Origin of the sequence: Alteromonas nitratireducens (assembly GCF_040812025.1) — a bacterium.
In the GTDB taxonomy this organism is placed as follows: domain Bacteria; phylum Pseudomonadota; class Gammaproteobacteria; order Enterobacterales; family Alteromonadaceae; genus Alteromonas; species Alteromonas nitratireducens.
The window spans coordinates 1-57,671 of the sequence record NZ_JBFNPK010000016.1; the positions used below are offsets into that span (position 1 = coordinate 1).

The following is a 57,671-nucleotide window of genomic DNA, read 5'->3' on the forward strand; positions in this document are numbered from 1 at the left end:
AATAATATGCCCTGACTCGATAAATCAAAGTGCGCACTGGTATAGTTTAAAGACCAGCCATTCTCCGTCATCGTTGCCAGTACATGGGATTTAAATGTAAGTGAATACGGTTGATGTGGATGCCTAAAACTCTCAGCACCATTGATGCTGTATACCTGCGACCAGTATCGAATAAGGTTGGATGCAACCCCATAACGTCTGCCCACTTCTCTGGAAGGAAGAGTTTGAGAGAGTTTGGCGAGCTTTAACTTAAACGCTCTATTGTATTTGGACATAAAAAGACCCCCAGTAATTGGAATGTCCAACTATTGGGGGTCACTTCAAGATGCGGCTCTTTTTTTTAGTCGTTGGAGGAATCCATGTTATGCAGGTCAAGGTTACTGAGTTCTGCCTGCAAAACGGGGGCTCTGCGTGACTTCTCGCCGCGCGCCATATCAACCCGCTCCAGGTAAGCCTGGTCTATATCGCCGGTAATGTAGTTACCGTCAAAGACAGAGGTTTCAAAGCGCTGGATAGCCGGATTCTCTTCTTTAACGGCATCAACAAGATCATTGATGTCCTGGAAGATCAGCCCGTCAGCCTGAATCAAATCCGCGATCTGGTCGATTTCACGACCATAGGCAATCAGCTCATTGGCTGACGGCATATCGATACCGTATACGTTCGGGAAACGAATCTCAGGTGCGGCTGAGGCAAAATAGACTTTCTTCGCCCCGCTCTCTCTGGCCATTTCAATGATTTGACCGGACGTGGTACCGCGCACAATAGAATCATCCACCAGCAGGACATTTTTTCCCTTAAACTCAGAAGAAATGGCGTTCAGTTTCTTGCGCACCGACTTTTTCCGCATCGTCTGGCCAGGCATGATGAAAGTACGGCCAATATAGCGGTTTTTCACAAAGCCTTGTCGATACGGTAGCTGCAGTGTATTGGCTATCTGTAGGGCCACATCCATCGACGTTTCCGGAATGGGGATCACCACATCGATGTCGAGATCGCCCCACTCACGAGCAATTTTTTCGCCCAGTTTGCGTCCCATATTAACCCGTGATGCATATACTGAAATACCATCGATAAAGCTGTCCGGACGGGCAAAGTAAACAAACTCAAAGATACACGGTGAAGTTACCGGATTTTCTGCGCACTGTTTGGTATGCAGCTCACCATTTTCGGTTATGAATATGGCCTCTCCCGGCGCAACATCACGAATGAAGGTGAAACCTACCGCATCGAGCGCCACGCTCTCTGACGCCACCATGTATTCTTCACCCATTTCAGTGATGCGCTTACCGAGGGCCAGCGGGCGGATACCATGCGGGTCGCGAAATGCCACCACACCCTGTCCGATAATTGCTGCTACCACGGCATAGGCACCGCGGATCTTCTTGTGGACCCGGGTTACCACCTCAAAAATATCGTCTGCTGTCACACTGAAGCCAGCCGTTTGCTGAAGTTCATGTGCCAGAATATTCAGTAACAGTTCCGAATCGGACGTGGTATTGATATGACGTCGTGCGATACGGAATACCTCTTCCTGAAGCTCGTGCGCATTGGTCAGGTTTCCGTTGTGCGCAAAGGCAATACCAAACGGCGAGTTCACGTAGAACGGTTGTGCTTCGGCAGAGCTTGACGTACCGGCAGTAGGATAACGCACGTGACCGATGCCCATGTTGCCGGTCAGGCGCTTCATGTGGCGGGTGTGGAACACGTCGCGCACCAGACCATTCGCTTTTCTCAGATTAAACTGGTTCTGATCAATGGTCATGATCCCTGCGGCATCCTGGCCCCGGTGCTGTAAGACAATCAGACCATCGTACAACGATTGTGCAACCGGCGTTTTACCAACTATTCCGACAATACCACACATGTGCGTTACCTATTTCAAGTGGATTTCAAAAAACTCGAGCTGTCTTTTACGTAGGTAAAAAACCACTCAATAATCACAGCAAATTCCGGGATGAGCGCTGACTGCTGCCACCAGGCAGCACCCGCCGACGGGGTAAAGGTATCCATAAAGAATAACAGTGCGCTAACGATTAACACCCCGCGAAGCGCGCCAAAAACAAGACCTAACGCGCGATCAGTGCCTGACAGTCCGGTCGCTTTGACCAGTTGTCCTAAGGAGTAATTGAGCATGCCACCTAAAATCAGTGTGGCAATAAATAACGCTGCAATGGCAGCGCCATTCCGAATATAGTCGTCTTCGATGCGGGTGAAGTAGACGGCGAGATCAGCGAAGAACTGACTGGCAATAAACAGCGCGCCAAACCATACCACCAGCGAGATCGCTTCTTTGACAAAGCCGCGAACAAGGCTGATTAAGGTAGATACCGCGATGATACCCAATATGGAAAAGTCTACCCAATTCATGGTCTCACACTCTGTTTTCTGACAGGCGGACGCACAGACGTCAGCTGCCGTGGACACCCCTGGTAAGATGGCGCGCATTCTAACAGAAGCCTGCTGGATTACCAATGGCAAAAAACACGCCGAGGGGCGCACCTAAGACCAGCCGGGTGTCAACCCGGCTTTCCGGCTTGGCGCGCTATTGTACTTTGAATTCAGTGATGCGGCCTTTAAGCCCGGTTACCGTTTTAAGGTGTGGCAGTGCGGCTTCCAGATTGGCGCGATCAAGGTCGGGACCGACAAATACTTTGGTCAGTGGCCCTGAGCTGGTCTGAATAGGACGGCTGAATGCGCGGTAACCGGCATTCTCTAGCTTGGTTAGCAGCTGGCGTACATTTTTTTCGTGACGGAAGCTGCCGAGCTGCACAACCCAGCCCGCATCATCAGCGCTCCCAGCCGGCGTATCAACAACCGTCTGTTCAGCCAGCGAATCGGCAACGGGTTCATCAGGGGTGACCTCAGTGTCATCAGCTAGCCCTTGCGCGGCCACTGGTTCATCATCCAGTGCCACCTCGTTAACTATTTCAACCGGACGCTGCGCTGCGCTGGCAACCCGTTCAGCCGGGAACGGTTCTGGATTTACAATGGGTTTCTTGGCAGGACTGGCAGGCACACTGACGAACGCCTGCCGTCGGCTTTCTTTTTTGCCATCAAGAAAGTCTGGCAAGAAAATGACAGCTAAGGCAACTACGATAATCGTCCCTACCAGTCGGTTCTGGAATCCCGACGCCACAATGTGCTCCTGTTTACTGCAGTTTGTTCTCAGAGTGCAAAGCTAATACATCTGCCACAGTAAGGAAAGAGCCAAACACCAAAATCATGCCGTCATCGGGACATTGCGCGCGGGCACACTGATATGCTTCAGTGATAGTGTCAAACACCTGCACCTTCGAAACACCTACCGCACGTAATGCTGACGCCAGGGCTGCACCAGACAAACCACGTGGCCCCGCGGTGGTGCCTGCATACCAGTTTGCCGGCACATCACGAAGCACGGCAAGGCTGTCTTCAATGGCTTTATCGCTTAGCATGCCAACCACAATATGACAGTGGCGGTAAGCCTGGCTGTCCAGCCAGGTTTTCAGCGTACCAACGGACTGAGGGTTGTGCGCCACATCAACCACTACAGCAGGCTGATTGTCTATTTGCTGACAACGTCCCGGCAGGCTGGTTGTTGCCAGTGTCTGGCGAAACGCCGGGTTGTCTTCCAGCCAGTTTAGTTTTTTCAGTACGGTCAGCGCCGTTGCCGCATTTTGCAGCGGGATATTCGGACGAGGAAGGTCGTTCAGCGTCTCGCTCTGACAGGTAAATGACCACGTATCTCCATGAGTCTCAAGGTCGAAATCGTCTCCTGCCCACCAGCAGTCAGTGTTAAGCCGGCTGACGGCGTCTTTCAGCGTTTCTGGTGGATCAGTCTCACCAACCACCACCTTACCCATCGGACGCATGATCCCGGCCTTCTCAGTGGCAATTGCCTCACGGGTATCACCCAGCCATGCCTGATGGTCCAGTCCGATGGTGGTAATCACGGCGAGATCAGGGTCAATAATGTTCGTAGCATCTAGGCGTCCACCCAGGCCAACTTCAAGCAGCACCACATCCGGCCGGGCCTGCATCAGCATATAAATTGCCGCCAGGGTACCAAACTCAAAATAGGTCAGCGAAATATCGCCGCGGGCCTGCTCTACGGCTGAGAACGCATCACAAAAAACCTGTTCGTCAGGCAACGCATCATTGAGTCTTACCCGTTCCCGGTAATCCAGGAGGTGTGGCGAACTGTAAACGCCGACCGATTTCCCCTGCGACAACAAGATACGCTCCAGCAGTCGGCAGGTTGTTCCCTTCCCGTTGGTACCTGCCACGGTGATTACCGTGGACTGCAATGATAACCCCATGATGTCCGCAACACGGGCAACCCGTTCAAGGCCCATGTCGATAGCCGTGGGGTGAATCGATTCGAGGTAGGTCAGCCAGTCGGCCAGCGAGCGGCCAGGGGCGCTATGCCCCTTATTGCCGTAACTCACGCGCTTTTAGCGTTAGCGTGATGCATTTTTGCCAGCAGGCCGTGCAGGCGGTCGCGCATTTCGCGGCGATCAACAATCATATCGATTGCGCCTTTATCAAGCAGAAACTCACTGCGCTGGAATCCTTCAGGCAAGGTTTCACGAACGGTTTGTTCAATAACGCGCGGACCTGCAAAACCAATCAGTGCCTTTGGCTCTGCCACATTCACATCGCCCAGCATCGCCAGACTCGCAGACACACCGCCCATGGTGGGGTCGGTCAGCACAGAAATATACGGCAGGCCTTTTTTGCTCATTTTTGCCAGTGCAGCAGAGGTTTTCGCCATCTGCATCAATGACAACAGCGCTTCCTGCATTCGCGCACCACCACTGGCAGAAAAGCAAATCAGCGGCATGTTGTGTTCAAGACAGGCATTAACTGCCTCAACGAAACGCGCGCCGACAACGGACGCCATCGAGCCGCCCATAAAGGAGAACTCAAAACAGGCAACCACTACCGGCATGCCTTTCAGTTTACCCTGCATCACCACCAGCGCATCTTTTTCATTGGTGGCTTTCTGTGCGGCAACAATACGGTCTTTATAACGCTTTGAGTCTTTGAACTTCAATACGTCCTGGGGTTCAAGGTGACTACCCAGCTCTTTTCGCTCACCTTCATCCAGAAACGCGTCGATACGCTTGCGGGCGGTAATGCGCATGTGATGATCACACTTTGGACACACCTCAAGCTGCTTTTCCAGGTCGCTTTTATACAGTACGGCCTGACAGGAACCACATTTAGTCCAGATACCTTCAGGTACATTACCCTTTGTTGACGTTTGTGTACGCGGAAGAATCTTTTGAATCCAGCTCATGGAAATCGAATCCTTTTTTTGTCACTGACCGCAGAAAAGCCCGACACAGACGGGCACGATAGCAGCGGTTTTATGAATGCATCTAGTAATATAGCGCCGTATTAGACCACATTACAGGAAAATGCAAAAAACAAAACTGGTCTAAGAAGTTAGACGTAGGGATAGCATCAGAGTAAAAACAAGGGCCCGGGCGGGTGCTCTGGCAGCCCGAAGGTGTCCGGATACGTCACATCGACCAGATACAGGCCATTTGGTTTCGCCGTCGCCGCGGCTTGGGACCGGTCTTTGAGCGCCAACAGGTCCGCCACCCAGTTAACCGGTTGTTCACCGGCGCCAATTTCGATAAGCGTACCGGCGATATTGCGCACCATATGATGTAAAAACGCGTTTGCCTGAATTTCCAGGATCACATATCGCCCCTGACGACGTACGCTGACGTCAGTGACATTCCGAAATGGCGTATGGGACTGACACAGCGCGGCCCTGAAAGACGTAAAGTCCTGTTCACCGAGCAGCGCCTGGGCCGCCTCGTGCATACGCGACGCATCCAGTTCACGATGAACATGCGTTACCCCGTGATGAAGAATCGCCGGACGCATTTTGGCGTTGTAAATGATGTAGCGATAACGCCGGTGAGTGGCGGAAAAGCGCGCATGAAAGTCGTCGCTGACCGCTTTGCACCAGGTGACTGCGATGCTGTCAGGCAGGTTGGCATTGACACCCAGCGTCCAGGCCCGTTCAGGCCGGGGGTTATCACAGTCAAAATGAACGACCTGCCCGGTTGCATGTACACCTGCATCGGTCCGGCCTGCGCACTGCACCTCGATGGGCATGTTTGCGACGGTCGATAACGCCGTTTCCAGGTATTCCTGTACGCTCGGCACCTCTCGCTGTCGCTGCCAGCCATAATGCGCTGCACCATCATACTCAATGCCAAGAGCAATACGTGCCATACCTGAAAAATCCTCGCTACTGCCAGATGAAAACCGGCTAAGTGTAAAGGCTCACGGGAAAAGTGTGAAGCCGAAAAGCCTGCCAACGCGCTGACAGCAACAAAAAAAGCCCGCACAGCGCGGGCTTAATCATAATCAGGCCTTGATTCAGGCGAGACATCATTGCTCTACTTACGCCATTGACTCAAGGATACTTTTTGCCTCGGCTTTTTGATCCTCATCGCCCTGCTCAAGCACCTCTTCGAGCAGTTCACGGGCGCTGTCGTAATCGTCCATTTCAATATACGCCCTGGCCAAATCCAGGTTAGCGTTCTGAACCGCGTCTTTATCAATGTCAATCACATCATCATCGTCGTCGACACCGGTAAACTCTGACAGACTGACATCCAGATCAAGCGGTGTGTCGTCAGGGTCGTGCTCCGTCTCTTCCATACTGTCGTCAAGCAATGACTCAACATCCAGAAACTCACTGTCAGGCAATTTGTGATCCGCAGTCCCGCTGTCTGCGTCGTTCAACAGCGCATCCAAATCAAGGTCCGGGTTATCCAGCACAGGCTTGGTGACATCTTCGTCCCGCTCAGACTCTATTGCGCTGAGAAGATCATCAAACTCCGCATTTTCGAGTTCATCAAAAATTGCATCGTCACTGCTATCCGTGTCATTGTCCGTCAGCCAGTCATCAAGCCCGGGCACATCCTCGAGCTCGTTGAACTCTTCCGGCGAACGCGACGCGGGCTCGATTCCGTCCTGTTCCTGCTCAAGTTCAAATGACTCTACATCACCGAACGCGTCGTCCAGTATGCTGTCGTCAACATCTGAGTTGTCTTCTTCGTCACGTTGCGGCGCGGGCCCCTCATAGCTCTCATCAGACATTGAGGGCAGATCATCAATCATTTGCCGATCAAATTCTGCCAGCGCATCATCCAGTGCATCCTCACTAGCGGCGCTCTCGTCAGTCTGCTCACCGTCTGACAACGACTCCTCATCGCCGGGCATCGGCGTATCAGCAAGCTCATCAATCCCATCGAGGACATCGGGTTCGCCGTCTGTCAGCACATCGATGTCATCTTCAGTGTCTTGTAGTTCAGCGGCATCCTGAGTCTCTTTGTTGAGATCCTCATCTGTATCTTCCGTCTCTTCGCCGGCAGCATCTGACAAACTTTCCGCTTCAGGTTCAGCAAGCAGTTCGTCCGCCACTGCGTCGCTAATCTCGTCAGTTTCATCGCTGTCACCGATGTCGTCAGCCGACTCATTGACCTCTTCATCCTGATTTTCGGCTTCAAGCTCAGCAAGCAGTTCATCTGTCAGCGCGTCACTGATGTCGTCTGCCTCTTCATTATCATCAGCCGCCTCAGTAACCTCTTCATCCTGATTTTCGGCTTCAAGCTCGGCAAGCAGTTCATCTGTCAGCGGGTCACTGACGTCGTCTGCTTCTTCAGTCTCATCAGCCGCCTCACTAACCTCTTCATCCTGATTTTCGGCTTCGAGCTCGGCAAGCAGTTCATCTGTCAGCGGGTCACTGACGTCGTCTGCTTCTTCAGTCTCATCAGCCGCCTCACTGACCTCTTCATCCTGATTTTCGGCTTCAAGTTCAGCAAGCAGTTCATCTGTCAGTGGGTCATCAGGTGCTTCTTCGGCATGCTCTTCCTCGTCATCAACGCCAAGTTCTGCTAACAATTCGTCAGCCAGAGCATCCGCGTCAGAGGGTGCGTCAGTTGAACTTTCCTCTTCATCCTCTGCTTCGGCCTGTAATTCAGCAATCAGGTCATCCGAGAGTGGATCGGTGAATTCTTCTGCGTTCTCAATGTCGTCCACATCCAGATCATCAACCAGAGAATCGAGGTCCTGAATTGCCTGGGGCGACGGCGTGTCACTGGTCGCTGCTGTTTCGTCTTCCTCGTCGTCCTCATCGGGCAAATCAAGCCCGCCCATCATTTCGAGCTGTTCGATTTCGCTGATGAGGTTGTCCGTCATGCGGTCGAGTTCCTGGTTTTTCTGGTGTATTTCCTCATCCAGTTTTTCCAGGGTTTCTTCATTGATTTCGGTATCATCGCTGACGACTGATGAGGCAGACGGTGCAGACTCCTCTTCGAGCAGGTCGTCAATGCTAATCTCGGGCTTCTCTTCCTCTTCGACAGCAGCAGGCGCTGGAGCTTCCTCGCTCTGTGTCATCGCCAGGCTGTCTTCTTCCGGCACAGAGTCCTCGGTCAGCGCAGCATCAAACTCGTCTTCTTCCTGAAGCGGTTCCTCTGCATCTTCGGTCTGTTCATCGACCTCGGCATCAATGTTATCTGCTTCCTGATCAAACTCGCTCAGTACATCATCGTCCTCGGCGGACAGGTCAATGCCTTCCAGATCGTCTTCATCGAAGTCTGCGACCTGACTTTCTGATAAGTCTTCCTCGTCAAACAGGCTATCGAGCTCATCCTGATCAAGCTCACCAGCGCCTTCCTCGAAACCTTCGTCATCCGGTACCAGCATGTCATCATCAAGTTCAGCGAAGTTTTCGAGTTCGTCGTCAAGGGCTTCTTCCAACTCTGACGACAACACATCATCAAGCAAATCGTCGTCGTTAAACAGATCGTCGTCATTCAGTTCAGCTTTATCGTCGAGCTCGGCGGACAAATCCGTTGTCAGATCATCAATATCGCTGTCATCCGGCGCTGGTGCCGATGCCACCGGCTGGGCGACGGATTCCGGTGCAGGCTGAGTTTTCCGTCCGAGCAGCCAGGCTGCAAGCCCGCCAATCAACGCCAGTGTCAGCACAGCGGAACCGACAATAAGGGCCATCGGGCTGGTCAGTGTTGCTAACAGGCTGCTTTTTTCTTTTTGCGCGGCTTTTTCCTGCTGCGCTTTGATCATGTCCAGCAATTCTTGCTGAAGGGCAAGCTGTGAGTCTATTTGTGACTTCACATCCCCTTCAACCTGCCCTTTCAGGTTTTGCAGTTGCTCATTAACCTGTTCTACCCGTTCATACAGTTTGCGATTTTCGTCGAGAATAACCTGAACGTTATCGAGTGACACAGCAAACTGGCGACGCAGTTCATCGAACTGACGCGCCTGTTCGGCATCCAGTCGGACAATCTTTTGTTCAATGTCATTTTTCGTTTTTGAGAGGTCATCCTGATTGACCAGCGGCACCGGAGGTTTCAGATTTTTGAGGCTGCTTCCCGGCGCGGGCTCACGCGCCGCCCAGGCTTTTTCATCCTGTTCTGCACGCTGGCGGGCTTTGTCTTTGTCGATACGGGAAATATAGCGTTCGGACGGAAGCTTAAGTACCGCACCGTTGACCATCAGATTGAGGTTGTTGTTTTCAAAGGCGGTGGGGTTGAGCTCATAAATGGCCACCATCACCTGATAGATGGTCAGATTTTTATTCTGACGGTAGCGCTCCGCAATGCGCCACAGCGTATCCTGAGAGTCGATTGGGCCGTATTCCATGCCGGAATACTGAGACGTTGCATTTTTTGGTCCTTTTAACTGGACATTCTGCTCCTGGCTCTGAGCTAGTGTCGACGCGGTCGTCAGAGAGAGAACCAGCAGCAATGTGCCCAACAAATGCAATTTCATAGCGTTTCTTATGCCCTCAAGCGAATCCACTCACGCGCTTTGGTGAGTGGCGTACCGGCAGTTTACCTATTGACACATGTTTAGCGGTACTGCCTTGTCATTTTTAATGTGCAAGAATGGTATCTGTTGGTGGTTTTACCATTCATCCCAATGCATACATGGTGTCAAAAACTCAACACCGTCAGACTGTTATGCAAAGTTTACTCCAGTTTTGGCACAGCGCATCTGTTCCTGACAAAACTATAAACCACTTACCCCGGCCTTTCTAGCAACGGGGCAAAATTGTGGGTTACAGCGCTGCCCGGGCAAGCCCCCAAAACACCGTATCAGTTCACGTTTTACTGAGTTATCAACATCATATCGGCAGCCTGTCCGTTTAGTTTAGGACGGCTGCCGGAAGGTTCCGTCAGAGGTAATCGCGGATCAGCGCTTCAGCAATTTGCACACTGTTAGTCGCCGCACCTTTACGGATGTTGTCTGATACTACCCACATATTCAGGCCATTAGGGTGTGTGATGTCGTTACGAATACGTCCGACGTGCACCAGATCATTGCCACTGGCACTGGATACCTGCGTTGGGAAGGCCTCGCGGGCTTCATAGAGCTTGACGCCAGGTGCATCCGCAAGCAGCTGTTTCACTGCCTCGGCATCGATTGGCTGATGGGTTTCGATATGTACCGCTTCCCCGTGGCCGTAAAATACCGGCACGCGCACTGCAGTTGCATTCACCCTGATGCTGTCATCACCCATGATCTTCTGAGTTTCCCACGCCATTTTCATTTCTTCCTTGGTGTAGTCATTGTCCAGGAAGACATCAATTTGCGGGATCACATTAAAAGCGATCTGACGGCTGAACGCTTCGGGCGTAATTTCGCGGGCATTCAGCAGGTCCGCAGTCTGCTTGGCCAGTTCTTCCATGGCACTTTTACCCGCCCCCGACACTGACTGGTAGGTGGCAACATTAATTCGGTCGATGCCAACGGCATCATGGATTGGCTTAAGCGCAACCAGCATCTGAATTGTCGAGCAATTCGGGTTGGCAATAATATTGCGGTTTCTGAAATCTGCCAGCGCATGGCTGTTTACTTCAGGCACAACCAGCGGGATATCCGGTTCGTAGCGGAACTGAGAGGTGTTATCAATGACGATACAGCCTGCGTCAGCGGCCTTTGGCGCATACTCGGCTGACACACTGCCGCCTGCCGAGAAGAACCCAAACTGCACCAGGCTCCAGTCAAACGACTCTGCATCCAGTACTTCTATATCTTCGCCCTTGAATGTTACCGTGCCACCTGCTGAGCGTTTACTGGCCAGAGGGTACAACGTATTTACCGGAAACCCTCTGGCTTCCAGAATCTCGATCATCGTCTGGCCTACCAGACCTGTTGCGCCGAGTACTGCAACATCAAAAGACTGTGACATAGTCGGTGAATCTCCTTATGGCGGGCGCTTCGTTCTGACGAAAAAAGCGCTAATAATGAAAATAAATTAGTCAGCCAGCGTAAAACCTAATCCGTACAGCTGCGTACGGATCCCCTCCGACACTGGATGCGCTACCTGAAGGGTATATGCCGAGCATTCGCGCCTTACGCGGTACTGTTTTCGCAACCTGGCAAACTGGTTTGATTCTGCCATGGCTTGGCGAAAATGCCTATCATCAAATCGTATATCATAGGCAATATCCACGACCCTTTTCAGATCGCGTGCTGACAGTTTGTCAGCCATGGGGTCATCCAGCGACACCGTCACCGGCGAAACGGCATCCAGCATCGCGTTCAGGCTGATGACCGGGGCTACCTGCATAGCCTGGCAGACCTGCTCGTACACCATCTGCGTTCCGCGCACTTTACCCTCAACAGAATGACCGGCAATGTGCGGTGTACACATCCAGGCAGCCTCCATCATGCGGGTATCGATGTCTGGTTCATTGCAAAACACGTCAAGAATAACCGTGGGGGCATCAGGCTGTGCCATTCGGGTTAACAACGCCGGCTCGTCGATAACTTCACCGCGACAGGCATTTATCAGAAGCTGATATCCTTTGAGGGTCGACAGGGCGGCCTCACCGATCATGCTGGCAGTGCTGTCCGGCCCGCTTACTGTAAAAGGCACATGCAACGTAATGACATCGCAGTTCAGGATCTCGTCCAGCGGGACAAACGCGCGCGGATCACCCTGACGTTCCCTGGGTGGGTCGCAGAGTTTGTAGCTCATCCCCAGGCAATCCAGCAGCCGGACAACGTTCGTACCGACATGACCGGCCCCGACGATGCCGACCGTCGCCTTATTCAGCTCCAGCTTGCCGGCGTTATGTGCACACAGCAGCGCACTCAGCACATATTCAGCAACGGCCACCGCATTGCAGCCTGCCGCGCTGTTCCATGAGATACCGGCGTCATCAATCCATTGCGTGTCCAGATGATTGGTCCCCGCGGTTGCCGTGGTCACCAGTTTCAGCCTGGTCGCTTCTGACAGTAACGCGCCATCCACCTTCGTAGTGGAACGCACAACCAGGTAGTCGGCGTCGCGCAACATTTGCGGTGTAATGGTTTGCCAGGAGTAGGTATCCACCTCGCCGAGCGAGGAAAAATACTCCCGGCCAAACGGAATGGTATCTTCAACAACTATTTTCATTGGCCTGTTTTGCCTTTTATCATTTCAGGTAAGTCGGACGTAGCGATGGCTGTTGTGATCCCTCGTCATAGTCTGACATGTATTGGCTAATGTAATACACTAACCAGTATATGGTTGTATCAGGCAGTGTAGCGAGAAAATGAACCGATGATTGAAAGCGACAAATTTGCTCATGGTTACTACCGTATCCAGCGGAAAAATACCATTTTAGTGGCAGAGGTGAAAGGCGGCTGGAATACCGATACAGCCGAGGCGTTTTGTCGCGACTTCAAACTGGAAGCTGCACCGCTTACGCGCCGTAACTGGAGTCATCTGGTCTACCTCGCCGAATGGGAAATGGGCGTTCCCGGCGTTGACAGTATCATCAGTGACCTGGTGATCTGGTGTATCGATAACGGACTGACACATGCCGCCCACATCAACAATGAAAAAGCCATCAACCAGTATTATGTCAATCGCATTGTCAGCGCTGACGGCACTGTGTTTGAAAAGAAAATTTTTCCGAATGATGAGGAAGGACTCGCCTGGCTCAACAGCAAAGGCTACAGCACCTCACTGACCGAAGGCGCACACCGGGCTAACGGGACGCCTCCAGCTCCTCATAAACCGACACGATAGCCTGGGTCAGCTTGTGGGTGGGTGCCAGATGAATCAGGGGTTTCTGCTCCTGATGAGACTCCCGCATTTTCACTGACTGCGAGATATACTGCGGGATAACCGGGTACTCACTGGCAATCAGCTCATCTACAATCTTATTCGGCAGTCTGGCATTCGCCATGTACTGATTCGCAATGATGCCCTCAATTTTCAACCCGTCATTATGGTCTTCGCGAATTTCTGCAATCTGGCGATGAAGACTCATCAGCCCCTGAATGGCAAAGTCATCGCAGTCCACCGGGATCAGTACCGCATCCGCTGCAATCAGCGCCGATAAGCTGTAAAAATTGAGTGCCGGCGGCGTATCAATATAAATCCTGTCGAACTCGCGCGCTAAGTCTGCCAGTGCTTCACGCAGCTTGTAGATTTTATGGCGACTGTCCAGCTCGCTCTGAATATCATCAAGATACGGTGAGCCCGGAATAATCCAGAGATTCTCAAAGCGGGTTTGCTGGCAGTATTCCATCGGGGTTTTGCGGCGCAGATGAAACGTAATGGTCTGCTCGAATAATTCGAAAATGCTGTTTTCTTTTGCGTCAGTGGGGACCGACAGATAACGGCTGGCATTACACTGGGTATCGAGATCAAGGAGTAAGGTTTTCAGCCCGTGATGTGCGGACACAGCAGCCAGGTTCACCGCCAGGCTTGACTTCCCCACCCCGCCTTTCTTATTAAACAGTACCCTTATCATTGCGTTTCCCGTTTCTGTCTGCCTGCACCGCGATAAGCCATTACCTTAAAAACAGGAATTAGAAAGTGCAATCAAAACTGAACGAAAAAGCGCCGCCGGATTCACCGCTACTGTTCATAACCCGGTAACAGCCGGTCAAGACGGCGCTTAAGACCGGGCCAGGCAAGGCTACCCCCGGCCTGACGGGTCACCTGATCGGCCTGACTGCGGATCCCGGCCAGAATACGCTCATTGATTTCAATCAGCGGCCCGTTACTGGCCTGGGCTTTAAGCTGGATCTCGCATGCCCGCTGTAAAATGAACATAAACAGGAACGCGTCCGGAATATTATCAGCACATGTCAGCAGGCCGTGATTACGCAGGATCATAAACTGGGTATCACCGAGATCGGCCACCAGGCGTTGTTTCTCATCAGGATTCAGGGCAACGCCTTCATAGGCGTGATAGGACAGCGACGCCAGCGGGAACAGCGACTGCTGAGAATACGGTTTAAGCCCTTCTTCCTGCACCGAGACGGCAACGCCATCCACAGTATGCAGGTGCATCACACAGCGCGCATCCTCACGCGCTTCGTGCACTGCACTGTGAATAGTAAAGCCGGCGGGGTTGATATCATAGGGGCCATCCATCACCTTGTTTCCGTGCAAATCCACTTTGACCAGGCTGGATGCGGTGACTTCATCAAACATCATACCGTACGGATTAATCAGAAAATGATGGTCAGGCCCGGGCACGCGTGCAGAGATATGGGTAAAAATTAAATCATCCCAGCCATACATTGCCACTGCCCGATAGCAGGCAGCCAGGTCGACGCGCGTTTGCCATTCTTCTGCAGATACCTGGTTTTTTACTGATGCCGTCATTTTGACTCTCCTCACATTGGTATTTGCTAAAGCATAGGCAGTTCCACTATTCTAGACTGTCGGATATACGACAATGCTGTAAAAATGTTAACATCTCAGCAACGCCACATTCTCAGCCAGCAGGCCTGGTTTTCTGCCATGCCCCTGCCGCTGCAGGATGTGCTTTTATCTGCCGCAACCCTGCGGCTCTATCAGCAGGGTCAGGCGGTGCATCTGAAAGATGACAGCGCCTCCGGGTTTTACGGGATTTGCCGGGGCCGGTTACGGGTAGCGCATCACAGTCCGGATGGCAGAGAAATGTTGCTGGCCCTGCTTGATCCTGGCAACTGGTTTGGCGAGGTGGCGATGTTCGATGATAAAGCCAGGACCCACACAGTCTATTGTGAAACCAAAGCGGAACTGGCGGTGATATCACGCACCCGTTTTCAGCACCTGCTTAACACGCACCCGGATTTTTATCCCTATTTCATGCGCTTGCTCTGCACACGTGTGAGAAGTGCGTTTCAGTTTATTGATGCATCCGCCAGCATGAGCCTGCGCGAGCAGTTACTGCGCCGTCTGCAGATGCTGATGACCAGTTACGGCCAGCATTTCGCGGGCGCATCTCCCGTCACGCTGACGGTCTCTCAGGAAGCGCTTGCACAGATGATCAACAGTTCCAGACAGACCGTGAACCAGATCTTGCGCACATTACAGGAAGAAGGAAAACTGACACTGGGCTACCGGCGGATAACGGTACACAACCCGGGAGATTTACTGGATGGAATAAATGGCGGCCCCGGGGCCGCCACCACAGGTTACTGATAACGCCTGAAAACGAGCGTCGCGTTGGTGCCACCAAAGCCAAAACTATTGGACATGATGGTATTCAGCGTTGCCTCGCGGGCTGTAGTAACAATATCCAGGCCGACGGCCTGTTCATCGAGTTCACTGATGTTAATTGATGGTGCGATAAAGTTATGCCGCATCATCAGCAGGCTGTAAATGGCTTCGTTGACACCCGCCGCGCCCAGCGCGTGCCCGGTCAGCGATTTAGTTGCACTGATCGGTACGCCTTTGTCACCAAAGACTTCGCGGATCGCGCCAAGCTCTTTGACGTCGCCAACCGGTGTTGATGTTCCGTGGGTGTTCAGGTAGTCAATGGGGGCATCGATACCCTGCATTGCCATTTTCATGCAGCGCACCGCACCTTCACCTGACGGCGCCACCATGTCATAGCCATCCGACGTCGCGCCGTAGCCGACAACTTCACCGTAAATCGTGGCACCACGCGCAAGCGCATGCTCAAGTTCTTCGACCACGACCATGCCGCCGCCACCGGAACTGACAAAACCATCACGCTCTTTATCGTAGGTACGCGATGCCAGCTCTGGGGTGGCATTATATTTTGACGATAACGCCCCCATCGCATCGAACTGACTGGACAGAGACCAGTGCAGCTCCTCACCGCCGCCGGCAAACACAACATCCTGCTTACCTAACTGGATAAGCTCAAGCGCATTACCGATACAGTGCGCGCTGGTTGCACAGGCTGATGCAATAGAATAGTTCACCCCTTTAATCTTAAATGGGGTGGCAAGACACGCTGATACCGTCGATGCCATGCAGCGTGGCACCATGTAAGGCCCAACACGCTTTACCCCTTTTTCACGCAGGATATCCGCAGACAGCACCTGGTTTTCACTCGATGCGCCACCAGAGCCGGCAATAATGCCTGTGCGTTCATTCGAAATGTCACTGTCTTCGAGACCTGCATCGGCAATCGCCTGCTGCATCGCGATATAGGCATAAGCCGCTGCGTCACCCATAAAGCGCAGTGCTTTACGGTCAATGTGCTCGCTGACATCGATATCGATGTTTCCCCAGACCTGGCTGCGCAGGCCCATCTCAGCAAACTGCTCAGAAAATGTAATGCCGGACTTACCGGCTTTCAGTGATGCGACAACGTCGTCTTTGTTTACGCCGATGCTGGACACAATACCCAACCCGGTGATGACTGCTCTTCTCATAATTATCCCTTTGCGTTGATGCGGCCTATGGTAACGATTTTCATCGTGAAAGTGGTCTGCTCTTTTCGCGGCAACGGCAGTGATATCCGCTTTCCAGTCTAGGCAATGTTTACCATGAACGGTATGATCATCAATTGCAATAAAGCATAGGTGTGATCCGTGCAGGTTCACAAAAATTTAATCGCCCGATGCCGGTATCGGACAGTAAAAAGTGGTCAGAAGTGAAATCCCAGACAGCCAGTGTACATTTTAATGAAACCGGAACGCCGGTTGCAGACGCGTTTGATGATGTGTACTACTCAAACGACAGCGGCATCGAAGAAAGCCGTTATGTCTTTATGACCGCAAACGGACTGCCCGGGCGCTGGCTGGAGCATACGCGGCGCGAGTTTGTGATAGCCGAAACCGGCTTCGGTACCGGCCTGAATTTTCTGGTCGCCACACAGGCCTTTGAACAGTTCCGAAAACAACACCCGTCGCACCCGCTCAGGCAATTGTATTTTCTGTCTACTGAGAAATTTCCGTTGCCCGCCGCGGCAATGAAAAAGGCATTGGCCACCTTTCCTGAGCTCAGCGAGCAGGCATCCGCCCTTACAGAGCAGTATCCGATGGCGATGGCGGGCTGTCACCGACGCCATTTTGCCCATGGTGCGGTCATTCTGGATTTATGGATTGGTGATATTCATGACAGTCTGCCGCAATGGGCATGTCCCGCGTCAGGCCTGGTGGATGCGTGGTTTCTTGATGGCTTTGCACCAAGTAAAAACCCGGAAATGTGGACTACGCCGCTGTTTGAGCAGTTGCAGCGTCTGAGCAGGCCTCAGGCCAGTGTGGCCACGTTCACCTCGGCTGGCGTGGTAAAACGCGGTCTTCAGTCTGCGGGATTTACAGTACAAAAAATTAAAGGCTTCGGACGCAAACGTGAAATGCTGACCGGCGTCATGACATCGGCACCTGACCACAGTGCGCCCGCAGGTCCCTGGGCACGTTACCGCACGCCTCCGGTATCCGGTGAGGTACTGATCATTGGTGCCGGTCTGGCAGGCAGTGCCTGTGCACTGGCGTTGTGTCAGCGCGGGATCCCCGTCACCTTGTGTTATGACGACGCAAACGTAGCGTCCGGCGCATCCGGCAATCCGCAGGGTGGCTTCTATCCACAGTTACATGCCGAGGCCAGTCTGGCCAGTCAGATCCAGGCTCACTGTTTTTTGTATGCCAGCGAGCAGTATCGGGCTGTAACGGCGACACAGCCGCTGGCCCACGAGTTTTGTGGGGTACTACAGCTTGGCTTTAACCCCGCCAGTCAGACCAGACACAATAAGCTTGCCACCAGCGGCTTGTGGCCTGAAGAGCTGGTTCACCTGATTGAGGCTGATGCTGCCTCTGCGCTGGCCGGACTGACATTACCCTGCCCGGCACTGTCGATTCCGCTGGGCGGCTGGCTGTCGCCGCCGGAACTGGTTAAGGCGCTGCTGGCACTGGCTAAGGATACCGGCCTGCTGACCCTGCGTGCCAGCACCCGGGTTTGCGATGTTGAAGAACAGCCCGACCACGTCACCGTGCGCACCGATAAAGGCGACACACTGACGGCGTCTCACTGCATTTTCGCGTGTGGGCATCAGTCACAATCATCACGTTACTTTGCACCGCTGCCACTCAGACCGGTGCGGGGCCAGGTTGAAGCGGTACCCACCACTTCTGAACTTAAGCCGCTGCGTCAGGTTCTGTGCCATAAAGGGTATCTGACTCCACAGCACGGGGGGCGACACGCGCTGGGCTCTACCTATGTGAAACAGGATACGGCAACCGACATTCGCGCGGCGGAAAGCGCCATGAACCTGGCGACACATCAGCAGGCGCTGGCTGACTGTGACTGGATCCAAACCCTGCGGCATGACGGTGAAGCCCGCGCTGCCGTGCGGCTTGGCGTACCCGATCATCAGCCATTGTGCGGGGTGGCAGGACGACTGAGTGCGCTGTGGCAACAATGTGCCCGGCTTGGTGATGGCAAACCGCTTGAGAGTCTGCCATTGCCGCCGCAAAGCCGAATTGTCACACTCACAGCGCTGGGGTCGCGCGGACTGACTACCGCGCCACTGCTTGCCGAGACCCTGGCCTGTGAGCTGTTGCATGCGCCACTGCCGTTACCTCAGACGCTGCTCAACGCCACCAGTCCGAGCCGGTTTATTATCAGGGATGCATTGCGCGGGAAACTTACTCCGCTGCCACCCGCTCAGGAATAAGGCTTTTAACGATGAAAGCCGGAATGTAGACAGTGGCACTGGAAACCAGTTGTTGATTGGCCACCGACACGATACGGGCATTAACACGAATGCCACGCTCATCTTCAACCATGGTACCGGTCACGATATGGTCCATATTCAGCTTTGATGCAAGCCTGCTGGCTTCCCGGCTCAGCGCCAGGTCACCGTACGAGGTAACCGTAATATTTTGCGCCAGCTTAAAGTCCACCACCCCGAGGCCGAACGTTTGCAGTTCACCCATCAGATATTCCGCCAACTGATTCCCCAGTATGGTCGGTTCACGCAAAGAACGGTTAAGCCTGACAAAACTGGTCACACCTACCAGCTCGTCTGCCGACAACTGGCGGGTGTTACTCATTAGTCCCATTGCCAGTTGTTCAGCATAATCCACCAGCGTTTTGTGGGTGACCGTCGGTGAAAATCCGGTGTTCAGTGCATTCGGCTGGCTGGCCTGGCGCTGTGCCTGCATCTCGTACTCACGGTCCCGCGAGTCGGGCTGATAACCCAATCCAGAACCTGATGGTACCACTGGCTCATCTGCCATGGCATGCACGTTACCGTCTTCCGCCAGCCAGTAGCGTGGCGCCTCGGATTGTGTCATTACACAACCAGACATCGCGAAAACAACAGGAAGCATCAAGCTCTTAACAAAACCCTGCATTGTTTTACCCTTTGCTCAGTTTAACACCATCACGCATGCCACTGCGCTGACCGCCATCACTCGGTATCAGCGCCTCAACCACGTAAAATGGAACCAGCATTTGGGCACTGGCGACCACGGCACGGGAAGACATCCCCAGGATCCGGGCATTAACGAGCACGCCGCCCTGATGTTTGGTCATCGTGCCGGTGAGCACATACTCGATAGGCAGACTTGCGTTAAGTTCCAGGTAATCCCGCGACAGGACAAAATCGCCCTCTTCGGTAATGCGAATGTAATCAGTGGCTTTGAAATCCACCACCGGCACCCGGAATTTGTGCAGTTCATGCATAAATGACTCGGCCATCTGGCGACCGAGCAGGTTGGTTTCTTTAAGATCGGAATCCAGCAGCGCGAAATGGGTAACCCCTACCGGCGTTTTGTCACTCACATACTCCATGTTGGCAATCAGATCCTGAGTCATGTTCTTGACGTAATCGCCGACGTGCTTGGTCAAAGGACGCCCTTTGTACGCGCCCTGAACGCTGGAGTAAAGCTGCGGCTGACCGAGTGCACCGAAGTTGTCGACGTCATTCTGCGCCGCTGCGGGTGCTGACGACTGAGGCTCATCCACCGCCATAATATCGACCACATTCATGGATGACTGCGGCGCTTCGCGCGTTACCTGCTCATCTTGCATCATTGCGCAGCCAGAGGCCGTTGTGGCCAACACACTGGCAAGCAGGCAGCGGTACAACTGACGCGTTTTCATGTGAATTACCTCTTTTCTTCTGTTCTGTAAATACGGCCCTGCCGGGTAGTTACCTGCTCAGACTCCCAGAATAACTCTGCCGGGAAAAAACGGGTCGCCGCGGCAACTACTTCCTTGCTGCGCGCGTTGATGACACGGGCATTCACCATCGCACCAGCCTGCTGGTAGACGAGCGTACCGGTAATAAAGAAATCCACCCGTTCTACACCGGCAAGCTGCTCAAGGTCGCGTGAGAGGACGCGATCGCTGTCTTCTCCCATTATTATATCGTTCGTAACCTTAAACTCTTGAGTGACAAACCCGCGTTTTGTCGCTTCCGTCATTATCCCCTGCTCAAGCTGATGACCTAACAGCATTAGGGGTTGCTGATGACTGTTGTCATATTTCATAGTGTCAACCGGCACGAAGCCGGCGACGGCGTAGCGTGCCTGTCGGCCGGGACGCAGCGAGAAAAACAGTTCGTTAGCTAACCGGTGGGTGTGGTATTCCACATTCCCCAATGCCGGTACCGGCAAACCGTCCGACGGCACAGAGTTTGACGCGGACGGGGATGTCTGACACCCCGCAGTGAAGAAGCCTGCGAGCAAAACGCCACACGCTGCAATGCGACGCGCACTGCCCTGACGAAAAGATAATCTAAACTTAACCATTGTAAACTCATCTACTGATTGCCGGCATGCCAGACTCAGCAAGTTCTGTACCAGACAGAACTTACCCGTTCGGTGCCTTACACGTCTGTTGTTTCGTTATGACAGGCGGCAAGTTTTTGCCGTTTTTCTATTAGATGTGGCGGATATTAGTCAAATGGCTAATTGGTAAACCGGCATCGCTGTTCTACGATTAACGAGCGGAACTTTAATCGTTGCTGCCTGTGCGGTGAGCACTGGCACCTGAACCGGTAAGAGAATATAACTGTGCAACATGCGATAACGACAGCCGATGACCTGGCGCTGAATGTTGATGCCATGGAAAACCTGGATGACCTGGTCAATGCGCTGGCCAGTCTGTTTGATGTCAGTATGGCATCCGTCAGTATCACCGGTGGCGGTCAACAAATCCTTATTGCCTCCTGCGGACTTGATTACACCTTTATTGACGAAGAGGACAGCTTTTGCCATCGCACTGTCAGTCAGGCGGAACCGCTCATTGTTGCCAATGCCATCGAAAACACGACGTTCTCTAGGCTGCCTATGGTTAGAGAAGAGCCGCATATCCGTTTCTATGCCGGCTTCCCGCTATTTGTTGACGGTATGCTGGTGGGCGCGCTGTGGCTGGCTGATCCGAAGCCCAGAACATTGTCAGAAACGCATAAAGCCGCGCTGATTCGCATCAGTCAGATTGTCAGTAACCAACTAAGCCTGGGGAAAGAGCTGGAGCAACTGTTTCAGGAACGGGGGCTGATCGAGGCCTCACCGATAGTGCAGCTCACCTGGCGTTTCAGTAAAGGCCTGAAACTGACGCAGGTGTCACAAAACTGCGAACGTATTCTGGGCATCAGTCATGAACAGCTGATGCGAGGCGACGTCACACTGCAGGACCTGATGACCCGGGACAGCGAAGAGCAATTCACCGAAGCGATTAATTATCATCAGGAAGGGGTTCCCACGCATTCCTGCCGGTTGTGTATGACAACCGCGTCACGTCACATCTGGCTGAGTATGCTGTCTACTGCAACATTTAATGCTAACGGTGACCTGCGCACCATACAGGCCTTTTTATTCGACACCAGTGATCAGAAATACATTGAGGATCGCCTTAACGAAACCAACCAGCGGATGCGATTACTGCTGGAAGCCTCCGAACTTGGCACCTGGGACTGGAATATGCTTGCTGATGTCAACCAGGTCAACAGTCGCTGGGGTGAAATGTTAGGGCTGAGTATTGAGGACTATGATCCCAGCGTACGCTATTTCCGGCAGCTCATTCATCCTGCAGATGTACAGCAGGTCGAGCGCGCGCTTAATGAACACATTGAGGGTAAGCGCGATGTATACAGTGCACAGTTTCGTATGCGCCATGCCAAAGGACACTGGGTCTGGGTGGAAACCTATGGCAAAGTTGTGGAGCGTGATGAACACAACAAGCCGGTCAGGCTGGCCGGGATCCATCGTGATATTACCCAACGGATGGAACAGGAACTCACTGAGAAGAAAAAAACACAGCTGCTCAAATTTATCAACAAAGCCAGAGCACACTATCTGACGCATAATGATTTGACCGGCGCCTGCCAGGCTATTCTTCCAGAACTGATTGACATCTCAGACAGTCAGTTCGCGTTTATCGGCGAAATCATCGAAGAAAACGGCACTACCCGGCTTTTTATTCACGCCACTTCAGAAATTTCATGGGATGCTAGCAGCTCGCAGCTTGTCCAGCGCTACCGCGATCGTGATTTATATTTCGAGAGTTTTGATAATTTATTTGGTCGCGTCATCACGACCGGCGATATGGTGCTGAGTAATACGCCTGCCTCTCATCCGTCATCGCGAGGCACCCCGAAAGGCCACCCGCGCATTACCCGTTTCCTCGGGCTGCCCATCAAGCTAAAAGACAACACCGTGGGCATGATTGGCCTGGCCAACAAAACCACAGGCTATACAGAAGACGATGCACGCTTTATGCAGCCACTGCTCGATGCGCTTTCCGGGTTGTTTTATGCGGTCGGCCTGGAAGCCGCCAGAGCAAAAGCTGAGGAACGATTGCGCGAACTGGCTATGACCGATGCGTTATCCGGGCTGCCTAACCGCCGCGCCTTCATGGAAAAGAGCCGGTTGGTTGAAGAAAGCAGCACCCGCTGCTGCATTGCGATCATTGATATCGATTTCTTTAAAAAGGTCAACGATACCTTCGGACACGATGCTGGTGACGAGGTTATCCGGCGTGTCGCACAAACCCTCAGAGCTACCTGTCGTTCAGATGACTATCTTGCCCGGCTCGGCGGCGAAGAGTTTGCTGTCATCCTGGATAACACCAGTAAATCCGACGCAATGAAGGTACTGGAGAAAATGCGCAAATCGGTGCATAGCATGACGGTAAAGTATGGAGAACATGCACTGAATGTGACCATCAGTCTGGGCGCAACGCTGGTGACCGACTGCGAGCCGGATGCCGTATCACAGCACCTGAACCTGGCCGATAGTGCGCTGTATGAGGCCAAAGCCGGAGGACGAAACCAGCTCTGCTGGTACAATTCTGAGGCACAGCCAAAACGGGCCTGAAGCAAAGGCCCGTTCATCGTTTTCTTAGTCAGAACGTAACCGCTGCCACAACAGCAGTACCTGCTCCTGGTCCGCCTCTTCCAGCTCTTTATTTCTGAAAGCCGTCACCAGACTTTTACGCATTTGATCGTCAAGCGCATCGAGCGTGGCGTGCTCATCCATCTCCAGCGCCCGGGCGATCACCGCGAAATGCCCCTGCAGATAGCTGGCGACAAACAGTTCATCATCACTGCCGGTATTGACCACATCATCCAGCGCATGTTCTATAACATTAATTTGTCGAACCACATCGTGTGGTGCCTGTGGTGGTGCCTGCACACAACCTCCTTACTGATTTATGTTAAGGCGCACGTCAGCGGGCCGGATAAAGCACCTTATCCCGATACCCGGTAACAATCTGTATGGTACCCGCCAGCTGTGCATCGAGCGCATCGTCTCCCGAATCAAACAACAGCGGCCGGCCATTCAGTGCATTAAGTTTTTGTTTGGTAGCGACCAGGATCAGATTTTCCTTGCCGACCTGACGAATAAACGCCGGACTTAGCTGCTGATTGCCGCGGCCTAAGATATGCCCCTGTCCGCCGATGGCGGTAAGGATCACCTTCACGGGTTTGTCCCCTGTTAGTTCGAGCAGGCTGGCGGCAGTAACATCGGCGGCAATAACCTCACCGTTTTCAACAACATCGACACCCAGGAGGGTATTCGGCAGCCCCTGGTGCGCCATGATTGCATTTACGGTCGACCCCGACCCCATCACAAACAGCGTGTCAGGCTCGTCTTCCATCATCTCACTGATAAAGGCAGCAATATCATCCTGCACCAGCTGATCGTCTTCGCGGCCCCCCATTTTCACGGCCTGAATATACTGCAGCGCCTCTGGTACCCGCATTTCGCCGTAGGGTCTGGCAATCACTTTACCCGCGCGAAACGCGACTTCATCAATGTCTCTCACTTCGCCATCGGTTTCACTTACCAGTTCACCGTTAATCAGCTGTTTGAGGACCTCTCCTGCCGCCGGGGGCGAGATGGCATAGACACCGGAGTGAATTTTACACCCGGCTGGCACCCCAAGCACCGGCACTCGCTCACCGACGCTTCTGTAGATATTGCGTGCCGTGCCATCGCCACCGGCAAACAGCAGTACATCGATATTCTCTTCGAGCAATGCGGCGGCGGCCGCCATCGTATCTTCACCTTCAGTCTGTCCGGTGGCTGAAAACACCACCGTATGGGGTAACCCCAGCGCCTGACAGACGCTTTCCCCCATTTCACCGGCTGCCGTAAATATATGAAAAGGGGCGGAGATATCCTGAACAACACTCAGCGCACGCGCCATTTTGGCATTCGCCTGTTTTTCCGCGCCCATCGACAGCGCTTTTTCTCGGACTTCTTTACCGTCACTGCCTTTTAACGCCAGTGCACCACCAATCCCCGCATACGGGTTCACGATAAGGCCAAGCCGGAATGCGCGCTCATGCATAGTGCTGCTCCATAGTGACAGTGTCATGGTGAGGGGACTGGCCGAACGTGTCAGTCAGCAGTGCCAGTACTTCCTGCGCCCGGGGCGGAAACCCGTTTTCACAATACCAGCGATATTGCTCGTCTACCGCGCGGCTGAAACTTTCTCTGTCTGGCTCTGCGCCATTCAGATTGTCGGTACTGACACGAAACGTACGCTGACATGCCAGCGTAAAGGCCTTTTCGATTGCCTGCGGCTTTACCTCGACCTGTTCGAACGCCCGCTGCTGACTTTCATCCCGCCCGTCCGGACAATACCAGTAGCCATAATCTTCAAGCAGACGACGTTCTCGCCCTGCAATACACCAGTGGGCAATTTCATGCAGCGCGCTGGAAAAAAAGCCATGAGCAAACACAATCTGGTGATAGGGGCAGTCGGCATTTGCCGGCAGATAAACCGGTTCATCACTACCTCTGACCAGTCGGGTGTTGTAGGCAGGCGCAAATTTCTGGTTAAATGCGGCTATTAATGTTGAGGTATCTGCAAACTCCTGCGCATCAGGCGCAGTGCCATTTACTACTGCATTCATCGTTGTGTCAGCGGGTTGGTTCATGGCGCGAGAGTGTAACAAAAAGCAGTTTACAGCGCTATTTAGCCCGCTTTACTAAGGAGAAAAATGTGTCCTCAGCAATCATTGGACATCTGCATCAGGTTAACGCCTATCGCGATCTTGCTGAAAAAATGGGACTGACCCAGGCGATTGCACAGCTTCAGGAATGGCAATGTCAGCGGCTGCTGGCGACCCATGATGATCTGGCCAGGCAACCAAAATACCAGTTGGCGATGGGCTTTTTTGTCGACGAACTGTACGGGCCGAAAGACTTCAGCCAGCGCGATGCTGACCTTGCACGGGTAATTCCTAAGCTGGCCCGCGTGTTGCCCGACAAAGCGATGAACGCCCTGGATGATGCTCTGTCACTGAACGCCCTGTCCTATGATTTGGACATGAAAATGAGCCAGCGCCTGCGGGAACTGTGTCGCGAAGACACCGTCATCATAAACCGGACGAATTATGCCCAGGCATACCGCGATGTCGGCGAGCCTGACAAACGTGCCAGACAAATCGAGATCATTACCCATTTGGGTGACCAGCTGGCAGAGGTCATCAACATTCGTGGTATCGGCATGCTGATAAAGCTGGCCCGTAAACCGGCACAACTGGCCGGCCTGCTGACGCTTCACGAGTTTCTGGAGCGCGGTTTTAACGCCTTTAAAGCCATTGGCGATGTACACAGTTTTATTGACCCGGTACTGACACGCGAGCGCGACATTATGCAGATGCTGTTCAGTGAATCGTTTGATCCGGAAACAGGAAACCCACTACCCGATGTATGAGTCATTACCCTGGCGTTACAACGCGCCGTTTATTCAGCCGTGGAAAATAGAGGAAAGTCATATTGACCACTATCAGCACGTCAACAATGTGGCGTACCTGTCACAGGTTGAAAAGCTGGCGTGGGCCCATTCCAATTCACTCGGACTCAGTTTTTCTGATTACCAGGCGCATGACAGAGCGATGGTGATAAGACGGCATGAGCTCGACTATCTCCAGCCCGCCCACCTCGGCGATACGCTGGCAACCGCAACCTGGATTGTGGCCTGTGACGGAAAACTGTCACTGACCAGGCAGTTCGAGTTTATCTGTCCCCGGCGGGAAAAGGTGGTATTTGCCGCACAAACCCAGTTTATCTGTGCCAGTCTGAGTACCGGCGCGCCCAAGCGCATGCCCAGGCCATTTGTGGAAATATATGGTGGAGCCTGTCTCGACCTGACATGATGGCTGGCGCAACGCGCCGGCCATTACATGGTACAGGGAGATCATCAGAGCGCCGCAACCACCCGGGTACCCTGGTCGATCGCCCGCTTAGCGTCCAGTTCCAGCGCTTCATCGGCACCGCCAATTAACTGGTACGGTACGGTCAGCCCCACAGTCAGTTCACGCAGCGGCTCCTGGCCGGCACAAATAATCACATTATCCACCGGCAAACACTGAGACTGACCGTCAACGGTGATGTGTAATCCCTCATCGTCAATGCGATCATAGGTCACACCCGGAATCATCTTTACCCCTTTCATCAGCAGGCCGGCACGATGCGACCAGCCTGTGGTCTTACCCAGTCCGGCGCCGACTTTACTTGATTTACGCTGCAACAGATAAATCTGACGGGCTGCAGGCTCCGGCTGCGGTGACATACCCTCAACCCCGGCGCGTGCATTCAGCGTCATATCAATGCCCCACTCTTTCATGAATGCACTGATATCCTGACTCGGTGTGGCTTTGCCGTGCGCCAGGAATTCGGCCGTATCAAACCCGATGCCGCCAGCGCCGATGATGGCAACGGACTGCCCGACCGGCTTTTTATCCCGAAGCACATCCAGATATGACATTACTTTTGGATGGTTAATACCGTCGATATCCGGTGTACGAGGCTTGATACCGGTTGCCAGCAGCACCTCGTCAAACCCGCCGCTGTTAAGCATATCAACATCAACGCGTGTGCCCAGTTTCAGTGTTATGGTGTCATGCAGCTCAATCTGACGCTTAAAATAACGCAGGGTTTCATAGAACTCTTCTTTACCCGGAATTTGCTTGGCAATATTAAACTGGCCGCCAATTTCCTCTGCGGCATCAAACAGCGTCACGCGATGACCGCGCTGCGCCGCCGTAACCGCTGCCGCCAGTCCGGCGGGACCGGCACCCACAATCGCAATGTGCTTTTTGCTGCTGGCCGGAGTGATTACCAGTTCGGTTTCATGACAGGCGCGAGGATTAACCAGACAACTGGTCAGTTTGCCGTTAAACACGTGATCAAGACAGGCCTGGTTACAGCCGATACAGGTGTTAATCTCATCCGCCCGGTTTTGCTCGGCTTTAATCACAAAATCAGCATCTGCCAGGAACGGACGCGCCATCGATACCAAGTCGGCATCACCGCGTGCAAGTACCGTTTCGGCAACGTCGGGCATATTGATGCGGTTTGACGTGACAACCGGAATCGACAGAGCATCGCGAAACTTCGCGGTCACCCAGGTAAAGGCGGCGCGGGGCACTTTGGTGTTGATGGTAGGAATGCGCGCCTCATGCCAGCCAATACCGGTATTGATAATGGTCGCGCCCGCTTTCTCAATTTCCTTACCAAGGGTAACCACTTCGTCGTAGCTTGAGCCGCCCTCAACCAAATCCAGCATCGACAGGCGATAAATGATGATAAAGTGCTCACCCACCGCTTCACGTACACGGCGCACGACCTCAATCGGTAAACGGATGCGGTTTTCATACTCACCACCCCACTCATCGTCACGATGGTTGGTCCGTCTGGCAATAAACTGGTTCAGGAAATAACCCTCAGACCCCATAATTTCGACACCGTCATATCCGGCCTTTTGCGCCTGCGTGGCAGTAAAAACGAAGTCCTCAATCTGCTTTTCAATCTCGTCAGGAGTCAGCTCACGTGGCTTGAACTTATTAATTGGGGCCTGAATGGCGGACGGCGCTACCAGTTTTTCACTATACGCATAGCGACCGGTATGCAAAATCTGCATACAGATTTTACCGTCGGCCGCGTGCACGGCATCGGTGACGATCTTATGGTTTGCCACCGCCTTGTCTGTATCAAGACGACGGGTCATAGGATGCGTTGAGCCTTCTTCGTTAGGACCAATACCGCCCGTTACAATCAGGCCTACGCCGCCGCGAGCGCGGTCGGCATAAAATGCTGCCATACGATGATGGCCATCAGGCAGTTCCTCAAGGCCCGTATGCATAGAGCCCATGATGACGCGGTTTTTTAGCGTCGTGAAGCCTAAGTCCAGTGGCTGAAACAAATGAGGGTAAACAGGGTGAGCGGATGTTGTCATAAAAGAGTTCCTGTTATGTTATTTACTGTTCTTTGCAATATCTGTCGAACCGTCAAAAAGCGGCTCGAAGTCGGCAGGCTGACGGGTTTTCTGCGCCACCATGGCTTTTTGTACATCTTCCATCTGGAACATGCCGCTTTGCCATGTCGCCATATACTCCAGGCTGTCAGCAACACTATGATCCACTGCGTAATTAATCATGCGCTTGGTACCGGCCACCGCCATTGGCGAATTCGCTGCAATCTGCTGCGCTATCGCCGTGACGCCTCGCAGGAGAGCGTCGTGATCATCGAACGTCTGGTTGATAAAACCACAGGCCAGCGCCTCATCGGCCCCAAAATTTCTGCCGGTATACGCCAGTTCCTTAGCCAGCCCCACCGGTATCAGCTTAGGCAGACGCTGCAGCGTGCCCAGGTCAGCGGTCATTCCAATCTGTGTTTCCTTAACGGTAAAAAATGCGTCGCGGGTGGCATAGCGCATGTCACAGGCACACAGTAAATCAATGGCACCGCCTATCGCGCCGCCGTGAACGGCGCCAATCACAGGAATACGTGCATTTTCAATAACATTAAAGCAGTGCTGCAGCGCTAACACCTGACGACGCATTTTCTCAGCACGGCGGGCAGGATCTGCATGAAAACTTTCTGCCATGCCGGTAAACACGGACAGTTCCATGCCGGCAGAAAAGTGTTTGCCGGTAGAAGAAATGATCAGCACCCTGGCCTCTCCGGTGTCATCAATCGCCTGTACGGCTTCAGGGAATTCAGCCCAGAACGCAGGAGACATGCTGTTCAGGGCATCGGGCCGGTTAAGTTGTAAATAAGCGACAGGCCCCTCGAAACGTACGCTGAGCGTTTCGAATGTTTTTTCACTGAGTTGCTGTGCGGTAAGCATGCCGCCTCCATTAACATTTTTGCAAACTAGACAGTGTCAAGATAAAAGGGTATGTTGACACTGTCAAGATAAGAGTGAAAAAAGCAGGTCATCACTATGTCAGCATCCTCGCAGCGCTATCATCATGGCGATTTGCGCACCACACTGCTCGATACCGCCCGCCGCCGTATTGCCGAAGACGGAATTGAAAGTCTGTCTCTGCGTAAACTGGCAGAAGAGGCCGGCGTGTCCCGCACTGCCCCCTATCACCACTTCAGGGATAAACAGGCACTGCTTAGTGCGATTGCTGCCGAGGGGTTTCAGCAGTGGCATGCTGTGGCCAAAGACATTTTTGATGATGACAGCATGTCGGCGCGTGACCGGTTTCGTGTGTTTATTCATCGGTACATCGGATTTGCCTCATCAAACCCCGAAATGTATGACCTGATGTTTGGACGCGCGCTGTGGAAAACCGGTCGTGCAACCGAGGATTTGAAGCAGGTTGCCTACCCCTGCTTTCAGTTTCAGGTTGAAATGACACGCTTCTGGCAGGCAAGAGGATTGTTACCCCAGCAACAGGAACCGCTGCGACTGGCACAGGTCACCTGGGGAACGTTACATGGCATTGCCCGGCTTCTCATCGACGGTATCTACGCCGATGAAAGCCATATAGATGAAATGTGTGACTGCGCTGCCGACTTGTTTATGTCGTCGGCGCCAGCGCATCCTCACGGATAAAGTCGACCGCACGCTCGGCAATCATTACCGTTGGCGCATTGGTATTACCGCCCACCAGCGACGGCATCACCGACGCATCGACCACCCTCAGCCCGTCAATACCACGGACCTTGAGGCGGGCATCAACCACGGCCATAGGGTCGTCGTCGCGTCCCATTTTACAGGTACCTATCGGGTGATAGATGGTTTCAGCGCGTTCGCGTAAAAACTCAATGATGTCCTCATCACTTTGCGCCTCGTCGCCCGGATAGATTTCGTGCGCACGGTATTCGTCGAAGTGGTTAGCGGCAAGAATTTTTCGTGCCACTTTCACGCCTTCAACCATCACTGCAATATCGTCCTCATGAGACAAATAGTTAGGGTCAATTAATGGATGGTCTTCGGTATGATTACTCTGCAGCGTGATACGCCCCCGGCTTTTCGGATAGAGGCAGCACACATGTACCCCATAGCCGTATCCAAACGCCATCTGCCTGCCGTGATCTTCTAAAATTGCCGGTAAGAAATGTAACTGCATATCCGGCATGCCCTCTTCGGCTAGTGAAGAACGCAGGAACCCACCCGCCTCGGCAATGTTTGATGAAAAAGGACCACGACGTTTAAACAGGTAGGTAAATGCTGCTCCGATATAGCCAGGCAGCGCACCCAGCGCAACCGCATAGCCTTTGTGCGCCTTACAACGCATCTGAACAATGGCATCGAGGTGATCCTGCAGGTTCTCGCCTACGCCAGGCAGATCCTGTTGAACATGAATTCCCAGTTCCTGCAGATGAGACTTTGGTCCGATCCCAGACAGCATAAGCAGTTGCGGTGAGTTAATGGCGCCGCCACTGAGGATAACTTCCTGCGTTGCATGCAGGCGTCTTACCTTACCTTTCTCGCGAACCTGAACCCCGATTGCCCGCTTGTCTTTCAGCAAAATACGTTCGGCTACCACGCCGGTCAGCACCGTCAGGTTTGTGCGGTAGCGCGCCTCAGACAAATAGCCTTTCGCTGTTGAGCAACGCTGACCACCACGCTGGGTGACATGATAAAAACCCAGCCCTTCCCGGTCGTCTCGGTTAAAGTCGTCAAGCACCTGCGCGTCAATCGCGTCAGCCGCATTAACAAAGGCATGAGACAATTCATTTTTATGTCTCAGGTTCTCCACACTTAACGGTCCGCCTGTGCCATGAAAGTCATCAGCGCCATTTTCGAAGTTCTCTGCCTTTTTAAAATACGGCAGTACCTCGTTAAAGCTCCAGCCCTCAGCGCCTTCCTCAACCCAGCGGTCATAATCTTCCCGGGCGCCCCGGATGTAACACATGGCATTGACCGAACTGCTGCCACCGAGCGTTTTACCCCGGGGCCAGAACAGTTCACGTTCATAGAGGTGTTTTTGTGGTGCAGTATGATAGCCCCAGCCGATACCATCAAAGCGGCTAAGCAAAGAAATGCCAAACGGAATATGAATCAGTGGGTTAGTGTCTTTACTACCCGCTTCCAGCAAGCAAACCCGCAGCGCCGGATTCTCGCTCAGTCGTGACGCCACGACGGCACCTGCTGAGCCGCCGCCCACTACGATGTAATCATAGGATACTACTGGTTCCTGCACGCTACCTTCCTCAATGTTCATTTAAACCGGGATGTCTCATTACATGACATCGTCCCCAGTCTGCAGTAATCCCGGACATGAGTGCCGCGATGGCATTCCCGTTTAATGGTATGACCAGATTAGCAAATCTTGGTCACATGCGGGTAGTAATATGTTAAAGTTTTTGCAGATTTGATTAACACGTAGCATGCATGCAGCACCTGAAATGGCGTGATAAATGGCAGTTCGCACTGGCCTGGACACTGGTAAAACTGGGGCGGCTTACTCATGATGATTTTACTGAGGATGAACTGAACGCACTTATCGCACCACACTTCCCGCAACGCTTCCCGTTAAACATACCGGTCGGAAATGGCACCGTGGAGGTAATGCGTGGCAGCGTTAAATGCCATGAAGCCAGCAACAGACTGTGTTTACAGGCTCTGGCAAGTCTGAATGTACAGGCGTTAGGGGCACAAATTTACCGTGCTCACCTGATGATCGCTGTCAGCTGCCAGCCACGTTATCAAAGAGACACAGCACAACTGCATCTGGAAAACATGACCATCGACTCGTTGCGGTTGATAAACGACGACTACGGACTGATAAAAGACACCACGTTTCTGATAAAGAAGTTTGTACCGGGCTTCAGTCTCGGCAGCATGGTCGGCCAGTCGCTGCTCGGCGCCTTGTCGATGATGTCAGGCGGGATCAGTCAGCAAACGCTGGATTATCTGTTGCTTTACATGGATGGCAGTATGCAGCGCGTACTCGATTATCACCGGCCACAGATAGAACGTGCACTGCTTGATACCCTTAACGAATTCGACCTGCATCATCAAATGCGCGAGGAACACTGGCGGGAATATCTGTTTTCCCTGCTCGGGCAACGCGTTGGTATAGAAGACAGCCGGCTCAGATTTTACTTCTGAGCCAGACGTCACCGCAGGCAAGGCTGCGGTATAACAGATTCACTAGCCAGCCAGATCAGACACAATCGATACCGGTACCCGCTCAATGTGTTCACCAATATCGTCAATGTTGAGTGACGGGTCGTCGACACTGGCTTCCAGCATGTCAAAAGCTTCCTGAAAATACTCAACCAGCGGCTGCAGTGACTTAATGTTCTTATTGCAGCAGACCATGCCAATATTTGCTTTCCCGGCATAGGTCATAAGGGTGATATTGACGCCACCACCAGGTGTCATGGTCGACACCGGATAGTTGCCAAGCAGTTCGCTGTCTTTCAGGTAGCGCACATCATTGGGGCCCGGTACATTACTGACCAGAATATTCGCGATGGGTTTTACCAGGCTGGATATGTGCAGCCATTCAAACACCAGGGCAAAAGACTGAATGATAATGGTATAGGCACTGAACGCCGCAGGACTCGCATGTTGCGCGGCATGCTTAACAATGCGGTGGTTGATAATGATCTGCCTGAGTCGCAGGTAAGGATCTGTTTCTCCGTGCGCCAGCTTTACCGGCACAATGGCAATTTTGTTTCCCGTGGTCTTCTCTCCGGGTTTACGCAAATTGATAGGCATGTTGGTGTACAGCCCTTTCTTGAAGACGTGACCATGGTCCTGTAGCAGCCGGTGTACCCCAATATCAAAGGCGCACAGGAGAATTTCATTGGCAGTCGCGCGCGTTCGCTTAGCCAGCGCCTTGACCCGGGTAAAGTCCAGATCAGTCGTGGCAACAGCCCTACCCGCCCTGACCTGTCCGGTGAGTACGGTTTTGGTGCCGCTGAAAGGAATTGGCATGTAGTGGGGATTGATCCTGATCAGCTTAAGGAACAAGCGGGAAAATATCACCACCAGGTCCAGCACCGTACGCACAAAGCCAGTGATACCCTGCCACATGCGGGTAATTCTGCCTGGCCGGTCTTTTTTATGACGTAATCGTTTAAGCGCCCAGAGTGGGTGAGAAATTTCATCCGTTGGCGTATTCAGGTATCCCGCCTGAAACCAGCGCACCAGCGTTGCGCCATCGCCATACAAATGGTGAACCCGGGCATATATGGCGTAGTCCCGGTGTTTACCATCCCAGATAAAATGGTATTGCCAGAGTGGTTTGTCAGGATCGAGTCGGGTTTCGTGTAAACGGGCGATAAAATCATCAAGTGCGACTTTATCGGTCACATCGTCAATCCGGTGGAGTTGCAGATGGTAGTCCATCTGCATGCTTCTGACTGGCTGCAGACCCATAGGATAGCCGAACAGGGCTTTCACTTTGCAGTTAAACGGTGGCGTGGCCCGCGAGAAACTGATCATTTCGTCAAACAGGGCCGGAACATAACTGTCGGTATCTGCCCCCTCAGGCATTCTGAGACGCTGCAGACACGCCACGTGCTTGGGGTTGTCAGACGACTCTGTTAACCAGAAAGACTTGTCCAGAAAGGTTAATGTTTTCGCCATTGTCTATTCTCCCAAAACCAGCGACTCTGGTGTCTTCCGTGTCTGAACATTTGCCAGCGTATGACTATGTATGGCCGCCTGAATAGCATGAATATGTGCTTCCGGCAGTTTTAAGCGTGGCAGCAACGTGACCATGAGCAGTGACAGCGCATGGTAACGCTGTGCTTCTTCATCCATGGTTTGCGACTGGACATCGTGCTGGCACGCCTGCAGCATGATCAGTTGCATCAGCTCAGTCAGCAGGCGGATATCGGCCTGCGATGCAATTAACTCTTTTCGGCTTACCAGCGACTCCAGCAACTGCTGAAGCCGTCCGGACAGCGCTTTCATGAGCCGGTTACGGGTGCGTTGCGTGTCCGGATACTTCTCATTCAAATCGGCCGGACTTCGATAAAAAAACCGAAACAGGTGCAGTTGATCAATCAACAGGTAGAAGTAGTAGAACACATCCTCTGCGGTCAGCGCTTCTTCGGACTTCGCCACCAGCAGCGTCAGCATTTGTTTCTGGTGCAGCTGCAGCAAGGCCGACACCATGACTTCTTTCCCTTTGTAATGATAGTAGAGATTGCCAGGACTGATATCCAGCTCCAGCGCAATATCCACACTGGTTACCGCGTTTTCCCCGTGTTCATTGAACAGGGTGAGTGCGGTCAGCAATATCCGTTGTGCTGTTTTCATTTTCGTTTTCATGGTTAACCAAATACCAGATAAAGCTGCATGAAACCGGCAATCATCCCAAGAATTGCTCCGGTCACAATCAGCTTCCATTCATCCTGCTGATAGGCCGGACGCAGTACGCCCTCAAATTCCGTTGGTGTCAGTTGCTGCATGCGTTCGCACAAATCCTCACCAACGCGCATCGCCTCATTGGCATAATCATAGGCATAGAGCAGGTATTTGTCCGAGTTTTCAAAAATCTGTTCAACAGCCAGACGTTTCATGCGGTGGTAGTTTTCTGACCCCACTCCCAGCGCAAAATAAGGCTGGGCAATGGCCACATATCGCTCAATGGCGTCGTTAACATGCAGTTCTATCAGTTCCAGCAGCTGCGCTGAACCGGAACCATGCAGAATGATATGCGTGATGTTTTGCGGGGTGATGAGTTTGCGCTCAATGATGTCGGCGTAGGTTTCTGACACTTCTTTCTGGCGTTTGAGAAACATACCCTGCAATGTGAAGGGCCCGATTCTGACCGGATTTTTGGGTTCAAAAATAATTGCCAGCGCAATCCAGTTAGTGGCGTAGCCCACCAGCAGGCCACCAAGGGGCAGGATCCACCAGGCCTGATAGAAATACCACAGCGCCATGGTTGGCAAACCAAACAGAAAGCCGAAGTAAAAGCCGGAACGAATGATGAACGGGAATTCTTTACTGCCGGCGGTCAGGAAAATTTCGTTGATGAGCTCCGGTGAATTTACCAGTTGCTCAACCACCAGCTCTTTAATATCGAGGATTTCGTTCACATTATGCTGAAAATCATCCACCATTTTGTGAACCACACGGGGAATGTCGTTTTCTATGCGCTGGTAAACCAGGTTTTTCCCCTGCACCGGCAACGCCGCCCAAAGTGCCGGAGCTGACTCACTCATTACGTCATTCACGACCTTGCGCAGCACTTGTTTGAGGCGCCGCTCGATGGCCTGACTCAGCGCCTGAGGATCGAGGCGCCCGGCCAGTTCTTCCACGCTCAACAGCTTGCCTAACACCAGCTCAACTTCAATTTCGGCCATTTCCCGGCGCTTTGCAGGTATAAGTCCCTGCCACCCGAAAATAGGCCGGATGCCAACGAATTCGATGGGGTAAAACATCATTTTTACCGCAAGGTAGTTAGTCGCCCACCCGACAATGGCACTGATGACCGGGATGGACAACAAACTCAGCATCTGAAAATTCCACTCCATGAGCTGTGTGATGAGTCCTGCTCTTATTGTTATGACATCAGGCTACTGACTGCACAGGCTTTGGTCAATGATTTATCTGCGCTACAGCATAATTGAGACGATATCTGCCTAAACTGTAAATTTTGGGTAGTGCTTTCTAATTTCCTTTTCTACACTGATGGTCGCCGAGGCTTTACCCGGCACATTTTGACTGCAGTTGGAGACCCGGTTATGGCGTTATTTTCCCCTAAACTGACCGCCCTTGAGCGTGATATTAAACACGCAACCTCGTACGAAGCGTACCGCGAAGCGTGTCTGGAGCACGACCGGCAATCCGGTGCAGAAGAATGGAAGAACAAAGAAGCCTGTCGCGATTACGATTACAGGCTGATCCGTAAACGGGTTCAGCGGCTGCGGCTTGCACGAGGTCAGGATGACGTACAGTCGCTTACCTCGATTATCCATGAAGGACTGCATGGCAACCTCGGCAATATCGCCAATCCGCAGCTCAGACAGAACTGTAAAATTGGCACCAAGTCGCTGATTGAAGACTTTATCAATGAAAACGTGCTGGCACTGGAAGCCATTTATCACGCCGATGAAGATATCATCGACTTCTACGAAAAATTGTCGTTTTTCGAAGAGACAGCCCATGCGTTCGGACGCAGCTGCCTGATGCTCTCAGGCGGCGCGGGACTAGGCGTTTTCCACTGCGGCGTCGTGAAGTCGCTGAATGAGAAAAACCTGCTGCCAACGGTCATATCCGGCGCCAGTGCAGGCTCAATTATTGCGGCGATGCTGGGCACCCGTACACACGACGAATTGCTGGATGCACTCAGCCCCGAGTACATTTTTGAACGTTTCCGTGACTGGCGCGCGTTTGCGGGTTTTGGCAAGAAAAGCCTGTTCGACAGCCGGGCGCTGGAGAATGCCCTTATCACACTGTTCGACCTGACTACCTTCGAAGAGGCCTTTAAGAAAACCGGGCGTCACGTGACGGTGACTGTGTCACCGGCCGATCTCCACCAGCACTCGCGATTACTGAACGCCAAAACATCACCGAACGCGATCATCGCGCAAGCGGTTCGGGCATCCTGTGCGGTACCGATCATATTCAGCCCGGTGCAGCTGCGTTCAAAAACGCCACGTGGTGACATTGTACCGTATATTCCGAACCGTCGTTTTGCCGACGGCTCACTGATGGCTGACCTGCCGTTTGAGCGACTCTCACGGCTGTACGGGGTGAACCACAGTATTGTCAGTCAGACAAACCCGCTGGCAGTCCCCTTCCTGTCGACTTTCAAGAGTCGCGGCTCATCCATGACCGACATTACCCTGCGCCATCTGGGCCAGCTGGCAAAATCGAACAGCATCTTTGCCATTGACCTGATCGAACGGATGATTGACCACAAGGGTGCCAAACTGGCTATTCATAAAGCCCGCTCTATTATCGATCAGCAATATGTGGGTGATATCAACATACTGCCGGAAAACCAGCTCAAGAGCCTGTCACAGGTGCTGGCAAACCCGACGCTCGAGAGTGTCACCGCACTCATCGAGAGCGGTGAGCGTGCTACCTGGCCTCACATTGATGTTATTGAAAGAAATACCAAAATCAGTGAGACTTTGCGCTATTATCTGGTACAGCTAAAACGTCGCGAGGCGGTCGAACTGGGTCATGTTGCGCAGAAAAAAACATCCAAAGCGCCCCCGGTGTCCGTAACAAGCAGCGACACCAAGTCGGCATAACAACGAGTGGGCAGTGAGTAAGAAGATAGAAAACCCTGACAGCATCTACACACAACAGGTCAAGCAGTTGCTTGACCTGGTTTATCCTCAGGATCCCGGACTGGGTTCGGTTTATGAAGATGCGCAGCATTTTTTCTCGCTCACAGGTTCGCTTGAATCACGTATCATTGATTTAAAAAAGAAGCTTAAATCGCTCGATCCGGACGATAAAAAGTCTGCTGCAGAATTCGACGCGCTGAAAAAACAGCTCAAGCTGGCCAAACAACGGCGCGAAGATGAACGCCTCGCGCGGCTCGATCGACTGGATACCATCGCCAACAAACTACTCAGCCTTTGTGAGGGTGAAACCTGGCAGGAAACCCAACATCTTAGCGCAAAATTTCTCGGCACAATTATGCTGCTGACCCGGGGACCGCAGGGCAAATTTGCTCGCCACCACCAGCGTCTTAAACCCCTTTATAAAGCTGTACTCACGCTGCGTCTCACAGACAAGACCCTGGAACATAACAAACTGTCACACGGTTATTTGTCACAGTACGCTGAGGCACTGTCCCGCTTTAAGGGTAACCGGCAGTGGCAGGAAAAGTGGCGGGATGAACTTGCCATTCCACTTATCAAAGCCGCGTTGCTTCAGGATATTGGCCTGCAAAGCCCACCTGCTCTGGATATTCTGTTTGGTCCGGAACGCGATCAGGATGAATTTCGGCTGCTCGATAACGAGGCCCGAAAGCAACTGCTTAAGATAAATTATCAGTACACGCTGAAATACCTGAAAGACGGGTTAGGCATTCCGGGCTATGTGGGCAATGACCGCGCTGAACGCGATCAGTTTATTGCCCGCCATACCGCAGCCAGTGAATTTGCAACCGAAGTCGTCCGGGAAGCGTTTGTTGGCAAAACCAGCCTCGGTGAGCTGATTAAAATACCGCAAATCTATGTGTCGATTGTGCTGTCAACCAAGCCGGACTATTCTCGCAAAGAACTTCCGAAAGGCTATTTGCTTATTGAACAGCTGGCCAAGAAAGGCTCGCTTAATCAGCAACTGGCAGAAGACTTTATTAAAATTGTAGGCTACTTCCCTCAGGGCTTCGGGGTGACATTTATCCCGGTTAACGAGCGCGGCGAGGAAAAAGACCAATACGAATGCGCCATTGTAACGGCCCTAAACCCTGAACATCCGGCCGAACCGGTGTGCCGCGTTGTCACCCGAAACCTGACATACATCAGCGCCGGACAGGATGAGGTAATTAAACGGAATCGTAATTTATATTTTCCGGCCAACAGAAAAAAGCTGATGCGTATAGGCCGCGAGCGTCTGGCAGAAATCATGGAAAAGCTGTCGTCCAGCTTTACGCCGGATTCATTGGATGACCTGGTTCCGAGCTTCTGGGAGCCGTATGATTTCTTCCTGTTTAAAAAGCATCAGAACTTATGGAATCGCTATTAGAAATACAAAAAAAGGGCCGGTGATACCGGCCTTTTTTACGTGTATTGACTGCTTATTCGCTTTTCGTCGATGTCGAAGAGCGGCGGGTTGTTTTACGCACAGTAGTTTTTCCGCCTGACGCTGTTCCTGACGACGCCGCAGTCTTGCTGGTCTTCGTCGCCGCAGAGGTACGTCGCCGTGTCGTAGCCGGTTTCTTCGCCGCAGTCGTTTTCGCTGCGTCTTTATCTTCTGTTGCCGCTTTTTTTGTTGCTGCCACTTTTGATGTCGAACGCGATGCCGGCTTCGATGCCGCTTTCGTTGCCTGCTTCTCAGCAGCACGTTTTGCTGCCAGCAGCGCTACCTGTTCAACCAATAAATCCACTTTAGCGGTCAGCACTTCAAGCTGTTGCTCCCGAACAGCCGCTTTTTTGGCGCCTGGCAGCAATGAAATCAGGGGTTTCGCCATCATCATATTTTGTAAGGAAGAAAATACTGTTGACGGATTCAGCGTCTGGCGCAGCTGGCTGTCAACGGCCTCTCCGCGCTGCTGTAAATCTTCAAAAAGTGCATGGGTTGCATCGATCTGCTTACTTACTACACCTGTCACCTGCTCAACCTGGGCAGATAACAAATCAGCACCCGCGGCTACCCAACCAAATAAGGGGGATGTAGGTTTTTGACTTGCCGTCATACAGCACTCCTTTTTTTAGAGGGAGAAACGCAATGCGGGGCTACTTTGTGCCCCGCATTCATTACAATTACTTGCCGCTGTTGGCCGCAAGTTTTGCTACAGCTTCAGTCAACGCGTCAATTTTCGCAGACAGCTCTTCGATACGCTGATCGGCTGGCTCGCTGTCCAGACCCAGTTTCTTACGTACTTCCGCTACGCGGTTTTCAACGTCACTGGTAGTAGACTTGAACTTAGTGCGGGCATCACCTTCCAGGGTTTCACCTTTTGACACCAGCTCTTCGAACATTTTGCTGGCTTCAGCACTCAGTTTTTCATAACGACCTTGTGCTTCTTCAACACTCTTGCCGTAAGCACCCAGGCCAGCCAGCCAGATCTTGCGAGCAAAATCTTCTGCTTCGTTAATCTTACCTTTGATTGTTTCAGTAGTAGTCATCGCTTTTTCCTCATTAAGGCTCTCTCTGATGGTGAAAGAATATCGCCGTCAATTAGAAACCGCATACTAATTAACCAGTTTTTTTTATTTTTTTGAGTGCAGGCCAAACATATTGCCTTCAGAGTCTTTCGCCAGCACGATGAAACCGTATTCGCCAATCGCCATTTTTTGCCGCACCAGCTCGCCTCCGGCCTGCGTGACGCGCGCTCCCTCAACCGCACAATCATCACAGGAAAAATATACCATCACGCTATTGTGTCCGGGTTCCACACCCGGCGCCCGGACCAGTGCGCCACTGCAACCTGTTGCGTTGTCATCAGAGGGAAACAACATCATCGACAGATCAGCCTGATCACTGTTTATATCGCCAGAATCAAGCGGCGCCAGTGTCACGTCCAGTACGGTTTCATAAAACCGTCTGGCGCGCGCCATCGTGTTAACGTAAATCTCGAACCAGCCGACTGGATTTTTCATGACGCTCCCTTTTTCATTCAGACTACTGGGTATAGCACAGCATCTTCAGAAGATCAGGCATAAAAAAATCGCCCCGGAGCGCGCTGCTTCGGGGCGATTCATTAATCAATGAAAAAGCGGCAATCAGTCGACCAGATCTTTCGGCATGTCTTCCCTTACCTGCTGCCAGACTTTGCCACTTTCTATACCGTAGTTACGTACGATATTCGGCACTGCGTCGTGGTCGCCTTTTTCTGCCGTCTCAAGAAGCTGCTGGTAATAATCCTTCGCAACTTTGCGCGCAGACTCGTGGGAAAAGAAGTACCCACCGATGCGGGAATACAGGCCCCGGAAGCCGTTCATCATCAACACGAAGACATTGTTGTTTGATGCCAGTGCCAGGTCATGGTTCATCTGATAATCAAACTGCGCGAACGCCATGCCCTCTTCTTCAACGTCACGATAGCGAGCAATAATTTCTGCAGATGCCTGTGGGTTATTACGAATAGCACCACGAATAAATACCGCACTCAGGTTAGTTCGCGCTGCCAGCAGGTTGTCCACCAGTTCTGGAATGCCTTCCTGATCAAGGCGGGCCAGCGTCTCCAGAATGTTCAGACCGCAGGTTTCCCAAAAGTTGTTCACTTTCGTTGGCTTACCATGCTGAATCGTCAGCCAGCCGTCACGGGCAAGCCGCTGTAACACTTCGCGAAGCGTAGTTCGGGTCACTCCAATAAGCTCAGAAAGTTCACGTTCTGCCGGTAAAATAGTGCCCGGAGGGAAACGTCCGCTCCAGATGGATTCAACAATGTATTCTTCAGCAAAACCTGCCGGGCTCTGAGCCTTATAAATCATAGTTTACTGCCTGCGTGTTCTTGTTATTAGCAACTGATTGTACCAGATGACATTTCATTAACACAATCTATTATAACTGCGCCGGGGATGCTACCAAAACACGCCAAAACAACCAAATATCGTGCAGTTCACCAGCATATCGATAGCGCACCCGCCCCCCGCCGCAAACACCAACATGTAGTTCACCCCACTGCATATTCCTTTCTCACGCCGTGAATTTCATGTAGTCTTTAGCGTAAACCATAACAGGCAGGTAAAACTGCCCATAAATCGATAACTTGGCTATAGTTGATGCATATCATCGTGCCTCAGCCTGAGGCCAGGTAAATTCGACGACTTGTTGTAGAAGGAACATCAGGACATGCAAACCTCTTTGACCTCGGCTATCTACAAGAATTTTCTCGGGCACGCCCCCGACTGGTACAAAAAAACCATCATTGCTTTTCTCATTATTAACCCGGTGCTGTTTATGCTTGACCCGTATATTGCGGGCTGGACACTGGTTATCGAGTTCATCTTTACCCTGGCGATGGCGCTGAAATGCTATCCCCTTCAGCCGGGTGGCCTGCTGCTTATTGAAGCGATGTTTATTGGCATGACAACGCCCGGGCACATGATGCATGAGATAGAAGTCAACCTGGAAGTACTGTTACTGCTGGTGTTCATGGTTGCCGGTATCTATTTCATGAAAGACCTGCTGATGTTCCTGTTCACGAAACTGGTCATCTCGGTACGCAACAAACTGGTGCTGTCGCTCTCCTTTATTGCCGCATCTGCGTTTTTGTCTGCGTTCCTCGATGCGCTGACCGTGGTCGCGGTCATTATCAGCGTGGGCCTGGGATTTTATTCCATCTATCACAAAGTGGCGTCGGGCAAAGAGTTTCATTCCGACCATGATCACACCCAGGACGAACAGGTAGAAGACTTAGGTCGTGATGACCTCGAGAACTTCCGGGCCTTTCTGCGTAATCTGATGATGCATTCGGCGGTTGGTACCGCGCTTGGTGGCGTGATGACAATGGTAGGCGAGCCGCAAAACCTGATTATCGCGGATAAAGCCGGCTGGAACTTCGTCGAATTTTTCATGCGAATGGCACCGGTCACGATACCCGTTTTTGTATGTGGCCTGGTGACCACCATCATTCTGGAAAAAATGCACTGGTTTGGTTATGGCGCACAGTTACCTGAGTCTGTCCGGCATATTCTGGTGGACTATAACAAACACATGGACCAGGCACGTGGACGCCGGGATACCGCAAAACTGATGGTGCAGGCTCTGATTGGCATCTGGCTGATTGTTGGTCTGGCAACACACATGGCCTCGGTCGGCCTGATTGGTCTGTCAGTCATTGTACTTGCCACCTCAATGAGTGGCGTGATTGAAGAACATGCGCTTGGCAAGGCCTTTGAAGAGGCCCTGCCTTTTACAGCCCTGCTTTGCGTGTTCTTCGGCGTCGTTGCTGTCATTATTGACCAGGGACTGTTCCAGCCGGTGATCCACTGGGTACTCTCATTTGAAGGCGAAACCCAGATGGTCATGTTCTACCTGGCCAATGGTGTATTGTCGATGGTCAGTGACAACGTTTTCGTCGGCTCTGTGTACATCACCGAGGTTACCGCTGCGCTGAATGCTGGCGATATTACCCGCGACCAGTACGACATGCTGGCTGTCGCGATCAACACCGGAACTAACCTGCCGAGTGTCGCAACACCAAACGGTCAGGCGGCGTTCTTGTTCCTGTTAACCTCAGCCATTGCACCGCTATTACGGTTATCGTACGGACGTATGGTGGTGATGGCACTGCCCTACACGCTGATCCTTACGCTGGTTGGTCTTGCCGCCACCTACTTCGGCCTGGCCGACATGACTGACATGTTGTATGACATGCATTTGATTGAGCACCATACTGCCGGCGAAGCACCGGCGGTTACGCCAAGTCACTAGGACAGAAAGAATGATGAATGTAGTGCATGCCCTGAGTCAGTGGGCAGAAAAGAAGTCATCGTGGCTGGTATTATTTATATCTGCCTTCGGGCTGCTGTGTGCCGCCCTGTATTTTCAGTATGTACTCGGCCATAAGCCCTGCATTATGTGTATCTATCAACGCACAGCGGTGGTTGGTATCATGCTGTCGGCACTGCTTGTACTTATACACAATCATCCTGTCTTCCGGCTGGCAGGCTTTGCCGGCTGGTCGGTGTCGGCTATCTGGGGATGGATCATAGCCAATGAGCATGTCGAGATCCTGAATGCGGCAAACCCCTTTTTCGCGACGTGTGAATTTGTGCCAAACTTCCCTTCCTGGTTACAGCTGCACGAGTGGATCCCAGCCGTTTTTGCCGCCGAAGGTGACTGCCTGGAAAACAGCTGGCAGTTTATGTCAATGGGCATGGCTGAGTGGATGCAAATTATCTTTGCCGCCTACTCCGTCACTTTTGTCGTGATTTTTGCCTGTCGTCTTATTGATAAGAAACCCTTTTGATTGATCTGTCGGTTCTGCCATCGCGCCTGCCGCCCGTACTTCACAATGGGCAGCAGGTCGCTATTCAACGTCTGGCGCCTAAACACACTGACCTGTTATGCGAAGCAGGTCAACGCGCAGCCCCTTACGTCAAACCCTGGATGGGTGCCGAGCTTTGCCCGGTGACCCCCGCTGCAGCCAAACAGTCTATCGCTACCAGCGAGGCCAGCCGACAAGCAGGCTTTGGTATTACCTACGTGTTAATTGATGAAAACCGCTGCCTGGGAATGGGGCTGATCAACTACATTCACCCTACCCATCTGACAGCCAACCTTGGTTTTTGGATCCGTCCTGAAGCCTGTGGTCAGGGGCTGGCAGTAAAACTGGCCCGTTCGCTGATGAAACTCGGGTTCGCACAAATGGGGCTGCATCGTCTGGAATGCCTGATAGAACCGGCCAACAAAGCCAGTTTGCGGGTCATCCAGCGCATAGGAGGGCAGCAAGAGGGCTTATGCAGGAAGCGACTGTTCGGTAAAGATGCCCTGCTTTACAGCCTCACCGCTGACTGACACACATGTTGTTTCAGTCCACATCTTCCAGTGGCCACAGGGCAATATAATCTTCGAAGTGATCCAGGTCGACATGCGTTTCCGGCAAGGTTTTCCCTCTCACTGACATCCCTTTTTGATGCATAGCGTGCTTTTTCCCGCCGTTGAGTAACGGATGCCATGACGGCAACCCTCTGCCCTCATGAAGTCGTCGGTATGCACAACTCGGCGGCATAAAGAAAATATCCTTAAGATTGTCTTTCGTCAGTTTGACACAATCCGGCACCAGCGTCGTTCGCTCTTCATAACGACTACACTGACAGCTTTTCGTATTAAGCAGTGAGCAAACAATACTGGTGTAATGCACCTGCTCTCCGTCGTGCAGCACGTCGGTAGGTGACGCTTCGTCGCTGTTTTCATCATCGATGAACTTATGCAGACAGCATTTGGCACAGCCATCACACAACGCTTCCCACTCAGCATCGTTCATTTCATCCAGTGATTTGGTTTCCCAGAATCTGTCTGTCATTTTACTGTACTACCGTTGTCTGTACGTCGAACTGGCCGGTCAGGCTTGCAGTAATACGATCACCTGCATGCAGCGGCCCGACGCCTTTAGGCGTGCCGGTCATAATAACGTCTCCGGGAGCCAGGGAGAATACCGTCGACATTTCCTGAATAAGAGGAACGATGGCATGCAGCATCAGCGCGGTATGTCCCCGCTGACGGATCTCGTCGTTAATGGAAAGCGTGAAGTGCAGATCCTGCCAGTCACCAAATAAACTGACCGGCACAAAACCGGAGACCGGGCAGCTTCTGTCGAACGCTTTGGCCCGCTCCCAGGGCTGTCCATCTGCCTTGAGCGCCTTCTGAACGTCTCGTAAGGTCAGATCAAGACCAAGTCCGATTCCCCATACCGCGGCCCGGACCTCGTCTTCGCTGGCATGACTCAGGGGCGAGGAGAGCAACACCGCGACTTCCAGTTCATTATGGCATTCACCGCGTCCGTGAGGGATGACCAGCGGTTCATTCAGCGCGCAAAGTGCAGCCGCAGGTTTCATAAACAGCAAGGGCGCCGCAGGGACGGTGGATGCCATTTCTTCGATGTGATCAAGGTAATTACGCCCGACACACACCACTTTACCAACTGGCAAATCGACGGGCTGACCCAGGTTATCCAGGTGCTGATACATGTTAGTACCCTCGTTTAATTCTGTCTGACAGGTAACCTACCGCAACGCCAAAATACGTCGAACGGTTCCACTTCATCAACGTATGAAAATTAGGATAGACCAGATAAATTCTGCCGTTAGTACCGTCAGGCATAATAAGCGAGGCATCGAGTTTATTCGCAGGCAGTGTACTGCCATCATAGCGCCTGACCCCGGCATCCTGCCACGCGCTGAGCAACTGACGGTGCTGCAGACCGGAAGGCAGCGAGTCTGCCGGTTGGGTCAGCGTTACCTGACGTCCCCAGGTAATGTCATCGCTCCACCCTTCTTTTGACAGAAAGTGCGCGATAGACGCGAAGACATCCGCTTCAGAACCCCAGATGTCTTTTTTGCCATCACCGTCATAGTCAACCGCATAAGTCAGAAACGAGGTGGGCATAAACTGGCTTTGCCCCATCGCACCGGCCCATGAGCCGACAAAATCAGCTTTGCTGATATGGCCTTGCTGCAATATCGTCAGGGCGGCGAAAAACTGCCTCTTAAACAGCGCCTCACGGCGGCCTTCGTAGGCCAGCGATGCCAGTGCCCCGAGTACGTCATGGTTACCCTGAATACGGCCAAAATTCGACTCATTTCCCCACAGCGCAACGATAAAGCGTGGTTGTACGCCATATTTCCTGCCAATTTCATCGAGCAGCTCCCGGTGAGCCTGGTACTTTTCAACCGCCTGGGTCACTTTCCAGTCTGGCACACGGCTGGCAAGATAATCATCAAGGGTAATTTTCTTTTCAGGCTGATTCTTATCCGCTTTAATCACGGTGGGACGAAACACAACATCCTGCAGGACGGTGTTGGTCCATTCCGGGTCAAACCCTTGCTCTATCGCTTCTGACCGTAAGGTGGTCAGGTAATTGCGAAAACCATCCTCGCTTTTTTCCTGCGCAACACTGCTGTGCGTTATTGCCATCAGCATTAATGAAGCTAACACACCCCGCATCAGCGCTTCTCCGGTTGTGGGGAGAGTCCGAGCTGCTCACGGTGAGTTGCGAGCAGATCTTCTTCCTTGGGCGGCATTTGCAGATAAAAGCCCTTCTCATTTAACGACGCGACCAGCTTGTCCTTGTCGACGCCCGCAAGTTTTTCCCGTTTGTTCAGTGCCAGCAACATAACCAGCTCCGGGGTACCGAAACTTGCCATCAGAGCGTCAGGTACGTCATCAAATTTGTCTTTTTCCTTGATGTAGAGGTACATCCCCTGTTTTTTTCGTGTTTTATAAACCGCAATAATCATTTTACTTACATCACATATATGTCTGAGTTTTTACTCGTCGGGCTGGCCAAGTATGGCCACCACACCGGGTTCAAACAATGCACGCCGCCAGCCGCTCAGTACATCCGGTCTGAGTCCAATGGCGCGCGTTTCATCCTGTTTAAACCAGTACCATTTGAGTAGCTGATTTAACTGCTTCTTAGACGCCATCATCTCAATCGCGACATTATGCTGGTCTGCCAGTTCCGATGCCAGCGCCTTCAGTGCTGCCAGCGTTTTCTTATATTCAGGCACATCTATCAGCCGCAATACGCGTGGCAGTCTCTCTGCTTCTGACTGTGCATCGAAGGCCTCCAACGCCTCTGCAACCAGATCAAGCAACGTTTCTCCGTACCGCCGCAATGCGTGGGGGTTCACGCCATGCAAACCTGCAAGCGCCATTTTGCTGGCGGGCAGCTGCTGCGCGATATCAAACAGGTGCCCTTCTTTAAACACAAAGTTTAATGCCAGATCCTTTTGCTGGGCGACTTTCAGACGCCAGCCTGCCAGCGCCTGTAGTACGGTGAGCTGACGGGGCGACAAACGCCAGTTGTTTTTGATTTGCAGGTAGGCTTTATCGTAGGGGATAACCGCCTGTTTTTTTTCTGCAAGAAAAGCCACTTCCTGATAGACCCAATCCCGTTTGCCCACGTCATCAATATCACGAGCGAGTTTCTCGTATGCGGGCAACAGGTATAGCACATCATTCGCTGCATAATTGAGCTGCTGCTCCGACAGCGGCCTCGCCAGCCAGTCTGTTCTTGATTCGCCTTTATCCAGCACCGTATCGCATAACAGCTCAACCAGCCGCGCATAGCCAAGGCTTGGCCCCAGATCCAGCAGACCCGCTGCAAACTGGGTGTCAAATACAGGGGACGGAATAGTGCCAAGCCCACTACGAAAGGCTTCAAGATCCTCTGAGCAGGCATGCAGCACTTTAATGACCGACGGATTTTCCAGTAACGCCTGTAACGGCGTTAAATCGGTGACAGCGCGAGGGTCAATCAGTGCCAGTTGGTTTCCGTCGTATAACTGCACCAGGCCGAGATGGGGGGTGAGTGTTTTGGTCCGGACAAACTCGGTATCCAGTGCCACAGCCGCCTTAGTGGATGCGCTTTCGCACACGCTTCTGAGCGCGTCATTGGTTGTAATATATTGATAATGCATTATAAAAAAAACAACCGGCATACCTTGTGGTGATGCCGGTTGTCAGTCATTCCCTAGTCTGATTGCAGGTTAGTCGCGCAACTCTCGACGCAGAATTTTACCTACATTGGTTTTAGGCAAATCGTCTTTAAAGACAACCTTTTTAGGCACTTTATAACCGGTAAGGTGTTTCCGGCAATGCGCTATAACGTCTTCTTCGGTCAGGTTATCGTCTTTGCGTACCACAAACAACTTAACCACTTCACCGCTGACTTCATGTGGCACACCAACCGCTGCGGCCTCAATGACCTGTTCATGCATTGCGGCCACTTCTTCAATTTCGTTAGGAAACACGTTGAAGCCTGAGACCAGGATCATATCCTTTTTACGGTCAACAATGTAGAAGTATCCGTCATCATCGACTTTTGCAATATCACCGGTCGCCAGCCAGCCGTCTTTCAGAATTTCATCGGTCGCATCCGGACGGTTCAGGTAACCTTTCATGACCTGCGGACCTTTAACCCACATTTCGCCCGGCTCACCGTTTGGCACTTCATTACCATCTTCATCCAGCAGACGAATGTCGGTTGATGGTACCGGCATACCAATAGAGCCTTTATACGACTCCAGTTGAGGCGGATTGACCGTTACCACGGGCGAACACTCTGTCAGCCCGTAGCCTTCAAGCAAAACGGTGCCTGTCACTTTTTGCCATTTCTCTGCCACCGGGCGCTGAACAGCCATGCCTCCGCCGAGACCAAACTTGAACTTACTGAAATCCAGCTCACTGAATCCCGGCGTATTGAGCAGCCCGTTAAACAAGGTATTAACGCCTGGCAGAATAGTAAACGGATACTTGCTGAGCTCCTTGACGAAACCAGGCATGTCGCGAGGATTCGTAATCAGCAGATTGGTACACCCGTATTTTACAAACATCAGGCAGTTAGCGAGCAGCGCGAAGATGTGATACAGCGGCAGTGCTGTGACCACCAGGTCCTCATCGCTGTCAATGACCGTTTCAAGAATTTGCGACACCTGTTCCAGGTTGGCGACCATATTGCGATGCGTCAGCATAGCGCCTTTCGAGACACCGGTTGTGCCGCCGGTATACTGCAGAAAAGCCAGCTCATCATTGCTGATTTCCGGACGCTCATAGGAGTAAGCTGCACCTTTTTTAATCGCATCAATAAAGGAGGTGGTTTTACTTAATGAATACGCCGGTACCATTTTTTTGATGTATTTGACTGCGGCATTAACAATCCAGCGTTTCGGCACAGGCAGCATATCGCCCAGTGATGTCAGATAAATATCCTGAACATTGGTGTCGGCAACCACTTCCTGCAGAGTACAGGCAAAGTTTTCAACGATGACAATGGCTTTCGCATTGGCATCATTCAACTGGTGTTTGAGCTCTCTGGCGGTATACAGCGGATTGACGTTGACCACGACCATACCCGCCCGGAGGATACCAAACATAGCAACAGGGTACTGCAGAAGGTTCGGCATCATGATTGCGACAGCGTCACCGCGTTTCAGGCCACTTTGTTGCAAATACGCCGCAAACTGCGCTGACTGCTTGTCCAGCTCATTGAATGACATCGTTTGGCCCATGTTTATATAGGCCGTTTTGTCACCAAATTTCTTAACCGACTGCTCAAAAATATCAACAACAGAAGAATATCGGTCCGGATCAATCTCTGCAGATACGCGTGGGTCGTAGTGTTCAAGCCAGGTTTTTTCCACCAAAACCTCCTTCATTTATTATTATGCGGCGTAACGGATAACGCGTTATTCGTGCGGCCGGGTAACTGGTCTGATTACTTGCGAATAGTATAGGATGAACAGCAAAAAATAAATGTTACAGTTTACATTTGTTCAACAAAGTGAATTATCGCTTTTGCCGTTTCCCCGGGCTGTTCCATGTGCACATGATGTCCCCCTTCAAAATCGATACACCGTGCATCAGCAAACCATGCCTGCCGTGTCCCATATACCTCCCGCGCTTTCTTAAAACTGTCTGACGCTGCGGTAAACAAAAGCGGACAGTCAATCGACCTCATCACAGACTGCGCCTGCGACTCCGTCATCCGGAGTACTGATTTGGTTCTGACCCGTGGGTCGCTCGACCAGGTTTGCGTGCCATCAGGCTGAGTGAGCATGTTGCGTTCAAGAATCAGTCTGGCATCGTCAGGCCGCATGTCTGACACTTTGCAGCGGGCCTCTACGGCGCGTTCCAGGTTAGCGGCGCCGGGCTGACTGCTTCGCTTTTCCGCGCGACTCACAATCGCCTCCCGCATTTGCGTAGCCGCAGACTCACCGGGACGGGTTAACGGACCGCAGGAGTCCAGACTAATGACCGCACTGACATGTTCCGGGAACAGCCCGGCATAGAGCGTGGCAAGAATACCGCCTAACGAATGTCCGAGCAGAATCACGTTAGACCAGCCCTCATGCGTGATCAGTGCATGCAGATCCTGCAGATAATCAGCCTGATTATATTCCGCGTCTTTACTGCGATGTGACGAGCGACCATGGCCCGCCAGATCCAGTGCAATAAAACGGTAACGATGAAAATATGGCATCAGAGGCAGCAAGCTGTTGGCATTATCTAAAAAACCATGTAGGCCAATAATAACGGGGCCCTCCCCCTCATTATCCAGCGCCGCCAGCGTGACGGTATTTAGTGAAAAGCAACGTTCTTTCATAGTGACTTCAGCCTGTCATAACCTGCGGGCGAGCATAACACGAATTCAGACGGCACAACATTTGCCGCTTGCCGGCAAGTCATTGCCGGTCTGAAAACAAAAAAGCGGCATCTCGCTGCCGCTTTTTTTTATTCTCATCGTGAACGCTAATTGCGATCTTCCTTTTGCATTTTCGGGTGCTGGTTCGCGTTACTGACGCGCGGCGCCTGACGGGGCTGACTTACCCTGACTCTTGATGGCGAGTTACCACGCTCTACAACGCGAACACGTGTCACCCCCCAGCCTCCCCAGCCTCCCCAGCCAGGTCCCACGCCCCATGGATGAAAATAATACGGATGATAAAAAGGCGAGTACCAGCCTAAACCATAATTAAACTGGAAGCTGGAGACGTCATAGACCGTCTGGTTGCGCCACATGTGATAGTCCTGCGCCTGTAACGTCGGATACATGTAAGGCTGCTCTCCAACCATGCCCGCGGTAGGGTTACCGAGCGTGCCGATAAATGTGACCAGCCTGCCCTCTTCAAAGGCAATAGGGTCAACAAACCCGTCAATGACCACCTTGAAGCGGCCTATAGTTTCTTCACTGCGTAAGGGTTTCCCGTAGTGGTTAAGCGGAAAATGCACCACTTCTATCCAGGTTTTCTGAGGCTTATTCTCAACCCCGGCAATGACGCCTCCCCAACGAACAGGTTTACCCAGTGACGCGTTGCCCGACGTTACCGCTTTTGAGTAGCTGACCAGTTCTGTCCCCTCAGGAACATCAATACTGTCCGGAACGATGGCACAACCAGACAGCAGTGTTACCAGTCCAACAATGCACGCTTTAATTTTCATCTCAACCCTCAGCATTGATTTGCTTCACGACCACGTTACAGTATGCCATTGTTTCATGAACGCAAGCTGAATTCAGCAAACTGACACGTTTTTAATCAGGCACTTAGGCATTGGACACTCAATGCACCAGGACGTTCACCGGATATCAGGCGTAGGTATCCACACCAAACATTGACTGGATCTGTTCACGCTGACTTTGTTTTTCAAGACTCTGGTAGGTGGCAAGCGCAGACTGAGACCGGGGATTGCCCTGTTCGCGGCTGAATGTCTGGTACTGGCTGGCACGTCGCACGTCATCCTCCGTCGGGGAAACCACCAGCGACGGCGCACCGCCCGGCTTCCCGTCCTGGGCCGGCGCGTCAGGGCGGATGGCCTGGACACGGTGTGGTTTTCTCGTCGCACTCTCGCTGGCAATGGGCGTTAAAACGTTGTTTATCTGCATGCTTGCTCTGTCTGACGTTCATCTGGCGGCATGGTTGAGCCAAATAGACCTCGGGTTAACGTTGCGCCATTGTTGTTACAGTGCGCAGCAGACAGCCACGCACACCGCAACATCACGCGCTCCCAAAGAACAAGCAAACATCGCGCCTGAATTATTCCCGCCCGGGGAGTTTTTTCCACGTCACCTTGTCGCGCAGATAAACCGGTTCAACCCCTGTCGCATCGGTAGTAAGTCCTGACGCCGCTGCGGCTTGTGCCAGCCCCAGCATGGCCTCAGCCGACGGGTACAGCACGCCAACCTTCTGATCTCCCGCATACGGGGTAAGTTCAGGATAGGCATGCCAGCCTGTGCCTACGCAACAGGCCTGTTCAATTCCGGCGAGCTGGCTGAGGGCATCTGCCGGCGGACAAACCTGCTCTTCCACCAGCACCTGCGGCACCGCACTATCGCTAAACGAGTAGACAGCAAAATACACCTCTCCCATGCGGGCATCGATCGCGGCAGCGACGCGGCTGGCACCCGTTTCACTGTGTGCCTGACATGCCATTGCTGCCAGCGTGCTCACCCCCGCGACAGGCAACCCGGTGCCTAATGCCAGCCCCTGTACCATGCCGGTCGCAATGCGTACCCCGGTAAAGCTCCCCGGCCCACGTCCATAAGCCAGCAGGTCAAGCTGGTCGAGTGTCATCCCGGCTTCATTGAGTACATCATCCACCATTGGCAGTAAATACTGACTGTGTTTTTGCGGACAGACATCGAACCGGGCAACAATGACGTCTGATGTTTTCAGCGCAACTGAACACGCTTCAGTTGCGGTATCAATGGCAAGAATGTTCATGCAGTTGTCTCATCATGTAAGGAATCCAGAAATGCCTCTACCTGTTCGAGGCTTCGCGTACGTCGCATTGGCGGTAAACTGGCAACAAACGTTTTCGCGTAATGTTTGGTCACCAGCCGGTTATCACAAATGACCAGCACGCCGCGGTCGCTGGGGTCGCGAATCAGACGCCCCGCCCCCTGTTTGAGAGTAATCACGGCCTGCGGGATCTGGATCGCTGCAAACGGGTTCGCCCCACGCTTTTTGACATCTTCAATACGCGCCTGCAGCAACGGGTCGTCAGGCGACGCAAAAGGCAATTTATCAATCATGACACAAACCAGATCATTACCCCGCACATCAACCCCTTCCCAGAATGCGCCCGTGCCCAGCAACACCGAACGTTTATCGGTGAGATACTGATCAAGCAGCGCCTGTTTGGTGGTGGTGCCCTGAACCAGCAAGGGGTTGTCTACCTCGCCTTCCAGCCGGCTGGCAATATCACGCAGCATGGCGTGACTGGTAAACAGCAAAAAGCACCGCCCGCGGCTGGCTTTGATAATCCGTTTTGCCGTTTGCAGCAGCGTGTCCCGCATATCGAAACTGTTTGGCTCAGGCAGATACCGGGGCACACACAACATGGCCTGCTGCTGGTAATTAAACGGGCTGTCCAGCCCCAATGTTTTGGCGTCTTCCAGTCCCATTCTGCGCTGAAAATGTTCAAACCCGCCATTGACCATGAGGGTGGCAGAGGTGAACACCCAGCCGCGCGGAGGCGACGAGACAAAGCGCCGGAACTTTGCCGCAATTGACAACGGCGTCAGATGCATCACAAGATGCCGTGTGGTGGTTTCATACCACAGACTCACACCATCCTGCTGCGCGTCGCATAGCGCATCAAGCTGCTCGCGAATACCAACGATACGCTCATATAAATTATCGAGGTCCTTGTCACGGCCAATATGCAGTTTAGCCACCTCGTGTAACACGCCCAACGCCTCAGCCAGCTTTCCGGTTTCGCGCCGGACATCGTCCCGCTCCAGAGCCTCGGCCCAGTTTCCTCGCTGCGGCGTCTCGGGAAACATCAGGCGCAGGTCGGCGGCAATCAGACGACATTTCTCGGCTGCTGTGTCCAGCTGCGCAGCATCTTTCAGGACAGTGCGATATAGCAGCGTGATATCTTTTGCCAAATCCTGGATCTGACGGGTAGACAGCGCCTCACCAAAGTAGTCACTGGCAATATCCGGGATCTGGTGAGCCTCATCAAAAATAATCGCGTCCGCTTCCGGGATAAGCTCACCGAAGCCCGTGTCCTTGAGTGCCATATCGGCAAAAAACAAATGGTGATTCACCACGATAATATCGGCATCCAGTGCTTTTCGCCGGGCTTTGACCAGATAGCAGTCTTCATAGTCGGGACAGTCACGCCCAAGACAGTTATCGACCGTGGAGGTCACCATAGGCAACACGCGCGCATCTTCGGGCAACGACTTTAGCTCACCCATATCGCCGGTTTTGGTGGTGGTCGACCAGGCTTTAACACTGGACAGCTGGTCGAGCACCTCACTGTCGACCAGCGTAGAGTTACCGCCATGCTGAGCCAGTCGGTGAAGACACAGGTAATTCGCCCTTCCTTTCAGCAAGGCTGTTTTACGACGACTCGCCAGCGCCTTTTTTACGATGGGTAAATCACGGTGGTACAACTGCTCCTGCAGGTTTTTTGTGCCGGTAGAGATAATGGCTTTGCCCTCTGACAACAGCGCCGGGGCGAGATAAGCGAATGTTTTGCCGGTTCCCGTGCCGGCCTCAACAATCAGGCTGTGCTGACTATCCAGTGCTTGCTTAACTGCATGTGCCATATCCGTTTGCGCCTGTCTTGGCACAAACCCTTTTATGACTTTTGCGAGCAGGCCATCGGCACTGAAAACGGACTGTAATTGCGGCATAACGTCCTGAATCATTCTTAAAAAACGGCATTATGCCAAAGTTTCCCGACTGACGGGGGATTTTCCTGTCAACTGGTCAGGATTCAACCAGCCTGCGAAACCTTACACCCCATTCAACCAGATCTGGTACTGCCAGGGAGCCAAATCAACCAGACTGTCATGATCAAACGTGCGCCTGCGTTGACGCCTGTCGTCTTCAAAAATGCCGTGATGAAGACCACCGTCAAACCGGACGGTAGCAGGACGGTCTGACAGGTTTAGGATCACAAACACTGTCTGGCCGTGCTTGTGCCTGACAAAACTCAGTACCTGTGACATCTGCGAGTTAGCCACCTGAATCATGCGCGCGCCATAGGGACCGTTGTGCAACGCCCGGATACGCTTTTTAATCCGGATAAGGTGCTGATATAAATCCCCTACAGGATCGGGCTGCCAGTCAATCGGATCCTGTTCAAAGAATGCCAGGCGTTTGCGTTCACCGGCTTCCTGGCCATTATGAATAAGCGGCATACCCTCACCGATTACTGACAGGACAATAGCCGCTTCCAGGCAGTCGCCAAACTGTTCATGTTGCGTTCCGTCCCAGGCGTTTTTGTCGTGATTACTGACAAACGTCATACGGTAGGCCTGTTCAGGCCAGGCTCGTTCGTTCCATGAATAGTACTTGCGCAAACGGTCACAGGTTGCCTTACCCTTCGCGATGTCATGCAGCGTTTCATTCCAGGACCAGGCGTACGTCATATTGAACGCTTTCTCATGGAGATCCCGACTTTCCCACTCGGCCAGCATAAAAACGGGTTTTATGGCGTCAAGCGCAGTGCGCGCCTGTGCCCAGAAGTCATTAGGAACGTAGCCGGCAACATCGCAGCGAAATCCGTCAATATCAAAGGTATTCACCCAGTAGCACATGGCGTCAATCATGTACTTGCGCAGTCCGGGAGCGCTATAGTCGAACTCGATAATATCGCTCCAGTCCCACCAGGGTGAGGGCCGGAAATGGCCGGCATGATCACGGGCGTACCACTCCGGATTCTGCTCGACCAGCGGATTGTCCCAGGCACTATGATTGGGTACCCAGTCAATAAGCACCCGCATGCCCCGACGATGAATGGCCGCTATCAGTGAAGTCAGCGACTGCGCATCGCCCAGCTCCGGATTAATGCCAAAATAGTCTTTCACTGCATAGGGGCTGCCCAGTTTTCCTTTGCGGTGTTTTTCCCCTATCGGATGAATCGGCATCAGCCAGATGATCGTGGCACCGAGCTCCCGGATCCGGTCCAGGCCGGCTTCAACACCCGCAAAATCCCCTGAACGGGAAAACTGCCGTGTGTTCACCTGATAAATCACCGCATTTTTTGACCACTCAGGCTGCGCAAGCCGGTACGGCGAGTGAGGCTGGTAGTAGATCGTCATCGCGCTTTCCCCATACAGGTGAAACCATGTTGTCTACTGTGCCTAATCTGTGAACAGCCGTCCAGTGCGTCAGTAAATAGGCAGGCTGCCCAGGCCCATCAACAATACCCAGGTGGCGAAGAACAGCTTCAGACGTCGCGCCGAGAACGCCAGCACAACATGCCTGGCAACGATGCCGCCTACCACGGCGCCCGCCCCTGCGAACAGGACAACCTCAGTGACAATCGCGCCGGTGACAAAAAGGTGGTAGGTAATAGCTCCCCAGACACTACAGGCCGTCAGAATCACAGCGAGCGCAATTGACATAGTGACATTAAAGCCACGAATGATCAGATACACCGCTACCAGCTCCCCCACACCAACAGACAGCCAGGCGGTAACAATGCCGCCCACAAAGCCAATGGCCGGGAGTGCGAGGGTATCAAGCAGTGTCACCTGCGTTTTGTTGTTAACCCGGTGAAGGACAAACACAGATCCATAAATGGCCAGTGCCAGAAAGACAGAAAAAAGGCCGAAGCCAAGATGGAGGTTGTCCAGGTTGCCTTTTAACACGGCCAGGCCCGGTGTCACGTCCGCACCGTATTGGGCCAGCCAGATCCCACATAACGAAGCGGGCACCGTCAGCAACAGGCCTCGTCGCAGCGGCGACCACTGCATACCGGTTTGCTGCCGGGCGTGCGCTGCCCATGAGAGTGCTCCGGCGGTCATCCCACAGCACTGGATCGCAAAGCTGGTAGCCACAATAGCCAGTGCACTGAAATTCAGATAGTTGAAAAACGGCACAAAAATCACCCCACCACCGGCACCGGTTGCATTCGCAAAGATAGCCCCCACCACGCCAAGCAAACCAAA

The 57,671-nt window shown here is 52.6% G+C and carries 55 protein-coding genes (1 of these 55 running past the window's edge); 13 read left to right on the plus strand and 42 right to left on the minus strand.

The window, feature by feature from the left end:
• The 10 genes from AB1N33_RS13155 to AB1N33_RS13200 all read right to left on the minus strand — a co-directional run.
• Positions 1 to 305: transposase (locus tag AB1N33_RS13155; RefSeq protein ID WP_505433569.1), on the minus strand; the 305-nt coding region annotated here is incomplete at its 3' end.
• Positions 306 to 340: 35 nt separating this feature from the next.
• The gene (gene purF, locus AB1N33_RS13160; protein WP_411272023.1) at positions 341 to 1,867 is read right to left on the minus strand and encodes an amidophosphoribosyltransferase; all 1,527 of its coding nucleotides are present in this window, start codon (positions 1,865 to 1,867) and stop codon (positions 341 to 343) included.
• Positions 1,868 to 1,881: 14 nt separating this feature from the next.
• A complete protein-coding gene (locus AB1N33_RS13165) occupies positions 1,882 to 2,370 on the minus strand; it encodes a CvpA family protein (protein ID WP_411272024.1) in 489 nt (162 codons plus the stop codon).
• 175 nt (positions 2,371 to 2,545) lie between these two features.
• Positions 2,546 to 3,139 carry an SPOR domain-containing protein gene (locus AB1N33_RS13170; protein ID WP_411272025.1) on the minus strand — a complete coding sequence of 198 codons (594 nt, stop codon included), beginning with the start codon at positions 3,137 to 3,139 and terminating at the stop codon, positions 2,546 to 2,548.
• Between the two features lie 13 nt (positions 3,140 to 3,152).
• Complete coding sequence (gene folC, locus AB1N33_RS13175) at positions 3,153 to 4,430, minus strand: bifunctional tetrahydrofolate synthase/dihydrofolate synthase (protein ID WP_411272026.1); 1,278 nt, start codon at positions 4,428 to 4,430, stop codon at positions 3,153 to 3,155.
• Positions 4,427 to 5,284 (minus strand): acetyl-CoA carboxylase, carboxyltransferase subunit beta, encoded by an 858-nt coding sequence (gene accD / locus AB1N33_RS13180; RefSeq protein WP_411272027.1) that lies wholly within the window; start codon positions 5,282 to 5,284, stop codon positions 4,427 to 4,429. The genes folC and accD overlap by 4 nt, the downstream gene beginning before the upstream one ends.
• A 167-nt stretch (positions 5,285 to 5,451) precedes the next feature.
• Positions 5,452 to 6,237, minus strand: a complete 786-nt coding sequence (gene truA / locus AB1N33_RS13185; RefSeq protein WP_411272028.1) for a tRNA pseudouridine(38-40) synthase TruA — start codon at positions 6,235 to 6,237, stop codon at positions 5,452 to 5,454.
• A gap of 171 nt (positions 6,238 to 6,408) precedes the next feature.
• Positions 6,409 to 9,807 carry a FimV/HubP family polar landmark protein gene (locus tag AB1N33_RS13190; RefSeq protein WP_411272029.1) on the minus strand — a complete coding sequence of 1,133 codons (3,399 nt, stop codon included), beginning with the start codon at positions 9,805 to 9,807 and terminating at the stop codon, positions 6,409 to 6,411.
• 406 nt (positions 9,808 to 10,213) lie between these two features.
• Positions 10,214 to 11,230 (minus strand): aspartate-semialdehyde dehydrogenase, encoded by a 1,017-nt coding sequence (locus tag AB1N33_RS13195; RefSeq protein ID WP_411272030.1) that lies wholly within the window; start codon positions 11,228 to 11,230, stop codon positions 10,214 to 10,216.
• A gap of 66 nt (positions 11,231 to 11,296) precedes the next feature.
• The gene (locus AB1N33_RS13200) at positions 11,297 to 12,442 is read right to left on the minus strand and encodes a 4-phosphoerythronate dehydrogenase (protein WP_411272031.1); all 1,146 of its coding nucleotides are present in this window, start codon (positions 12,440 to 12,442) and stop codon (positions 11,297 to 11,299) included.
• A gap of 147 nt (positions 12,443 to 12,589) precedes the next feature.
• Here AB1N33_RS13200 and AB1N33_RS13205 point away from each other — a divergent pair, with 147 nt between their 5' ends.
• A complete protein-coding gene (locus AB1N33_RS13205; protein ID WP_411272032.1) occupies positions 12,590 to 13,060 on the plus strand; it encodes a hypothetical protein in 471 nt (156 codons plus the stop codon).
• On the opposite strand, the gene AB1N33_RS13210 is transcribed toward AB1N33_RS13205, so the two are convergent.
• Together AB1N33_RS13210 and AB1N33_RS13215 are read right to left on the minus strand one after the other, a co-directional pair.
• On the minus strand, positions 13,020 to 13,790 hold the full coding sequence (locus AB1N33_RS13210) for a ParA family protein (protein ID WP_411272033.1): 771 nt from the start codon (positions 13,788 to 13,790) through the stop codon (positions 13,020 to 13,022). The two genes, AB1N33_RS13205 and AB1N33_RS13210, sit on opposite strands and share 41 nt — an antisense overlap.
• A gap of 107 nt (positions 13,791 to 13,897) precedes the next feature.
• Positions 13,898 to 14,653: a class II aldolase/adducin family protein gene (locus tag AB1N33_RS13215; RefSeq protein ID WP_411272034.1), complete on the minus strand. Its 756-nt coding sequence runs from the start codon at positions 14,651 to 14,653 to the stop codon at positions 13,898 to 13,900.
• Between the two features lie 84 nt (positions 14,654 to 14,737).
• Between AB1N33_RS13215 and AB1N33_RS13220 the strand changes: the two genes are divergently transcribed.
• Entirely contained in the window at positions 14,738 to 15,457 is a 720-nt protein-coding gene (locus tag AB1N33_RS13220) for a Crp/Fnr family transcriptional regulator (RefSeq protein WP_411272035.1), read from the plus strand.
• Here AB1N33_RS13220 and fabB read toward each other — a convergent pair.
• Positions 15,451 to 16,662 carry a beta-ketoacyl-ACP synthase I gene (gene fabB, locus AB1N33_RS13225; RefSeq protein WP_411272036.1) on the minus strand — a complete coding sequence of 404 codons (1,212 nt, stop codon included), beginning with the start codon at positions 16,660 to 16,662 and terminating at the stop codon, positions 15,451 to 15,453. The genes AB1N33_RS13220 and fabB overlap by 7 nt on opposite strands.
• A gap of 221 nt (positions 16,663 to 16,883) precedes the next feature.
• Here fabB and mnmC point away from each other — a divergent pair, with 221 nt between their 5' ends.
• Complete coding sequence (mnmC, locus tag AB1N33_RS13230) at positions 16,884 to 18,905, plus strand: bifunctional tRNA (5-methylaminomethyl-2-thiouridine)(34)-methyltransferase MnmC2/FAD-dependent 5-carboxymethylaminomethyl-2-thiouridine(34) oxidoreductase MnmC1 (RefSeq protein WP_411272037.1); 2,022 nt, start codon at positions 16,884 to 16,886, stop codon at positions 18,903 to 18,905.
• Here the strand turns inward: mnmC and AB1N33_RS13235 are convergent.
• The 3 genes from AB1N33_RS13235 to AB1N33_RS13245 form a co-directional block, all read right to left on the minus strand.
• Positions 18,877 to 19,527, minus strand: coding sequence for a FlgO family outer membrane protein (locus AB1N33_RS13235; RefSeq protein ID WP_411272038.1), 651 nt, complete (start codon positions 19,525 to 19,527; stop codon positions 18,877 to 18,879). The two genes, mnmC and AB1N33_RS13235, sit on opposite strands and share 29 nt — an antisense overlap.
• 64 nt (positions 19,528 to 19,591) lie before the next feature.
• Complete coding sequence (locus AB1N33_RS13240; RefSeq protein WP_411272039.1) at positions 19,592 to 20,338, minus strand: FlgO family outer membrane protein; 747 nt, start codon at positions 20,336 to 20,338, stop codon at positions 19,592 to 19,594.
• Between the two features lie 5 nt (positions 20,339 to 20,343).
• Complete coding sequence (locus AB1N33_RS13245) at positions 20,344 to 20,988, minus strand: FlgO family outer membrane protein (protein WP_411272040.1); 645 nt, start codon at positions 20,986 to 20,988, stop codon at positions 20,344 to 20,346.
• 264 nt (positions 20,989 to 21,252) lie between these two features.
• Here AB1N33_RS13245 and AB1N33_RS13250 point away from each other — a divergent pair, with 264 nt between their 5' ends.
• Entirely contained in the window at positions 21,253 to 23,556 is a 2,304-nt protein-coding gene (locus AB1N33_RS13250; protein WP_411272041.1) for a diguanylate cyclase, read from the plus strand.
• 24 nt (positions 23,557 to 23,580) lie between these two features.
• Here AB1N33_RS13250 and AB1N33_RS13255 read toward each other — a convergent pair whose 3' ends face one another.
• Genes AB1N33_RS13255 through AB1N33_RS13265 form a run of 3 tightly spaced genes read right to left on the minus strand, consistent with a single transcriptional unit; the run spans position 23,581 to position 25,604 of the window.
• Positions 23,581 to 23,874, minus strand: coding sequence for a YfcL family protein (locus tag AB1N33_RS13255; protein ID WP_411272042.1), 294 nt, complete (start codon positions 23,872 to 23,874; stop codon positions 23,581 to 23,583).
• A 34-nt stretch (positions 23,875 to 23,908) separates the two neighbouring features.
• Complete coding sequence (locus tag AB1N33_RS13260) at positions 23,909 to 25,036, minus strand: ATP-NAD kinase family protein (RefSeq protein WP_411272043.1); 1,128 nt, start codon at positions 25,034 to 25,036, stop codon at positions 23,909 to 23,911.
• Positions 25,029 to 25,604 carry an elongation factor P hydroxylase gene (locus AB1N33_RS13265; protein WP_411272044.1) on the minus strand — a complete coding sequence of 192 codons (576 nt, stop codon included), beginning with the start codon at positions 25,602 to 25,604 and terminating at the stop codon, positions 25,029 to 25,031. The genes AB1N33_RS13260 and AB1N33_RS13265 overlap by 8 nt, the downstream gene beginning before the upstream one ends.
• 89 nt (positions 25,605 to 25,693) lie before the next feature.
• Here AB1N33_RS13265 and AB1N33_RS13270 point away from each other — a divergent pair, with 89 nt between their 5' ends.
• Positions 25,694 to 26,410 (plus strand): DUF8198 family protein, encoded by a 717-nt coding sequence (locus AB1N33_RS13270; protein WP_411272045.1) that lies wholly within the window; start codon positions 25,694 to 25,696, stop codon positions 26,408 to 26,410.
• Complete coding sequence (locus tag AB1N33_RS13275) at positions 26,403 to 26,852, plus strand: acyl-CoA thioesterase (RefSeq protein WP_411272046.1); 450 nt, start codon at positions 26,403 to 26,405, stop codon at positions 26,850 to 26,852. The genes AB1N33_RS13270 and AB1N33_RS13275 overlap by 8 nt, the downstream gene beginning before the upstream one ends.
• Positions 26,853 to 26,896: 44 nt before the next feature.
• Here the strand turns inward: AB1N33_RS13275 and AB1N33_RS13280 are convergent, their stop codons facing one another.
• Together AB1N33_RS13280 and AB1N33_RS13285 are read right to left on the minus strand one after the other, a co-directional pair.
• Entirely contained in the window at positions 26,897 to 28,933 is a 2,037-nt protein-coding gene (locus AB1N33_RS13280) for an FAD-dependent oxidoreductase (RefSeq protein WP_411272047.1), read from the minus strand.
• Positions 28,934 to 28,951: 18 nt separating this feature from the next.
• Complete coding sequence (locus AB1N33_RS13285) at positions 28,952 to 29,827, minus strand: crotonase/enoyl-CoA hydratase family protein (RefSeq protein WP_411272048.1); 876 nt, start codon at positions 29,825 to 29,827, stop codon at positions 28,952 to 28,954.
• A 96-nt stretch (positions 29,828 to 29,923) separates the two neighbouring features.
• Between AB1N33_RS13285 and AB1N33_RS13290 the strand changes: the two genes are divergently transcribed.
• Positions 29,924 to 30,544: a TetR/AcrR family transcriptional regulator gene (locus tag AB1N33_RS13290; RefSeq protein ID WP_411272049.1), complete on the plus strand. Its 621-nt coding sequence runs from the start codon at positions 29,924 to 29,926 to the stop codon at positions 30,542 to 30,544.
• Here the strand turns inward: AB1N33_RS13290 and AB1N33_RS13295 are convergent.
• Complete coding sequence (locus AB1N33_RS13295) at positions 30,510 to 32,138, minus strand: GMC family oxidoreductase (RefSeq protein WP_411272050.1); 1,629 nt, start codon at positions 32,136 to 32,138, stop codon at positions 30,510 to 30,512. The two genes, AB1N33_RS13290 and AB1N33_RS13295, sit on opposite strands and share 35 nt — an antisense overlap.
• Before the next feature lie 191 nt (positions 32,139 to 32,329).
• Between AB1N33_RS13295 and AB1N33_RS13300 the strand changes: the two genes are divergently transcribed.
• The gene (locus AB1N33_RS13300) at positions 32,330 to 33,049 is read left to right on the plus strand and encodes a DUF1439 domain-containing protein (RefSeq protein WP_411272051.1); all 720 of its coding nucleotides are present in this window, start codon (positions 32,330 to 32,332) and stop codon (positions 33,047 to 33,049) included.
• Between the two features lie 42 nt (positions 33,050 to 33,091).
• Here AB1N33_RS13300 and AB1N33_RS13305 read toward each other — a convergent pair whose 3' ends face one another.
• The 3 genes from AB1N33_RS13305 to AB1N33_RS13315 are packed head-to-tail and all read right to left on the minus strand — an operon-like array spanning position 33,092 to position 36,438.
• Complete coding sequence (locus tag AB1N33_RS13305; protein WP_411272052.1) at positions 33,092 to 34,537, minus strand: wax ester/triacylglycerol synthase domain-containing protein; 1,446 nt, start codon at positions 34,535 to 34,537, stop codon at positions 33,092 to 33,094.
• A gap of 3 nt (positions 34,538 to 34,540) precedes the next feature.
• Positions 34,541 to 35,215: a TetR/AcrR family transcriptional regulator gene (locus AB1N33_RS13310; RefSeq protein ID WP_411272053.1), complete on the minus strand. Its 675-nt coding sequence runs from the start codon at positions 35,213 to 35,215 to the stop codon at positions 34,541 to 34,543.
• A 14-nt stretch (positions 35,216 to 35,229) separates the two neighbouring features.
• Positions 35,230 to 36,438: a DUF445 domain-containing protein gene (locus AB1N33_RS13315; RefSeq protein ID WP_411272054.1), complete on the minus strand. Its 1,209-nt coding sequence runs from the start codon at positions 36,436 to 36,438 to the stop codon at positions 35,230 to 35,232.
• 210 nt (positions 36,439 to 36,648) lie between these two features.
• On the opposite strand from AB1N33_RS13315, the gene AB1N33_RS13320 reads away from it, so the two are divergent.
• Both AB1N33_RS13320 and AB1N33_RS13325 read left to right on the plus strand, forming a co-directional pair.
• Positions 36,649 to 38,166, plus strand: a complete 1,518-nt coding sequence (locus tag AB1N33_RS13320; protein WP_411272055.1) for a DUF3336 domain-containing protein — start codon at positions 36,649 to 36,651, stop codon at positions 38,164 to 38,166.
• Positions 38,167 to 38,179: 13 nt separating this feature from the next.
• Entirely contained in the window at positions 38,180 to 39,613 is a 1,434-nt protein-coding gene (locus AB1N33_RS13325) for a hypothetical protein (RefSeq protein WP_411272056.1), read from the plus strand.
• A 52-nt stretch (positions 39,614 to 39,665) separates the two neighbouring features.
• Here the strand turns inward: AB1N33_RS13325 and AB1N33_RS13330 are convergent, their stop codons facing one another.
• The 4 genes from AB1N33_RS13330 to fadR form a co-directional block, all read right to left on the minus strand.
• The gene (locus AB1N33_RS13330; RefSeq protein ID WP_411272057.1) at positions 39,666 to 40,283 is read right to left on the minus strand and encodes a hypothetical protein; all 618 of its coding nucleotides are present in this window, start codon (positions 40,281 to 40,283) and stop codon (positions 39,666 to 39,668) included.
• Between the two features lie 67 nt (positions 40,284 to 40,350).
• Positions 40,351 to 40,716: a phasin-related domain-containing protein gene (locus tag AB1N33_RS13335; RefSeq protein ID WP_411272058.1), complete on the minus strand. Its 366-nt coding sequence runs from the start codon at positions 40,714 to 40,716 to the stop codon at positions 40,351 to 40,353.
• Positions 40,717 to 40,800: 84 nt separating this feature from the next.
• Complete coding sequence (locus AB1N33_RS13340; RefSeq protein ID WP_411272059.1) at positions 40,801 to 41,190, minus strand: VOC family protein; 390 nt, start codon at positions 41,188 to 41,190, stop codon at positions 40,801 to 40,803.
• Positions 41,191 to 41,313: 123 nt separating this feature from the next.
• Positions 41,314 to 42,024: a fatty acid metabolism transcriptional regulator FadR gene (gene fadR / locus AB1N33_RS13345; protein ID WP_411272060.1), complete on the minus strand. Its 711-nt coding sequence runs from the start codon at positions 42,022 to 42,024 to the stop codon at positions 41,314 to 41,316.
• A 361-nt stretch (positions 42,025 to 42,385) separates the two neighbouring features.
• Here fadR and nhaB point away from each other — a divergent pair, with 361 nt between their 5' ends.
• Genes nhaB through AB1N33_RS13360 form a run of 3 tightly spaced genes read left to right on the plus strand, consistent with a single transcriptional unit; the run spans position 42,386 to position 45,055 of the window.
• Positions 42,386 to 43,969, plus strand: a complete 1,584-nt coding sequence (gene nhaB, locus AB1N33_RS13350) for a sodium/proton antiporter NhaB (RefSeq protein ID WP_411272061.1) — start codon at positions 42,386 to 42,388, stop codon at positions 43,967 to 43,969.
• A 10-nt stretch (positions 43,970 to 43,979) separates the two neighbouring features.
• A complete protein-coding gene (gene dsbB / locus AB1N33_RS13355) occupies positions 43,980 to 44,507 on the plus strand; it encodes a disulfide bond formation protein DsbB (RefSeq protein ID WP_411272062.1) in 528 nt (175 codons plus the stop codon).
• Complete coding sequence (locus AB1N33_RS13360) at positions 44,504 to 45,055, plus strand: GNAT family N-acetyltransferase (protein ID WP_411272063.1); 552 nt, start codon at positions 44,504 to 44,506, stop codon at positions 45,053 to 45,055. The genes dsbB and AB1N33_RS13360 overlap by 4 nt, the downstream gene beginning before the upstream one ends.
• Positions 45,056 to 45,068: 13 nt before the next feature.
• Here the strand turns inward: AB1N33_RS13360 and AB1N33_RS13365 are convergent, their stop codons facing one another.
• The 13 genes from AB1N33_RS13365 to AB1N33_RS13425 form a co-directional block, all read right to left on the minus strand.
• Positions 45,069 to 45,563: a YcgN family cysteine cluster protein gene (locus AB1N33_RS13365; protein WP_411272064.1), complete on the minus strand. Its 495-nt coding sequence runs from the start codon at positions 45,561 to 45,563 to the stop codon at positions 45,069 to 45,071.
• A 1-nt stretch (position 45,564) separates the two neighbouring features.
• Positions 45,565 to 46,227 (minus strand): fumarylacetoacetate hydrolase family protein, encoded by a 663-nt coding sequence (locus AB1N33_RS13370; protein ID WP_411272065.1) that lies wholly within the window; start codon positions 46,225 to 46,227, stop codon positions 45,565 to 45,567.
• A gap of 1 nt (position 46,228) precedes the next feature.
• The gene (locus tag AB1N33_RS13375) at positions 46,229 to 47,203 is read right to left on the minus strand and encodes a lytic murein transglycosylase (protein ID WP_411272066.1); all 975 of its coding nucleotides are present in this window, start codon (positions 47,201 to 47,203) and stop codon (positions 46,229 to 46,231) included.
• Positions 47,203 to 47,496, minus strand: coding sequence for a YcgL domain-containing protein (locus AB1N33_RS13380; protein ID WP_411272067.1), 294 nt, complete (start codon positions 47,494 to 47,496; stop codon positions 47,203 to 47,205). The genes AB1N33_RS13375 and AB1N33_RS13380 overlap by 1 nt, the downstream gene beginning before the upstream one ends.
• A 30-nt stretch (positions 47,497 to 47,526) precedes the next feature.
• Entirely contained in the window at positions 47,527 to 48,681 is a 1,155-nt protein-coding gene (gene rnd, locus AB1N33_RS13385) for a ribonuclease D (protein WP_411272068.1), read from the minus strand.
• 69 nt (positions 48,682 to 48,750) lie between these two features.
• The gene (gene fadD, locus AB1N33_RS13390) at positions 48,751 to 50,403 is read right to left on the minus strand and encodes a long-chain-fatty-acid--CoA ligase FadD (protein WP_411272069.1); all 1,653 of its coding nucleotides are present in this window, start codon (positions 50,401 to 50,403) and stop codon (positions 48,751 to 48,753) included.
• 122 nt (positions 50,404 to 50,525) lie between these two features.
• The gene (locus AB1N33_RS13395) at positions 50,526 to 51,365 is read right to left on the minus strand and encodes an alpha/beta fold hydrolase (RefSeq protein ID WP_411272070.1); all 840 of its coding nucleotides are present in this window, start codon (positions 51,363 to 51,365) and stop codon (positions 50,526 to 50,528) included.
• 146 nt (positions 51,366 to 51,511) lie between these two features.
• A complete protein-coding gene (locus tag AB1N33_RS13400) occupies positions 51,512 to 52,201 on the minus strand; it encodes a Slp family lipoprotein (RefSeq protein WP_411272071.1) in 690 nt (229 codons plus the stop codon).
• 145 nt (positions 52,202 to 52,346) lie between these two features.
• Positions 52,347 to 52,643: a hypothetical protein gene (locus AB1N33_RS13405; RefSeq protein WP_411272072.1), complete on the minus strand. Its 297-nt coding sequence runs from the start codon at positions 52,641 to 52,643 to the stop codon at positions 52,347 to 52,349.
• Between the two features lie 151 nt (positions 52,644 to 52,794).
• Positions 52,795 to 53,481 (minus strand): tRNA (adenosine(37)-N6)-threonylcarbamoyltransferase complex dimerization subunit type 1 TsaB, encoded by a 687-nt coding sequence (gene tsaB / locus AB1N33_RS13410; protein ID WP_411272073.1) that lies wholly within the window; start codon positions 53,479 to 53,481, stop codon positions 52,795 to 52,797.
• Positions 53,478 to 55,406 carry a DNA repair helicase YoaA gene (yoaA, locus tag AB1N33_RS13415; RefSeq protein WP_411272074.1) on the minus strand — a complete coding sequence of 643 codons (1,929 nt, stop codon included), beginning with the start codon at positions 55,404 to 55,406 and terminating at the stop codon, positions 53,478 to 53,480. The genes tsaB and yoaA overlap by 4 nt, the downstream gene beginning before the upstream one ends.
• 102 nt (positions 55,407 to 55,508) lie before the next feature.
• Positions 55,509 to 56,819 (minus strand): alpha-amylase family glycosyl hydrolase, encoded by a 1,311-nt coding sequence (locus tag AB1N33_RS13420; protein WP_411272075.1) that lies wholly within the window; start codon positions 56,817 to 56,819, stop codon positions 55,509 to 55,511.
• Positions 56,820 to 56,888: 69 nt separating this feature from the next.
• A protein-coding gene (locus tag AB1N33_RS13425) for a sulfite exporter TauE/SafE family protein (RefSeq protein ID WP_411272098.1) crosses the window boundary here: on the minus strand, positions 56,889 to 57,671 show its 3' portion. It continues 102 nt past the right edge of the window; 783 of the gene's 885 nt are visible here — the last part of the coding sequence; the start codon falls outside the window, past its right edge; its stop codon occupies positions 56,889 to 56,891.

Excerpts from the sequence above, each read along its gene's own strand:
- purF (WP_411272023.1), bottom strand. The coding sequence starts at position 1,867 with ATGTGTGGTATTGTCGGAATAGTTGGTAAAACGCCGGTTGCACAATCG.
- AB1N33_RS13165 (WP_411272024.1), bottom strand. The coding sequence starts at position 2,370 with ATGAATTGGGTAGACTTTTCCATATTGGGTATCATCGCGGTATCTACC.
- accD (WP_411272027.1), bottom strand. The coding sequence starts at position 5,284 with ATGAGCTGGATTCAAAAGATTCTTCCGCGTACACAAACGTCAACAAAG.
- truA (WP_411272028.1), bottom strand. The coding sequence starts at position 6,237 with ATGGCACGTATTGCTCTTGGCATTGAGTATGATGGTGCAGCGCATTAT.
- AB1N33_RS13190 (WP_411272029.1), bottom strand. The coding sequence starts at position 9,807 with ATGAAATTGCATTTGTTGGGCACATTGCTGCTGGTTCTCTCTCTGACG.
- AB1N33_RS13195 (WP_411272030.1), bottom strand. The coding sequence starts at position 11,230 with ATGTCACAGTCTTTTGATGTTGCAGTACTCGGCGCAACAGGTCTGGTA.
- AB1N33_RS13200 (WP_411272031.1), bottom strand. The coding sequence starts at position 12,442 with ATGAAAATAGTTGTTGAAGATACCATTCCGTTTGGCCGGGAGTATTTT.
- AB1N33_RS13205 (WP_411272032.1), top strand. The coding sequence starts at position 12,590 with ATGATTGAAAGCGACAAATTTGCTCATGGTTACTACCGTATCCAGCGG.
- AB1N33_RS13210 (WP_411272033.1), bottom strand. The coding sequence starts at position 13,790 with ATGATAAGGGTACTGTTTAATAAGAAAGGCGGGGTGGGGAAGTCAAGC.
- AB1N33_RS13215 (WP_411272034.1), bottom strand. The coding sequence starts at position 14,653 with ATGACGGCATCAGTAAAAAACCAGGTATCTGCAGAAGAATGGCAAACG.
- AB1N33_RS13220 (WP_411272035.1), top strand. The coding sequence starts at position 14,738 with ATGTTAACATCTCAGCAACGCCACATTCTCAGCCAGCAGGCCTGGTTT.
- fabB (WP_411272036.1), bottom strand. The coding sequence starts at position 16,662 with ATGAGAAGAGCAGTCATCACCGGGTTGGGTATTGTGTCCAGCATCGGC.
- AB1N33_RS13235 (WP_411272038.1), bottom strand. The coding sequence starts at position 19,527 with ATGACACAATCCGAGGCGCCACGCTACTGGCTGGCGGAAGACGGTAAC.
- AB1N33_RS13240 (WP_411272039.1), bottom strand. The coding sequence starts at position 20,338 with ATGAAAACGCGTCAGTTGTACCGCTGCCTGCTTGCCAGTGTGTTGGCC.
- AB1N33_RS13245 (WP_411272040.1), bottom strand. The coding sequence starts at position 20,988 with ATGGTTAAGTTTAGATTATCTTTTCGTCAGGGCAGTGCGCGTCGCATT.
- AB1N33_RS13260 (WP_411272043.1), bottom strand. The coding sequence starts at position 25,036 with ATGCATGAGCGCGCATTCCGGCTTGGCCTTATCGTGAACCCGTATGCG.
- AB1N33_RS13265 (WP_411272044.1), bottom strand. The coding sequence starts at position 25,604 with ATGAATGCAGTAGTAAATGGCACTGCGCCTGATGCGCAGGAGTTTGCA.
- AB1N33_RS13275 (WP_411272046.1), top strand. The coding sequence starts at position 26,403 with ATGTATGAGTCATTACCCTGGCGTTACAACGCGCCGTTTATTCAGCCG.
- AB1N33_RS13280 (WP_411272047.1), bottom strand. The coding sequence starts at position 28,933 with ATGACAACATCCGCTCACCCTGTTTACCCTCATTTGTTTCAGCCACTG.
- AB1N33_RS13285 (WP_411272048.1), bottom strand. The coding sequence starts at position 29,827 with ATGCTTACCGCACAGCAACTCAGTGAAAAAACATTCGAAACGCTCAGC.
- AB1N33_RS13290 (WP_411272049.1), top strand. The coding sequence starts at position 29,924 with ATGTCAGCATCCTCGCAGCGCTATCATCATGGCGATTTGCGCACCACA.
- AB1N33_RS13300 (WP_411272051.1), top strand. The coding sequence starts at position 32,330 with ATGCAGCACCTGAAATGGCGTGATAAATGGCAGTTCGCACTGGCCTGG.
- AB1N33_RS13305 (WP_411272052.1), bottom strand. The coding sequence starts at position 34,537 with ATGGCGAAAACATTAACCTTTCTGGACAAGTCTTTCTGGTTAACAGAG.
- AB1N33_RS13310 (WP_411272053.1), bottom strand. The coding sequence starts at position 35,215 with ATGAAAACAGCACAACGGATATTGCTGACCGCACTCACCCTGTTCAAT.
- AB1N33_RS13315 (WP_411272054.1), bottom strand. The coding sequence starts at position 36,438 with ATGGAGTGGAATTTTCAGATGCTGAGTTTGTTGTCCATCCCGGTCATC.
- AB1N33_RS13320 (WP_411272055.1), top strand. The coding sequence starts at position 36,649 with ATGGCGTTATTTTCCCCTAAACTGACCGCCCTTGAGCGTGATATTAAA.
- AB1N33_RS13330 (WP_411272057.1), bottom strand. The coding sequence starts at position 40,283 with ATGACGGCAAGTCAAAAACCTACATCCCCCTTATTTGGTTGGGTAGCC.
- AB1N33_RS13335 (WP_411272058.1), bottom strand. The coding sequence starts at position 40,716 with ATGACTACTACTGAAACAATCAAAGGTAAGATTAACGAAGCAGAAGAT.
- AB1N33_RS13340 (WP_411272059.1), bottom strand. The coding sequence starts at position 41,190 with ATGAAAAATCCAGTCGGCTGGTTCGAGATTTACGTTAACACGATGGCG.
- fadR (WP_411272060.1), bottom strand. The coding sequence starts at position 42,024 with ATGATTTATAAGGCTCAGAGCCCGGCAGGTTTTGCTGAAGAATACATT.
- nhaB (WP_411272061.1), top strand. The coding sequence starts at position 42,386 with ATGCAAACCTCTTTGACCTCGGCTATCTACAAGAATTTTCTCGGGCAC.
- dsbB (WP_411272062.1), top strand. The coding sequence starts at position 43,980 with ATGATGAATGTAGTGCATGCCCTGAGTCAGTGGGCAGAAAAGAAGTCA.
- AB1N33_RS13365 (WP_411272064.1), bottom strand. The coding sequence starts at position 45,563 with ATGACAGACAGATTCTGGGAAACCAAATCACTGGATGAAATGAACGAT.
- AB1N33_RS13370 (WP_411272065.1), bottom strand. The coding sequence starts at position 46,227 with ATGTATCAGCACCTGGATAACCTGGGTCAGCCCGTCGATTTGCCAGTT.
- AB1N33_RS13375 (WP_411272066.1), bottom strand. The coding sequence starts at position 47,203 with ATGCGGGGTGTGTTAGCTTCATTAATGCTGATGGCAATAACGCACAGC.
- AB1N33_RS13380 (WP_411272067.1), bottom strand. The coding sequence starts at position 47,496 with ATGATTATTGCGGTTTATAAAACACGAAAAAAACAGGGGATGTACCTC.
- rnd (WP_411272068.1), bottom strand. The coding sequence starts at position 48,681 with ATGCATTATCAATATATTACAACCAATGACGCGCTCAGAAGCGTGTGC.
- AB1N33_RS13395 (WP_411272070.1), bottom strand. The coding sequence starts at position 51,365 with ATGAAAGAACGTTGCTTTTCACTAAATACCGTCACGCTGGCGGCGCTG.
- AB1N33_RS13400 (WP_411272071.1), bottom strand. The coding sequence starts at position 52,201 with ATGAAAATTAAAGCGTGCATTGTTGGACTGGTAACACTGCTGTCTGGT.
- AB1N33_RS13405 (WP_411272072.1), bottom strand. The coding sequence starts at position 52,643 with ATGCAGATAAACAACGTTTTAACGCCCATTGCCAGCGAGAGTGCGACG.
- tsaB (WP_411272073.1), bottom strand. The coding sequence starts at position 53,481 with ATGAACATTCTTGCCATTGATACCGCAACTGAAGCGTGTTCAGTTGCG.
- yoaA (WP_411272074.1), bottom strand. The coding sequence starts at position 55,406 with ATGCCGCAATTACAGTCCGTTTTCAGTGCCGATGGCCTGCTCGCAAAA.
- AB1N33_RS13420 (WP_411272075.1), bottom strand. The coding sequence starts at position 56,819 with ATGACGATCTACTACCAGCCTCACTCGCCGTACCGGCTTGCGCAGCCT.